Source organism: Brevibacillus nitrificans (assembly GCF_003710965.1).
GTDB lineage: Bacteria > Bacillota > Bacilli > Brevibacillales > Brevibacillaceae > Brevibacillus > Brevibacillus centrosporus.
On sequence record NZ_RHHU01000007.1, the window covers coordinates 115,343 to 173,013 of the forward strand.

At 51.1% G+C, this 57,671-nt stretch carries 51 protein-coding genes (2 of these 51 running past the window's edge); 8 read left to right on the forward strand and 43 right to left on the reverse strand.

Annotation, left to right across the window (positions count from 1 at the left end):
- From EDM59_RS13060 to EDM59_RS13120, 13 genes are all read right to left on the reverse strand, one after another.
- Positions 1 to 217: the beginning of an alpha/beta fold hydrolase gene (locus EDM59_RS13060; protein WP_122923991.1), read on the reverse strand. Its footprint begins 608 nt before the window's first position; only the first 217 of its 825 coding nucleotides appear in the window; it begins with the start codon at positions 215 to 217; its stop codon lies beyond the left edge, outside the window.
- A gap of 43 nt (positions 218 to 260) precedes the next feature.
- Entirely contained in the window at positions 261 to 1,088 is an 828-nt protein-coding gene (locus EDM59_RS13065; RefSeq protein ID WP_246011026.1) for an alpha/beta hydrolase family protein, read from the reverse strand.
- A 61-nt stretch (positions 1,089 to 1,149) separates the two neighbouring features.
- Positions 1,150 to 1,941: a 2-keto-4-pentenoate hydratase gene (locus tag EDM59_RS13070; RefSeq protein WP_122923992.1), complete on the reverse strand. Its 792-nt coding sequence runs from the start codon at positions 1,939 to 1,941 to the stop codon at positions 1,150 to 1,152.
- Positions 1,938 to 2,972 carry a 4-hydroxy-2-oxovalerate aldolase gene (gene dmpG, locus EDM59_RS13075; protein WP_122923993.1) on the reverse strand — a complete coding sequence of 345 codons (1,035 nt, stop codon included), beginning with the start codon at positions 2,970 to 2,972 and terminating at the stop codon, positions 1,938 to 1,940. The genes EDM59_RS13070 and dmpG overlap by 4 nt, the downstream gene beginning before the upstream one ends.
- Before the next feature lie 18 nt (positions 2,973 to 2,990).
- Positions 2,991 to 3,893, reverse strand: a complete 903-nt coding sequence (locus tag EDM59_RS13080; RefSeq protein ID WP_122923994.1) for an acetaldehyde dehydrogenase (acetylating) — start codon at positions 3,891 to 3,893, stop codon at positions 2,991 to 2,993.
- Positions 3,894 to 3,908: 15 nt separating this feature from the next.
- Complete coding sequence (locus EDM59_RS13085; protein ID WP_122923995.1) at positions 3,909 to 4,688, reverse strand: 2-keto-4-pentenoate hydratase; 780 nt, start codon at positions 4,686 to 4,688, stop codon at positions 3,909 to 3,911.
- Between the two features lie 43 nt (positions 4,689 to 4,731).
- A complete protein-coding gene (locus tag EDM59_RS13090; protein WP_122923996.1) occupies positions 4,732 to 6,201 on the reverse strand; it encodes an aldehyde dehydrogenase in 1,470 nt (489 codons plus the stop codon).
- A 10-nt stretch (positions 6,202 to 6,211) separates the two neighbouring features.
- On the reverse strand, positions 6,212 to 6,673 hold the full coding sequence (locus EDM59_RS13095) for a RidA family protein (protein WP_122923997.1): 462 nt from the start codon (positions 6,671 to 6,673) through the stop codon (positions 6,212 to 6,214).
- A 14-nt stretch (positions 6,674 to 6,687) separates the two neighbouring features.
- Positions 6,688 to 7,677, reverse strand: coding sequence for an amidohydrolase family protein (locus EDM59_RS13100; protein WP_122924058.1), 990 nt, complete (start codon positions 7,675 to 7,677; stop codon positions 6,688 to 6,690).
- On the reverse strand, positions 7,668 to 8,204 hold the full coding sequence (locus EDM59_RS13105) for a 3-hydroxyanthranilate 3,4-dioxygenase (RefSeq protein WP_122923998.1): 537 nt from the start codon (positions 8,202 to 8,204) through the stop codon (positions 7,668 to 7,670). Before EDM59_RS13105 ends, EDM59_RS13100 begins: the two co-directional genes overlap by 10 nt.
- Positions 8,205 to 8,484: 280 nt before the next feature.
- Entirely contained in the window at positions 8,485 to 8,835 is a 351-nt protein-coding gene (locus EDM59_RS13110) for a Na-translocating system protein MpsC family protein (RefSeq protein ID WP_183192906.1), read from the reverse strand.
- Between the two features lie 146 nt (positions 8,836 to 8,981).
- Positions 8,982 to 9,986, reverse strand: coding sequence for a D-cysteate sulfo-lyase (cuyA, locus tag EDM59_RS13115; RefSeq protein WP_122924000.1), 1,005 nt, complete (start codon positions 9,984 to 9,986; stop codon positions 8,982 to 8,984).
- A gap of 83 nt (positions 9,987 to 10,069) precedes the next feature.
- On the reverse strand, positions 10,070 to 10,840 hold the full coding sequence (locus EDM59_RS13120; RefSeq protein ID WP_122924001.1) for a DUF169 domain-containing protein: 771 nt from the start codon (positions 10,838 to 10,840) through the stop codon (positions 10,070 to 10,072).
- A gap of 321 nt (positions 10,841 to 11,161) precedes the next feature.
- Here EDM59_RS13120 and EDM59_RS13125 point away from each other — a divergent pair, with 321 nt between their 5' ends.
- Positions 11,162 to 13,306, forward strand: a complete 2,145-nt coding sequence (locus EDM59_RS13125; RefSeq protein WP_246011035.1) for a sigma-54-dependent Fis family transcriptional regulator — start codon at positions 11,162 to 11,164, stop codon at positions 13,304 to 13,306.
- A gap of 199 nt (positions 13,307 to 13,505) precedes the next feature.
- Complete coding sequence (locus EDM59_RS13130; protein WP_183192907.1) at positions 13,506 to 15,092, forward strand: sensor domain-containing diguanylate cyclase; 1,587 nt, start codon at positions 13,506 to 13,508, stop codon at positions 15,090 to 15,092.
- A 146-nt stretch (positions 15,093 to 15,238) separates the two neighbouring features.
- Here EDM59_RS13130 and EDM59_RS13135 read toward each other — a convergent pair whose 3' ends face one another.
- The 5 genes from EDM59_RS13135 to EDM59_RS31055 form a co-directional block, all read right to left on the reverse strand.
- Positions 15,239 to 16,576 (reverse strand): amidohydrolase family protein, encoded by a 1,338-nt coding sequence (locus tag EDM59_RS13135; RefSeq protein ID WP_122924004.1) that lies wholly within the window; start codon positions 16,574 to 16,576, stop codon positions 15,239 to 15,241.
- Between the two features lie 64 nt (positions 16,577 to 16,640).
- Positions 16,641 to 17,558: a nucleoside hydrolase gene (locus EDM59_RS13140; protein ID WP_122924005.1), complete on the reverse strand. Its 918-nt coding sequence runs from the start codon at positions 17,556 to 17,558 to the stop codon at positions 16,641 to 16,643.
- 29 nt (positions 17,559 to 17,587) lie between these two features.
- Positions 17,588 to 19,009 carry an MFS transporter gene (locus tag EDM59_RS13145; protein ID WP_122924006.1) on the reverse strand — a complete coding sequence of 474 codons (1,422 nt, stop codon included), beginning with the start codon at positions 19,007 to 19,009 and terminating at the stop codon, positions 17,588 to 17,590.
- A 187-nt stretch (positions 19,010 to 19,196) separates the two neighbouring features.
- Positions 19,197 to 19,961 (reverse strand): IclR family transcriptional regulator, encoded by a 765-nt coding sequence (locus tag EDM59_RS13150; RefSeq protein WP_183192908.1) that lies wholly within the window; start codon positions 19,959 to 19,961, stop codon positions 19,197 to 19,199.
- Positions 19,962 to 20,154: 193 nt separating this feature from the next.
- Positions 20,155 to 20,328: a hypothetical protein gene (locus tag EDM59_RS31055; protein WP_170184418.1), complete on the reverse strand. Its 174-nt coding sequence runs from the start codon at positions 20,326 to 20,328 to the stop codon at positions 20,155 to 20,157.
- Between the two features lie 224 nt (positions 20,329 to 20,552).
- Here EDM59_RS31055 and EDM59_RS13155 point away from each other — a divergent pair, with 224 nt between their 5' ends.
- The 6 genes from EDM59_RS13155 to EDM59_RS13180 all read left to right on the forward strand — a co-directional run bounded on the left by EDM59_RS13155 (position 20,553) and on the right by EDM59_RS13180 (position 30,931).
- Entirely contained in the window at positions 20,553 to 23,162 is a 2,610-nt protein-coding gene (locus EDM59_RS13155) for an SLC13 family permease (RefSeq protein WP_122924008.1), read from the forward strand.
- Positions 23,163 to 23,312: 150 nt separating this feature from the next.
- On the forward strand, positions 23,313 to 23,672 hold the full coding sequence (locus tag EDM59_RS13160; protein ID WP_246011027.1) for a DUF3307 domain-containing protein: 360 nt from the start codon (positions 23,313 to 23,315) through the stop codon (positions 23,670 to 23,672).
- 23 nt (positions 23,673 to 23,695) lie between these two features.
- On the forward strand, positions 23,696 to 24,379 hold the full coding sequence (locus tag EDM59_RS13165; protein ID WP_183192909.1) for a Crp/Fnr family transcriptional regulator: 684 nt from the start codon (positions 23,696 to 23,698) through the stop codon (positions 24,377 to 24,379).
- On the forward strand, positions 24,380 to 26,182 hold the full coding sequence (locus EDM59_RS13170; RefSeq protein WP_122924011.1) for a CHASE2 domain-containing protein: 1,803 nt from the start codon (positions 24,380 to 24,382) through the stop codon (positions 26,180 to 26,182).
- 19 nt (positions 26,183 to 26,201) lie between these two features.
- A complete protein-coding gene (locus EDM59_RS13175) occupies positions 26,202 to 29,696 on the forward strand; it encodes an Ig-like domain-containing protein (protein WP_183192910.1) in 3,495 nt (1,164 codons plus the stop codon).
- Positions 29,697 to 29,749: 53 nt separating this feature from the next.
- A complete protein-coding gene (locus tag EDM59_RS13180) occupies positions 29,750 to 30,931 on the forward strand; it encodes an NHL repeat-containing protein (protein ID WP_122924013.1) in 1,182 nt (393 codons plus the stop codon).
- An 85-nt stretch (positions 30,932 to 31,016) separates the two neighbouring features.
- Here EDM59_RS13180 and EDM59_RS13185 read toward each other — a convergent pair whose 3' ends face one another.
- The 25 genes from EDM59_RS13185 to EDM59_RS13305 form a co-directional block, all read right to left on the reverse strand.
- Entirely contained in the window at positions 31,017 to 31,439 is a 423-nt protein-coding gene (locus EDM59_RS13185; protein WP_122924014.1) for an SRPBCC family protein, read from the reverse strand.
- Entirely contained in the window at positions 31,436 to 31,765 is a 330-nt protein-coding gene (locus EDM59_RS13190) for an ArsR/SmtB family transcription factor (RefSeq protein ID WP_122924015.1), read from the reverse strand. Before EDM59_RS13190 ends, EDM59_RS13185 begins: the two co-directional genes overlap by 4 nt.
- Positions 31,766 to 31,847: 82 nt before the next feature.
- Positions 31,848 to 32,270: a DoxX family protein gene (locus EDM59_RS13195; protein ID WP_122924016.1), complete on the reverse strand. Its 423-nt coding sequence runs from the start codon at positions 32,268 to 32,270 to the stop codon at positions 31,848 to 31,850.
- A 227-nt stretch (positions 32,271 to 32,497) separates the two neighbouring features.
- Positions 32,498 to 33,607, reverse strand: coding sequence for a mandelate racemase/muconate lactonizing enzyme family protein (locus EDM59_RS13200; protein WP_122924017.1), 1,110 nt, complete (start codon positions 33,605 to 33,607; stop codon positions 32,498 to 32,500).
- Positions 33,608 to 33,753: 146 nt separating this feature from the next.
- On the reverse strand, positions 33,754 to 34,620 hold the full coding sequence (locus EDM59_RS13205; RefSeq protein WP_122924018.1) for a LysR family transcriptional regulator: 867 nt from the start codon (positions 34,618 to 34,620) through the stop codon (positions 33,754 to 33,756).
- A gap of 83 nt (positions 34,621 to 34,703) precedes the next feature.
- Positions 34,704 to 35,504, reverse strand: coding sequence for a M55 family metallopeptidase (locus tag EDM59_RS13210; protein ID WP_122924019.1), 801 nt, complete (start codon positions 35,502 to 35,504; stop codon positions 34,704 to 34,706).
- Positions 35,501 to 36,229, reverse strand: coding sequence for a gamma-glutamyl-gamma-aminobutyrate hydrolase family protein (locus EDM59_RS13215; RefSeq protein ID WP_122924020.1), 729 nt, complete (start codon positions 36,227 to 36,229; stop codon positions 35,501 to 35,503). Before EDM59_RS13215 ends, EDM59_RS13210 begins: the two co-directional genes overlap by 4 nt.
- 68 nt (positions 36,230 to 36,297) lie before the next feature.
- Complete coding sequence (locus EDM59_RS13220; RefSeq protein ID WP_122924021.1) at positions 36,298 to 37,959, reverse strand: peptide ABC transporter substrate-binding protein; 1,662 nt, start codon at positions 37,957 to 37,959, stop codon at positions 36,298 to 36,300.
- An 84-nt stretch (positions 37,960 to 38,043) separates the two neighbouring features.
- A complete protein-coding gene (locus EDM59_RS13225) occupies positions 38,044 to 39,027 on the reverse strand; it encodes an ABC transporter ATP-binding protein (protein ID WP_122924022.1) in 984 nt (327 codons plus the stop codon).
- Positions 39,027 to 40,025 carry an ABC transporter ATP-binding protein gene (locus EDM59_RS13230; RefSeq protein WP_122924023.1) on the reverse strand — a complete coding sequence of 333 codons (999 nt, stop codon included), beginning with the start codon at positions 40,023 to 40,025 and terminating at the stop codon, positions 39,027 to 39,029. The genes EDM59_RS13225 and EDM59_RS13230 overlap by 1 nt, the downstream gene beginning before the upstream one ends.
- A gap of 13 nt (positions 40,026 to 40,038) precedes the next feature.
- Entirely contained in the window at positions 40,039 to 40,968 is a 930-nt protein-coding gene (locus EDM59_RS13235; protein ID WP_122924059.1) for an ABC transporter permease, read from the reverse strand.
- 58 nt (positions 40,969 to 41,026) lie between these two features.
- Positions 41,027 to 41,953: an ABC transporter permease gene (locus tag EDM59_RS13240; RefSeq protein ID WP_122924024.1), complete on the reverse strand. Its 927-nt coding sequence runs from the start codon at positions 41,951 to 41,953 to the stop codon at positions 41,027 to 41,029.
- 25 nt (positions 41,954 to 41,978) lie between these two features.
- Positions 41,979 to 43,277, reverse strand: a complete 1,299-nt coding sequence (locus tag EDM59_RS13245; protein ID WP_122924025.1) for a hypothetical protein — start codon at positions 43,275 to 43,277, stop codon at positions 41,979 to 41,981.
- Positions 43,278 to 43,589: 312 nt separating this feature from the next.
- Entirely contained in the window at positions 43,590 to 44,633 is a 1,044-nt protein-coding gene (locus EDM59_RS13250; RefSeq protein ID WP_122924026.1) for a phage baseplate protein, read from the reverse strand.
- Between the two features lie 15 nt (positions 44,634 to 44,648).
- Positions 44,649 to 46,328, reverse strand: a complete 1,680-nt coding sequence (locus EDM59_RS13255) for a ribulokinase (RefSeq protein WP_122924027.1) — start codon at positions 46,326 to 46,328, stop codon at positions 44,649 to 44,651.
- A 15-nt stretch (positions 46,329 to 46,343) separates the two neighbouring features.
- Positions 46,344 to 47,117 carry a glycerophosphodiester phosphodiesterase family protein gene (locus EDM59_RS13260; protein ID WP_122924028.1) on the reverse strand — a complete coding sequence of 258 codons (774 nt, stop codon included), beginning with the start codon at positions 47,115 to 47,117 and terminating at the stop codon, positions 46,344 to 46,346.
- Positions 47,118 to 47,135: 18 nt separating this feature from the next.
- Positions 47,136 to 48,449 (reverse strand): ABC transporter substrate-binding protein, encoded by a 1,314-nt coding sequence (locus tag EDM59_RS13265; protein WP_122924029.1) that lies wholly within the window; start codon positions 48,447 to 48,449, stop codon positions 47,136 to 47,138.
- 21 nt (positions 48,450 to 48,470) lie between these two features.
- Positions 48,471 to 49,262: a carbohydrate ABC transporter permease gene (locus EDM59_RS13270; RefSeq protein WP_122924060.1), complete on the reverse strand. Its 792-nt coding sequence runs from the start codon at positions 49,260 to 49,262 to the stop codon at positions 48,471 to 48,473.
- Positions 49,263 to 49,420: 158 nt separating this feature from the next.
- Complete coding sequence (locus EDM59_RS13275) at positions 49,421 to 50,299, reverse strand: carbohydrate ABC transporter permease (RefSeq protein ID WP_122924030.1); 879 nt, start codon at positions 50,297 to 50,299, stop codon at positions 49,421 to 49,423.
- Entirely contained in the window at positions 50,292 to 51,344 is a 1,053-nt protein-coding gene (locus EDM59_RS13280) for an ABC transporter ATP-binding protein (RefSeq protein WP_122924031.1), read from the reverse strand. Before EDM59_RS13280 ends, EDM59_RS13275 begins: the two co-directional genes overlap by 8 nt.
- Before the next feature lie 335 nt (positions 51,345 to 51,679).
- Complete coding sequence (locus EDM59_RS13285; RefSeq protein WP_246011028.1) at positions 51,680 to 52,774, reverse strand: zinc-binding dehydrogenase; 1,095 nt, start codon at positions 52,772 to 52,774, stop codon at positions 51,680 to 51,682.
- A 76-nt stretch (positions 52,775 to 52,850) separates the two neighbouring features.
- Positions 52,851 to 53,612 (reverse strand): DeoR/GlpR family DNA-binding transcription regulator, encoded by a 762-nt coding sequence (locus EDM59_RS13290; protein WP_092272782.1) that lies wholly within the window; start codon positions 53,610 to 53,612, stop codon positions 52,851 to 52,853.
- 418 nt (positions 53,613 to 54,030) lie between these two features.
- Complete coding sequence (locus EDM59_RS13295; RefSeq protein ID WP_122924033.1) at positions 54,031 to 54,597, reverse strand: non-oxidative hydroxyarylic acid decarboxylases subunit B; 567 nt, start codon at positions 54,595 to 54,597, stop codon at positions 54,031 to 54,033.
- Positions 54,598 to 54,969: 372 nt separating this feature from the next.
- The gene (locus EDM59_RS13300; protein WP_183192911.1) at positions 54,970 to 56,364 is read right to left on the reverse strand and encodes a UbiD family decarboxylase; all 1,395 of its coding nucleotides are present in this window, start codon (positions 56,362 to 56,364) and stop codon (positions 54,970 to 54,972) included.
- A gap of 36 nt (positions 56,365 to 56,400) precedes the next feature.
- On the reverse strand, positions 56,401 to 57,671 hold the 3' portion of the coding sequence (locus EDM59_RS13305; protein ID WP_122924035.1) for a tripartite tricarboxylate transporter permease. It continues 238 nt past the right edge of the window; the window shows 1,271 of its 1,509 coding nt (coding positions 239–1,509); the start codon falls outside the window, past its right edge — the gene reads right to left on this strand; the stop codon is at positions 56,401 to 56,403.

Below are 57,671 nucleotides of genomic sequence, written 5' to 3' on the forward strand. Positions count from 1 at the left end.
CTACCAGAAGATCCGGGTGAGTATGACCGCGCCAGTTCATTCGAATGACCTTGTGCTGCTTCGCCAAAGGCTCCACGATATCTTTGAATAGTCTGTAATCCTGGCACCACCCGCTCACTAACAGGATTGCAGGCCCAGCAGCATCACCGTGGATATCATAGGTAATTTCGTGGCCGTTTACTGTGATGGATTGTAATTGACTTGTTTGGTTGCTCATGTCATGCATCTCCTTCTCATTGGCTTTTGATCATTCGAAACGATTAATGCAGCAGCCTGATGACTGCCTCCTTAATAATAGACCACTCGTCCGACTCAGGATCAATCAGTTTAAAATGTTCTGCCGTCGAAATGGATTTAAATACAACAGAATCCCCGGCTGCCATCGCCGCTTTCACGAAGTGCTCGCTGACCCCGACAGGTACATTGACATCCAGTGAGCCATGAATCAGCACGAGCGGAACACCGATCGGCAAAAGCGCTATTGGCGAGCCTTCCGCATAACGGCTTTGCAGATCCACTGGCATCCCTCCGATAAAATCCTCTGTTGGATTGTCATGGACGCCCGTTATCGATTCCTTCCATTTATGAATGTCGTGCATGAGTTCAAGGTCGGAGACACCCGCCAAACTGATCGCTCCTTTTAGACGCAAAGGATGATTGGAATTTTTCAACATACTGTTTTGCGGAAGCTTGTGTCGCGCGGCAAGCCACAAAGCGAGATGTCCCCCTGCCGAATGACCGATCGTGATCACCTGATCCAGATCAATCGGATAGGCGTTGGCAAGCGTTCGCAGGAAATCGACTGCATGGGAGCTGTCCTGAAATGTACCCGGCCACCCTCCACCTGTCTGCCCCACTCGGCGGTATTCAATGTTCCATGTAGCAATACCTAAAGCAGTCAAAGCTTCCGCTAGCTTGTTCATATGTTCAAGCTCAAATTTTGCTCTCCAGAAGCCTCCGTGAATGACAATGGCAACAGGAAAAGGGCCATTGCCCTCTGGCAGTCTCAAATCGCCAAACTGGTTTTCATCCCCCCCGTACGATATACGGTGCACACGCTTCGACATTTTTTCTGCGAATGAATTCATAAACTTCACCTCCTTCATCTCCATCTCGAATTAATTATCTATGGGAACGTGAACAGGGGGATTACTCGCGGCATGACAGCGAAACGCTGCCCAACCCGTCTACAGCCACCGAAATGTGGTCGCCCGCTTCAAAAGCAATCGCTTCCGTCAATGCACCGCTCAGGACAATTTGTCCTTTTCTCAGGCCCTTTCCTTGTTCGCCCAGCTTGTTTACCGCCCATGCCACGGATGTCGCAGGATGCCCCAGGACCGCAGCGCCTGCCCCTACAGTCGCCACTTCCCCATTCTTGGACATCACCACGCCCAGATTCGCCAGATCCAGACCAACAGGAGAAACCCATTTGCTCCCCACCACAAAACGGGCGGAGGAACAATTGTCGGCTATCACATCCGCCAGCGTGAATTTGAAATCGAGGTAGCGGCTGTCAATCACTTCGATCGCAGCAGCCACATATCGAGTGACCGCGAGCACGTCTTCTGCCGTGATGCCCGTCCCCTGCAAATCCTCTCCGATAAAGAAAGCCATTTCCGGCTCTGCCTTTGGATGTATGAGCTGTCCTGTGGAGAGCGGCTGCCATTCCGGTACCAGCATGTCATCAGTCAAATATCCGTAGATGGCTTCATGGACGCCCATCATCTCCTGCTTCGCTTTGCTGGTCAGCCCCAGCTTCAAGCCCATTCGTCTGGCGCCTTCCTGTTCTTTTCGCTCCAGAAGCTTTTCTTGGATGACATACGCTTCAGCAAATGTCAAATCGGGGTACTTTTCGGTCACCTTCACGACTTCTCTACGTTCCTTTTCCGCGGACAAAAGATAGTCCACGATTTCCATCCCTGCATCCTGTGCCAACGTCATCCTTTCACCTCCCGTTTTTGCGCCTTGGCAAATTCAGCCGCTACGTCGAGGATCAAATCTTCCTGACCGCCGACCGCTTTTCTTTTGCCTAGCTCCATGAGAATATCTCGAGGATCGATGCCGAATCGTTTTCCCGCCCGTTCCGCATGCAAAAGGAAGCTGGAATACACACCGGCATATCCGAGAACCAGACTGCCCTTATTGATTTCCTGCGGGTTTGGAATCAGCGGAGCCACGATGTCTTCCGCTATATCCATCATTTTGTATAGGTCGATCCCTACCTGGAGACCCATGCGCTCTAGCACGGCAAGCAGGACTTCCGTCTGGGTATTTCCCGCTCCCGCCCCAAGGCAGCGGACGCTCCCATCAATTCGTGTAGCCCCTTCTTCGATCGCCGCAACCGTATTGGCGACAGCGACTGACAAATTGTTGTGCCCGTGGAAGCCGACCTCAATGTCAAGTGCCTGACGAAGGGCACGAATTCGCTCACGCACCTGATCAGGCAGCAGTGCCCCTGCTGAATCGGTTACATACACCGCCTGCGCGCCGTAGCTTTCCATCAGCTTAGCCTGCTCCACCAGCTTCTCCACTGGAGCCATATGCGCCATCATCAAAAACCCAAGTGTTTCCATGCCCATTTCGCGTGCCGCATGGATGTGCTGCGCGGAAACATCGGCTTCCGTCACATGCGTAGCGACACGAACCAATCCTGCCCCTAGTTCCCGTGCCTGCTTCAGCTGATGGACGGTCCCGATTCCAGGGAGGAGGAGAACGGCAACCGTTGCCTGTCTGCATTCCTCCACCGCAGCTTCGATCAATTTCAGTTCATCTACCAGCGATCTTCCGTACTGCAGGGTTGAACCGCCCAATCCGTCTCCATGACTGACCTCAATATAGTGCATTCCGGCGTCATCGAGTGCGCGGGCGACGGGGCGAACCTGCTCCTCTGTATATTGATGGGCGACGACGTGGCTCCCATCCCGCAGGCATACTTCTGTGATTTTTATAGGCTTGTCGCTTTTCCGGTTCATTCGCACGATCCCTCCTCTCTAGGATTCTTCCACCGACGCTGCTTCGGCTTTTTGCCGGTTGAGCCGGTGCCGGGCAAAATCCTCTGCCACCCGAGTCGCCGCTGCTGTCATAATGTCCAGATTACCGGCGTAGTTGGGGAAGTAATCCCCTGCGCCTTCGACCTCGAGAAAAACCGTTACCCGCTTCCCGTCAAACAGCGGCTCTTGCTTCAAACGGTATCCCGGCACGTATTGCTGCACGGTTTTGACCATGTCGGCAATGGACGCACGAATCGCCTCTTCATCCACGTTTTTGACTTCGCAGTAAATCGTATCGCGCATGAGGATCGGGGGTTCAGCAGGGTTGAGTATGATGATTGCCTTCCCTTCATCGGCCCCGCCTACCTCTTCTATCCCCCGACGTGTCGTAATCGTAAACTCATCGATATTGGCGCGTGTTCCAGGTCCTGCGCTCCTGCTTGAAATCGTCGCTACGATTTCCGCATAGGAAACGTCCGCTACCCGATTTACGGCATGCACGATCGGGATGGTCGCCTGCCCGCCGCACGTGATCATATTGACATTTGTCGCATGCAGATGGGAGCCTAGGTTCACTGCCGGACTCACGAATGGCCCTCTCGCAGCAGGTGTCAGATCAATGGCCAGCTTCCCCAGCTCGCTTAATACCTTCGCATGTCGCACATGTGTTTTTGCGGATGTGGCATCAAAGACGATATCAGCCAGCTCAGGGTGGTCGATCACGGCCTGAATACCATTCGCGAACACTTGATAGCCTCTCTCCTGTGCCCGTTTCAATCCTTCCGACTCCGGATCGATGCCGATCATCGCGGTAAGATCGATGACCTCGCTTCTCTCCAGCTTATACATCAGGTCGGTACCGATATTGCCGGAACCAATTATCGCTGCTGTTACTTTGCTCACTGGTGCTCCCTCCCTCTACTCAAACGACACGCGAACCGAACCAAGTGGACCAAAATGGGCGGTAATCGTATCTCCTTGTTTCACCGTCCACGCTTTGGAAAGGGCACCGGGAAGGATCAATTCGCCAGCTTTCAGTTGAATGCCAAACGCATGCAGTTTATTGGCCAACCAGGCAATTGCCTGAGCCGGATGTCCCAGTGCTGCGGCTCCCGCTCCGGTCGCGGCAAGCTCTCCGTTTTGGTAGAGGACCATCCCCAGGCTTCGCAAGTCCAGGTTTTCTATGGAACTCATTTTGCTTCCGACAACGACTTTCGCGGACGAACCGTTGTCAGCGACGGTGTCGATTAAACGAATCTTCCAATCCGCAATGCGGCTGTCGATGATTTCGATCGTCGGCAGCACGTACTTGGTAGCCATCAGCACATCCACATAGGTAACGTTCGGCCCGACCAAATCTTCGCCGAGAATAAAACCTATTTCCGCTTCTACTTTGGGACTTACGAGCCCACTCATTTTGACCGTTTCCCCATCTGCGACCTGCATATCATCCAGCAGATGCCCGTAATCCGGTTCGTCTACGCCTAGCATTTCCTGCATAGCAATACTCGTTAGTCCCACCTTTTTGCCAATCACCCTGCGCCCTCTGGCTATCTTTTTCTGCACGGCATTCAGCTGTATTTGGTAGGCAGCCGTCACGTCGATATCCGGAAAGCGTTCCGTAATCGGAGAAATAGGCTGATTGCTTCTCTCGGCTTCCAGCAATTCGTCTGCCAGTTTTTCTACTAAGTCTCTCATTCGCTAGCTCCTTCCACGTTGCTCTCTCCACTTCTCTCTTTTTCTACAGCTTCATCGTGACGGTTTTCGCTTCCGTATAGAATTCAAAGCTATGACGCCCGCCTTCACGTCCAATTCCACTCGCTTTGGATCCGCCGAATGGGGTACGCAAATCTCGAACATACCAGCAGTTGATCCACAGCAGGCCAGAGTCTACCCGATCGGCGACTCGGTGGGCACGTCGTAAGTCATTTGTCCAGACCACTCCGGCGAGTCCATATATCGAATCGTTTGCGATCCGAATGGCATCCTCTTCTGTTTTAAACGGAATGATGACGATGACAGGACCGAAGATCTCCTCTTGCGCCACTCTCATTTTGTTGTCCACATCGTACAAAATGGTTGGCTCATAGAAATTGCCTTCCCCAAGTCCAGCCACTCGTTTGCCACCGTGCGCGAGCTTTGCCCCTTCAGACAGGCCGATTTGCACGTAGCCGTCTACCGTTTCGAGATGGCTTTTCGACACCAGCGCCCCCATATCCGTAGCGGGATCCAGCGGGTTCCCTACTTGGATGTTCTCTACGGCCTTCACGAATTTGCCGAGGAACTGATCGTAGATGCTCTCCTGCACCAGCAACCGTGAGCCTGCCAGACAGATTTCGCCCTGGTTTTTGAAAATCGCTTCGACGGAGCCTGCTACCGCTTCATCCAGATCAGCATCCTCAAAAACGATATTGGCGGACTTTCCTCCCAACTCCAACGAAACCGGAATCAGCTGGGAAGCTGCATTTTTCATAACGGTCTTGCCTGTGGTCGTCTCTCCGACAAACGAAATCCGGCGTACAGCTGGATGCGTCGTCATCGCCGTGCCGACTGTCCCCCCCGGTCCCGTAATGATGTTCAAGACTCCAGGTGGCAGCCCTGCTTCATTGGCGATTTCCCCCAGCATTACGGCAGATAGCGGTGTATAGGAGGCCGGCTTCACTACGACGGTATTGCCTGCTGCCAAAGCAGCCGAGGCTTTCCAGGTCATTTGCATGAACGGCAGATTCCACGGAATAATCAGACTGGTCACGCCTGCCGGAGCATATTTGGCGTAGGACATGAATTTGTTCATCTCATAGTTTTCATGAACCACGTATTTTGCCATTTCCGCGAAAAAGCGCAGGTTCCAGGCAGCTCGCGGAATATCAAAGCCGCGGCTCTCTTTGATCGGCTTGCCTACATCGAGAGTCTCCAGTGTGGCCAATTCGTCTACACGATCCATGACGAGATCGGACATTTTGCAGAGAATCTTTGCTCTCTCATCCACAGGCATTTTGCTCCATATGCCGCTTTCAAAGGTGCTCTGCGCCACGTCAATCGCCTTGTTTGCGTCTTGCTCGTTCGCATTGGCGACAGAGGCCAGCTTGACATTTGTTGAAGGATCGATGGTATCAAACGTCTCACCCGAGATCGCGTCCACATATTCACCGTTGATGAACAGCTTCGCATCCTTTACTTTTTTGTGATGATCAAAAATGATCGGACTCATCGTATTCCTCCTACTCCTCAATCTCCAAAATCATTTCCACCTCAACCGCATTGTTGAGCGGAAGCTGTGCCATTCCGACCGCAGACCGTCCATGTCTGCCTCTGTCACCGAATACCTGAACCAAGAGATCAGACGCACCGTTCATGACCTTGGGCTGATCCGTGAACGCGAGGGTGCTGTTGACGAACCCGAGAATCTTCACGATGCGCTTGACCCGGCTCAGCTCCCCTATCTCTTGCTTGACGACAGCCAGAAGATTCAGCATGCATTGCTTTGCCGCCAGATACCCCACATCGATCGAAACATCTTCGCCTAGTCTTCCTCTGTACTCGTCCGTCCCTTGACCTGCCGTAAAAATCAGGTTCCCTACACGCACGCAGCCGACGTAATTTCCGACAGCTTGCCGGGGAGCAGGCAGAATCAAGCCGAGCTCCTGCAATTTTTGTTCGGGTGTAAGCTCTGCGTTGTTCACTGTTTCATCACCTTTTACTTCATATTTAAAAAGCGTAGAGCGTTTTCTCCGAGCATCGCTCGCTTCTGTTCTTCCGTAACCGTCAAGGTCTGATCGATGGTATCTCCTGGGGGTACTTCCCGCAGCAGAAACGGATAATCCGACCCCATCAAAACTTTGTCGTGACCAAAGCGATCCACCAAGTATTGGATGTTGGTCGGGTCATTCACCAGAGCATCAAAATAAAGGCTCTTGGCGTAATAGCTCGGGGGCTGCTCGATTAACCGCAAGTGCGGCCAAACCTTCCAGCCTTTGTCCAGTCGGGGGAGAATAAAGGGGAACGATCCACCCCCGTGAGATAAACAAATTTTCAGCTTAGGAAATTTATCCAGAACACCACCCAAAATCAGGCTGGCCCCCGCCAATGCCGTTTCACTCGGCATCCCTACTGTGTACATGAGATTGTGCCGTGTAATTCGGTCTCTCCCCAGTGTCTCCCACGGGTGAACAAACAGCGGCACTCCCCACTTCTCGCTCATTTCGAAAAATTCAATCAGTGAAGGATCATCCAAATTTTTTCCGTTCACATTCGTACCGATTTCAATCCCTCGAAGGCCAAGCTCATGCATGCAGCGATCCATTTCACGGATAGCTGTTTCCGTGTCCTGCAAAGGCACCGTTCCAAGCCCGGCAAAGCGATTGGGATACTGCTTCACCGTTTCGGCAATGAAATCATTTTGGATACGGGCCAATACTTCCGCTTCCTTAGGTGGAGCCCAGTACGAAAACGTGACGGGAATGGGAGAAAGCACTTGCATATCGACATTTTCCCGCTCCATGTCATGGATCCGCTTTTGAGGGTCCCAAACCTGATCCGTCACTTCGCGGAACACCTTGCCTGCCACCATAATATTAGCGCCGCATGTGCATGTTCGCTGCAGAGTCGGCCAGCGATCTCCCTGAAATTTTTCTGCCAGATTCGGCAGATCTTCCGGGATGATATGCGTGTGGAAATCTACTCGCATTTCCACTCACTCGCTTCCGGCGGCATTTGGTGTCCGCAATTTTGGCAAGTCCGCAGGTCCTCTCTTCCATTGAATCCGTTGATCGCTTCCTTTACCTGAATTTCAATATTGGTCAGTTGAACAGTTACCCGGTGCATCTCATGGTCGCATTGATCGCAGAACCAGACGAAATCCTCCAGCTCTCCTTCTGCGCGATTTCGCTCGATGACGATGCCGATTGTATCCGGCACCCTGTGCGGGGAGTGCGGAACGTTCGGAGGAAGCAGGAACATTTCTCCTTCTCTCACCGTAATGACCTGTCGCTTGCCTGCTGCGTTGATGATTTCTACATAGCAATCTCCTTTGAGCTGATAGAAGATTTCCTCCGATGGGTCTACGTGAAAATCACGGCGCTTGTTTGGACCGCCAATCACCTGCACCATTAGCTCGGCGTCCTTCCAGATCACTTTGTTGTTGACCGGCGGTTTCAGCAAATCTTTATTTTCCTCGATAAATTGGGACAAACGGATGGGCGACAAAGTACTCATCTATCAATCTCTCCTCGCTTCATGGAATTTTCTATGCTCTTCCTGTACGTAAGCTCGAACTAGTGCTGCTCCCCATCACCTGCCTTTTTGTTCAAAGCAAAAAGGACAGACCTTGACCATTAAAACTAAACGAATAGTTTTAATGAGCCACGGTCTGTCCTTGATTTGTCCAAGAACCACCCAATGGTTTTCAATATCTAACAAAGATTCATCATCTTTGCTTTGATTGTTTTGGTTGTGAATTCACTATAAAACAAATTTTCTGATAATGCAACCCCTTTTATTTTTCGTATACGACAACACCGACGGCTGAATCCTTGTCCAAATCCCAACCGATGTAATGGTCGATTACCTTGGCATTTAATATCTTCTCAAAAGCGGCTACGCGCTCTTCTTTAATATTTTCGACATACAGGCGTCTCGCCTCGAAAATCGTGCTTTTTCCTTGCGGGGACTGCAAGATGTATTTCTCCATTGGCGACAGGATGCCCTCGATGAAATACAGCATCAAATTGTCTACCATTTTCACTTTGACATCTCGGGGTCCTCTTCCATTTGTCTTTTTTATAAACGCACTCACGAACGTCATAATTTCCTGCTCCAAAGACCCCTGCTCCACTGTTTTTTTCATCATGCGTCCCCCTTATCTGATCAGGTTTTCCTACTCTATTATACTGGATAGGGGTATAGAAAGCATATCAAGTTTTGGCTGTGTACAGGGCGGCCCACTTCCCAAAGAAAAAAGCCCTGGTCGACACCAAGGCTCTTCCTCTCCCTTTAGGACCGCTCCGGTATAAACAGCTGCGGCACCGTATACAGTGCCGGCGATCCGCCCGTATGCAGGAACAGCACGTGGTTCTCGTTGGCAAAACGTCCCTCTCGGATCATGCCGATCAGCCCTGCCATCGCTTTTCCGGAATAAACCGGGTCGAGCAAGATACCCTCTGTTTGGGCAACCAGCTTCACGGCTTCGATCATTTCCTCGGTTGGAATCGCGTAGCCAGGACCCACGAAGCGGTCATCGCAGCGAACAGACTCGGGACGAATCTCCCCTCGCAGACCGATCATTTCTGCGGTGCTGGCGAAAAGGTCCAGCACCTTCGCTTCTTGCGCCGCACGATCGCGGCTGACGTTTACCCCGATCACCTTTATGTCGGACTGGCGAGCGAGGAAGCCTGCCAAAAGACCTGCCTGCGTTCCGGCACTCCCTGACGCCGTCACCACATAATCGTACACGGTGCCGGACTCCCAGGACTGCTGCTCGATTTCCTCCGCGCAAGCCATATAGCCGAGTGACCCCACTTCATTGGAGCCGCCCACCGGAATCAAATACGCTTTTCTTCCTTGGTCTGCGAGCTCCTGTGCCAGCTTTTCCATCACAGGCTGTGTGTCACCACCCGCAGGAATCACTTCGATCTTTTCCACTCCCAGCAAATGAAACAGCAGATGGTTTCCGTTCGCCTGCGGATTGTAGCCGTCGACCGGCTCTGTCAGTACCAGCTGGCATTTGAGTCCTTCCCTTACTGCGGCAGCCAGTGTCAGGCGACAATGGTTGGATTGAACGGCTCCGCATGTAATGAGTGTATCGGCTCCCTGCCTGAGGGCGTCTGCCACCAGGTATTCCAGCTTGCGCGTCTTGTTTCCCCCCACGGTCAGTCCCAGCTGATCGTCGCGTTTGATAGATATCGTGGGTCCCCCCAGCACCTGTGAAAGCCGCTCCAGCTTCTCGATTGGAGTGGGTCCTGCGGTGTAGCGCCTGCGCTCATAGCGAATTTTATTCATGCACTTCTCCTCATTTCCTGCGAATAGTCTCTCTAAAGAATACTACTCGCCGCAGAGGATTCCTCTATGACAACGCGTTGTCTTTATCCGTAGCTATGCTGCATCCCTGCGCGAACATCCATCTGAACCCCGTATTGGGGAATCGGATAGCGCAGTCCATTCTTGGAAAGCTGTTCGAGTCCATCTAGTGCTTTTAGCAAAAATTCGGGCGGCAAAGCCATGAGCAGCTCGTCATCCAGAACTCCTCCGTAGCGCCTTTCGGCAAAACAGGGGATCGAGAGGCTCGGCTCCCTTGTAAGCAATGCACGTCCCCAGGAATCGGCGCAGGACGATTCACCAACGACACTCCACTCCAGCTTTTTGTAGCCGGACCACTGCAAGCCATTGATGAACAGAATCATCTGACCCGGTGTTCCGTACAGCAGACAAATATCGGGTGTAAAACGCTGCGCGATCAAGGGGGAAACTGCCATGGCTTCGTATTGTCCAAAAGGCACGACCGTCATAGCTTGCTGATGGGCAGCTGCCTCTTGTTCGTTTTCAAACCAGACACCGGCCATATTCTTCCCCGACAGCCATTCCTCTGTGCGAGGATGCAGCCCGAGAACGACTCCACACTGGGGAGAGACGAGATCGTCTGCCGTGATCCCGACCGTCCAGCCTAAACGGGCAGCCTGCGCCACGATCTGATCCGCTGTATGTATGGCCTGCGGACGACGAATCCGGTGGATGGCTTCCATTTCCTCGCGAGTGGCAAACAGCTTCATTCCGATCGGGGTCGTTTTTAAGCGCAAATACTGCTGCAAGCGATCGACGATTTGCTTCCAGTCATACACGGATTGTTTTTGCTCCAAGCCTATTTCTCCCCCTCATTGGCGGTTGTCCAGCATCGTCTGCTGTTCATCCGCCTGTTGTCATAGCAGCTCGCATCGACATGCCGCCTACTGTCATTCTATTCATCGCATGAATGGATGAGGACAAAGGCACGTCACCTCCCTTTCCCTTCTTAACGCTTCCATTTATGCAAGTGAAGGGCCACTTTCAACTGCTTGGCATACACGAAAAAAGCGAATGCGCCTACAAAAATATTCCTCTTTCGCATACAATTGATGTAATATTCAGACACTTGTACAAAAAAACACACATCTTGTGGAGGAGGGGGAACGCTCGTGAACATGTCCAGCTGCATGACCAAAGAGTTTGTCGCTCTGCAGGCAGATTGTACTTTGGGATATGTCCTGACCCAGTTTCTTGCGCATCGCCAAGACGTAGGATGCGTCCTGTATGAGGATGGCACACTGGAAGGGATCATCACGAAATATCAGCTCTACCGCATGATTCTCAAGAATTGTCCGCTCGACACTCCCATCACACCTTATCTGTACCGCGATGTGACGACCGTTCCCTTTCACTACCCTGTCACGGAAGCGAGGAAGATCCTGCTCTCCGCAAAGGTCGCCCATGCCGTGATCGTGGATGACGTTGGGAAAGTCCTCGGTGTTTCCACCAAAAGCGACTTGATCCAAAGCTTCCTGCAGCGAGAGCGTCGTTTGATCAACCAGATGACCGCCCTGATCGAAAATCTGGAGGACGGTGTCATCGGAATCGATCACATGCATCATATCCACACGTTCAACTCTGCTGCAGCGGCAATGTTTCAAATCAACTCCGACACAGTGATGGAGGAACACATCCAGACTCTTTTGCCGATGATCAGTGACGGCATGATTCACGCCCTGGAAAACGAAGCCCCTCGTGAGCCGCAAAAGGTCCAGCTCCCTTCCGCTGTCGTTATGGCTTCCTACACCCCCATTTCTTTTCGCGAAAAAGTGATTGGCGCAATTGCCGTGCTGCGTGATCTCACTGCGTATGAGAAAGTGGCCCGCGAGCTGGAAACGACCAAGCGTCTCGAGGGGATGCTCGAAAGTGCTTTGGAGATGGCCTATGACGGCATCGCGATCATCGATGAGCAGGGCTGCTTTCAAATGGTCAACGATGCGCTGCTGGAGCTTTACGGCATTTCGCGGGAGGAGCTGCTCGGTACACCAGCCTCGCAAAGATTGCCAGAGCTGAACCTGGAGGACACGCTGCGCACGGGCAAAGAGCTCGTCGGTGATATCCAGGTCATCCGCGGCATCAAATGCGTCATCACCCGCATGCCGATCATCGTCCAAAACAAGCAGGTGGGGGCGATTGCCAAAGTCATTTTCCGCCAGCTTCCCCATATGAAAGACCTGTTCAGCCGCATGGAAAACCTGGAGCACGAGCTCACCTACTATCGCGGCGAATACATGCGCTCCCACGTGCAAGGCACGGCTTTCGACCATGTGATCACGCGCAATTCCGCGATGGAAGCCATCAAAAACCAGGCCTATCTATCTGCCCAGGGCTCCTCGACCGTCCTGATCACAGGCGAGAGCGGAACGGGCAAGGAGCTGTTTGCTCAAGCCATCCACGAAATCTCAGGGAGACCTGGCCGCTTCGTCAAAGTAAATTGCGCTGCCATTCCCGAGGAGCTTTTGGAATCGGAGTTTTTCGGTTATGCCGACGGTGCGTTTACCGGGGCTCGAAAAGGGGGAAAGCCCGGCAAATTCGAACTGGCTGACGGGGGCACGCTGTTTCTCGACGAGATTGGCGATATGCCGCTGGCGTTGCAAGCCAAGCTCTTGCGCGTTTTGCAGGAGAAATCCTTTGACCGGATCGGCGACACCGTCAGCAGGACCGTAGATGTGCGCATCGTCGCTGCCACCAACAAGCATCTCGAGGATCTGATTGCCGAACGAAAATTCCGTGAAGACCTTTACTACCGCATTCACGTCATTCATCTCGCCATCCCGCCGCTTCGTGAGCGAAAAGAAGACTTGCCCCTGCTCTGCAGTCATCTGGTACAAAAGCTGAACAAAATTTTAGGGAAGCAGGTACAAGGCGTCACTCCTTCTACCTTGGAGCGTTTGCAGCAGCATCATTGGCCAGGAAACGTTCGTGAGTTGGAAAATGTCTTGGAAAGGGCCATGAACCTGAACGCGGGAGACTGGATCGTCCCGGAGGCGCTGCCTGCCTTTCTCGCCAATGCCGAATCACATTCCTTGCCAGTCCCTCCCCCTCTCCCAGCAAAGCTGCCAGCCCTGACGCACAGCAAGCGGGATGTCATAGCGGCTGCCGAGAGAGACTTGATCGTCGCTGCTCTTTCCGAATGCGGTGGAAATCGCAGTCTCGCTGCTGAAAGACTCGCTATCAGCCGCTCGACCCTCTATCAAAAAATCAAGAAATACCAGATTGAGGAGCGAAGCTTTTTCGAGAGCAAATCCCAGCATCCGTAAAGGGGCTGGGATTTTTTCATTCTCATCTCATGCCCCTTGTTTGAAATGCCGATACCTTTTAAATGGCACTCTACTCCACCTTATTCCTGTCCATTCCGGCACGGTCAGCTTTTTCCTTTGAAAAAACGATTCATCTGCAAGTAAACGGGGTAAAGATTATTTCATGGCTTTATATGGTGCAATTGAAAAGGTGTTGGGCATGACGAAGAGAAAAACCTATACTCTCCGATTTATTCTTGAATTGCTAGTCTTGTTTTCCGTTCTCCTCACTGTCTTGATTGGTGTCATTTCCTCTATTCGCGTCAATACAGCCTCCCTTACCGCCAACTTTTTGGAAAACAACTTCCACTACGCCAGAAAGCTAGCGAGCAACACCACAGAAGTATTGCAGGGCATGCAAAACGCAATGGACGCTTTGGCTTTACGCAGCTCAAGACAACCCATTCCCCCAGCCGATCTGCAGGACTGGTTTGCGGCAAATAAAAATTTATTTCACTCCATTTTGATAGCGGATGCCCAAGGAACCATACGCCAGATCGTCCCCATGGTGGAAGGAGCTGAACCAGGTACGAAGCTCACTTCTCCTGCAGCCAAACAGGCGATCTTACTGAAAAAACACTTGATCTCCAAGCCTTATGTCGGCGTCACGGGCAGACTGATTCTCTTGGTGTCAGCCCCCCTCTTCGATCATCAGGGACAATACAAAGGCTTTGTCGGCGGAACCATCTACCTAGAAGATTCCAATGTATTGAATCGAATGCTGAAAGAGCATTTTTACGGCGACGGCTCATACGTGTACGTCGTGGATGAGGATGGCCGCTTGATCTTCCATCCAGTGCAAGCGCGACTAGGAGAGTCCGTCGCGATGAACCCGGCGATTCAAAAAGCACTGGCGAGAGAAAATGGCTCTGCTGAAGTCGTCAACAGCAAAGGGGATTCTTTCTTTGCTGGTTATGCCTATGAACCCATTACCGGATGGGGGATCGTATCGCAAACGCCGACCTCCCGCGTAAATGAATCCAATCTGCAGCTTCTCAAAAGCTTGCTAGCAACGGCGCTGCCCTTCCTTTTAATCAATATCGGAATCGTCTGGCTGCTCGCCAAAAATATCAGCAACTCGCTATCCAGGCTGGCTCATTTTTCCGGGGGAACGGTAAAAACGGGAAGGAAGAGTACCGAGATCCCGATGACTACCTCCAAGATTTACGAAGTGCAAAAGCTGTACCAGAGCACACGAATGGCCATGCGACTAGTAAACAAGCGGCTAATCAAGCTGCAGACCGAGGTCAGAATCGATGGACTGACCAGGCTGTACAATCGAAAGATGTTTGATTACACCCTCCAGGATCGCATCAAGAACAAGATTCCCTTTTCATTGGTCCTGCTGGATATCGATCATTTCAAGAAAATAAACGATACCTATGGACATGTCATGGGTGATGAAGTGCTCAAGCTCGTCTCCAAAACGATGCTGGAGCAAACTCGGGAGGATGACCTCTGTTTTCGCTACGGAGGCGAGGAATTTGCCATCTTGATCTTCGACGCCAATCAAAAATTGGCTTCTCACATCGCGGAGCGTCTCCGCTGCGCTGTTGCTGCGTTGGAAAATCCGACGACATCTACGATTACCATCTCGCTGGGTATCGCGAGCTTTCCGCTGGATGGGAGCAAGCCGATCCAGATTGTCACAGCTGCAGATCAAGCGCTCTACCTTTCGAAGCAGCAGGGAAGAAACCAGACGACCTTGTTTACGTCTGCGCGGCATGATGTCGAAGCCTTACCTTGACGACCTTCCTCAAAAAAAGAGACTCGGGCACATTCACCCAGTCTCTCTCCCTTCCTTTTATGACCACTCGATCCCCTCTATTGCTGGAACATCCCGTGTATCGGTATCGTCTCAGCCCTTGTTGATCGACCGGGGCGATGGTGGCGTTAAATGCCTGCCTTTTGCGCGATCGATTCCATTCTTGCTGCGCTTTCATACAGGATTCGTTCTTCGTCTAGGGTCAGCATTTCCCGGTTTTTCATGACCAGTTTTCCATCGATAATGACATCCTCCACATCTTTACTCGTAACGGATTCCACGATGGTATTCACGAGATTTCGCGTAGGCCAAATATGCGGCTGCTCGATGTTGACCAGGATGACATCGGCTTTCTTCCCGACCTCGATCGTGCCAATCTCTTTCTCGATTTGGAGCGCCTGTGCTCCGCCGACCGTGATCATTTTTAGCAATTCGTTTGCCGGCATAACGAGTGGATCAAAAACGGGAAGTCCCCAGTAGGCGTGAATGCCGGAACGAAATACCCGGATTTCATCCCATAGGCTTAGATTTGAGCCGGAAGAGCCATCTGAGCCGATCCCGATTGACATGCCCATTTGCACCATCCGCGGAGTTTTGGGGAATCCGTGCGAATTGAAGTTGGCGCGTGGACAATGGACGATCTTCACTTCTCGGTCACGCAAAATCTCCAGCTCCTGCTCGGAGTACACGACGTTGTGTGCCGTCAGCAAATTGGGCCCGAGCGCACCCAGGGAATCCAGATACTCGACTGGTCGTAGCTTGTACTTTTCCAGACAATAGCGGACCTCATCCCTGTGCTCCGCCAGATGCGCATGCAGACCCGTATTGTACTCTCTTGCTTTCTGTGCCGCAGCCTGGATCAGCTCAGGGGAGCATGACATGACCTGGCGAATCCCGAACCAGACCTGAATTCTTCCATCGCCGCTGCCATGGTATTGCTTAAACAACCACTCATTGTTATCCAGAATCTTTTCCATCGGCTGCTTCATCGTATCCGGGAGAAAATCCCCGATATCGATGGATGAGCGTGTAATCGCTGCCCGCATGCCCGATTCGATCGTCGCCTCAAGCACCTTGTGCATGTGCACCCCGCCTGCATCAGCGAATGCTGTCGTGCCCGACTTGATCATTTCCAAGCAACTGAGCTGCGCGCTTACATACGAATCCTGCTCGTCCATATTGCCTTCAAAGGGGACCAGGATCCGAGACCAGATCATCGGGAGCTCATCCATCGTTCTTCCTTTCAACAATTGCTGACAGGTATGTGTGTGAGCGTCGACCAGACCTGGCATGCAGAGCTTCCCTTTTCCGTCCAAAACACTTGCAGCCTCGTATGTTTCTTTCAGCTCGGTATAGCTGCCGATCGCGACTATTTTGGAATCGGCGATCGCGATCGATTGGCTCCCCACGACTTCAAATTCAGGAGTGAGCAAGCTGCAATCTTTGATAATCATATCGCATTTCATAGAAACCCTTCCCTTCTTTGCGGGTCAGCCCCCACTGAGAGGGCTGACCAGCTATCTGGCAACCTTATCCAATTCGGTGGAAAAAGTCTTTCATAAATCTGTCTGCATCCACCTGCACACATACTTTGGTATTCGGCTGAGCGCTGCCTTCCCGATACAAGTCTTCGGTCGTTCGGCCTAAAGCATCCTCTTCCAGATCTACCCGAATAAACATAGGAACGGTTTGCACCAGATCCGGATAGGCGGCTACACCCACTGCCAAAGGATCGTGCAAGGCGCACCCCTGCAAATAAGGATGAAGCTCTTTATAGGCGTCCAGGTAAAATTGCGTGCACGGTGCCAAAGACTTGCCCAGCTTGTCATCCTTTTCCTTCCATCTCTCCACATCACGCGTTGTCAGCAATGTTTTTCGAGTCACATCCAAGCCCACCATTGTAATGGGAAGGGTCGAGCCAAAAACGATATTCGCCGCTTCCGGATCAATGATGATGTTGGCTTCCGCAAATTTGGTGACATTCCCTGGGGTCATGACCGCTCCACCCATGATCACGACACGACCTACCATGTCCACGATTTCAGGCGCTTTGGCAATCGCTAGAGCCAGGTTTGTCAAAGGAGCGGTGGCCACAATCGTCAGCTCCGACTTGTATTGGTAAATTTGCTCAATCATAAAATCAACGGCTGGCTGCGTGGAGACCATGTCTTTCACGGGGCCCAAGGTATTGCCCATCCCATCTGTTCCGTGAATTCTCCCGCTGTAAGTACGGCTGCGCTGCAAAGGCTTTTCGGCGCCTTTCCTAACCGGAACATCGGCACCTGCGTATTCCAAGACCTTGCAGGTGTTTCGATAGGAGTATTCCACAGGGGCCATCCCATACGTAGTCGTAATCCCCACCAGCTCGACATGCGGCAAAGAAGTCGCATACGCAATAGCGAGAGCATCATCGATACCTGTATCTACATCCATCAGCATCTTTTGCATAGCTATTTTCCTTTCCAGAGGCTTGCTTGTTATTGCATGGTCTGACTGGACTCTTCGCGACTGAACTCTTCCTCGCGATTGAAATTCTTGCCGAAGACGCTAACGAACAACCATGTTGCCAGACCAATCAAGATCATGAGCACGAGCGAAACATTGCTAAACAAAGCGGTTTGCGTGTGGGAGGAAAAATCTACGATCTTCGTCATCATATACGGCTGGCCGTACAGCATGGCGACAAACGCTCCCCCCAGGGAAGCCGCTATGGTGACCACCAGCTTTTCCACACCGATCCCCGCACCTTGCTGATGCTTGGGAAGCAGCTGCGTGAAATTCGTCAAATAGCCGGAGAAGAACAAGACGTAGCCGATGTTGAACAGCCCCATGCCCAGGAACGAAAACACGACGGAAAAGCCGACGAGGAAAGCAATCATGGCCAGACCGGCAAAAATGAACGTTCCCCCAAGCAAGGCAATATTGCGGTACCCGATCTTTTTGATAATGCGCCCGGTAAACATACCGATGATGAACGCTGCGATGTTCGTGATCGTGTAGAAAGCGCCAATCGTACTGGTGGACATCCCGTACGTTTCTTTCACGATAAACGGGAAAATAAAGTAGAAGCCGATTTGGGTCGCATAGAACAAAACGCCGACGATCAAGGAGCGTGTGATTCCTTTGATCTTGAAAAGCTCAGGCTTCAAGAACGGATTTTTGCTCTTTAGCGTATGCCAGACGAACATAGCGGCACATACAGCAGCACCAGCCAAGAGCAGCGGGTATTTCATTTTAAAGGTCAGGAACGTAATGAGGCAGGCAGAGATGGCCGTCATTAAAATCATGCCAATCACATCGAAGGAGCCTTTTTTCATCACTTCTTTTGGAAGGTTTTTGAACAAGACTGGCAAACCGAAAATCGTCAGCAGCGGAATCAAAAAGACGAGATTCCAATGCAGGTACTCTGTAATGTAACCGCCGAACAAATGGCCCGCCGCACTCGCAAGCTGGTAGATGGCCGTGTTGTAGCCAAGGTATTTGGCAGCCGTCAATTTATCAAAGTACTTGATCGCAATAATAATCTGTAAGGCGACTGGAGCTGCAATCGTGACTGCGAATAGGACACGGGAAATGATTAAAAGCGTAAAGCTATGCTGGGAAAATACCCCGAGTAGAGTAGCGATTGGAAATATAACGCAGGTAAACAGCATGACCTTGCGTATGCTGATGATGTCGGACAACGCCGTATAAATAATGGCGGCAATCCCAAAGAACAATTTGCTGAAAGTCACAATCAGGCTGATCGTCGACGGAGTTACCCCGAACTCTTCCGACAGGTTGGGGGTAATCAGGTTAAAAACGTTGTCATTAAACGTGTAGAAAAACTCGAACAGCAGGATCCAGGGCATACACTTGGCGACTCTTTTCTGTATGTCCTCCCTTTGCAAATCGTTCATCGCAGCTCCCTCTTTCCCTAACGAATAAAATGAATGGCGAAGTCAATGCAGTTGCTTCCTTGGGTGGTATCCATCGTTCTCCTATTTTTTCGGTCCTCACCTCCCTTGCCGAACCATTCGATATTTTGCTAGAGCATCGTTTTGTTCTTATTTGAAGGACGTCGTTCTTCTCAAATAGCAAAAAAAATTATCTGGAACCCATCCGCTTTGATATCTCAAATGCTGCTTGCTGGCAAAGCCAAACAAGGCGGTCTGATTCTTTGCTCATGCGAAGTTCCAATCCAGAGATCGATAAACCTGCCACGACATTGCCCGTATAATCTTGTATGGGCACGGCAATTCCCATGCCGCCCAACGAAAAATCATTCGCGGATATGGAATAGCCCTGCTCCCGAATCACAGCCAGCTCCCGCAATAGCTCGTCCGGATCGCATACGGTGTATTTCGTATAGCTCTGCAGTCCGTTGGCAATAATTTGCCGGATGCTATCCTCTGGCAGATAGGCCATCAATATTTTCGTAGTCGCTCCCGCATGAAGCGGCACTCTTTTTCCCATCGGAGACGTATAGCGAACGCTTTGGGAAGACTCCACTTTTTCTATGCAGATGCCTTCCAAATGATCTACAATCATAAGCATGACTGTCTCATTCGTCTGCTCGCACAGCTCTTCCATGATTGGTTTAGCGATCGAACGCAGGTTCATTTGATTGGCGACGATCATCCCTAATTCGAACAGCTTGATCCCCAGCGTGTACTTCTGATTGACAGGATTTTGTTTGACAAAGCCGCGGTTTTCCAACGTGACCAGCGCCCTGTGCGTCACACTCTTGTACACCTGCAAATGCTCGCTCAGCTCAGATACGCCCCACTCCGGCTTGTCCAGGGTAAAGCATTCCAAAATTTTAAGAATTCTGTCGCCCGTTTCCAATTTGGCCGTTTTTTTGTTTTCCAAACTCACACCTCTTGTCCTCTAAATAAGAACGGCGTTCTCTTTTTTGTTTTTTAAAAATTATAACTTATCTTTGAGTGGCTGTGAATCTATTTTGGAGCGGCATAAGAAAAATCTCCATGCGTCCTCCGAGGTTCGGCATGGAGATCGGTTTCAGATGCTTGACGCTAGACTAACTAAAGACAGTCCTTTTTTTCTATAGGTTTTCCGCACTCTTCAAGGCGTGCTCCCAGCTCGGGAAATAGAACAACGCGTTTCTCATTAGCTCGGGATCCGTTTGCTTTACTTGCTTTTTGCTGACCGACCCTCCATTGCTCTGGATCGATTTGATTCTGTTAATGACCTCATCTGCGCCAAAAGTAGCCTCCATATGCAAACACTCCTTTCAGACTTCAAATTCACTTCTATTGTGGACAAGCAGGATTTGATCCATACGAATTTTTCATTCTTTTTCGCAACGTCTGTCTAAAATACTAACTTTAGATAGCTTACAAATGCGATATAACTATGCTATTTTACTGAGGTGTCATCAAAAGAAACGAATTCAACTGCATAAGCCCTGCTCCAAGCGGATCGACGGGCGGGAGGCAAACTATGGCATCGCTACAAAAAATCGGAATGTTTACGCAATTATCCAATATAGAATTGGCCAAGCTGCTCGGGAAATTGGATCGACGTACAGTAAAAGTGGGCACGGTGCTGTTTCGCCAGGGCGATCCCGGTGACAGCCTCTACGTCATCAAGCATGGAAAGCTGGAGCTATACGTCGACACTACGTCCGGGAGATCCCCTCAAATGATCTCTGTCCTCGGTGAAGGCGACACGCTCGGAGAAATGGCCATGCTGACGGGGGAGGCTCGATCAGCTACAGCGATCGCAGCTACGGATGCGGAGCTGTACATCATTGACCGGGAGACCTTCGAGGCTCTCGTGGAAGATTTGCCCTCCCTCTCTACCTATTTCATCCGACTGCTGTCACGTCGATTGACGACGACCAACGAGCAGCTGATGACGACCAAGGAATTGACCTCCCAAGCGATCGCAAAGGAACTGGATGACTTCCCATCTGCGCTCGTACACCTGCTGCTGTGCTGCTCCCCTTTTCCGAGGATCAGCGGCAGATGGCTGGAAAAGCAATTGGGAATAGACATGAAAGAAGCGCTCGAGAATGAGCCAAGGATAAGGCGGTTCATCGAGGAAGTCGATACATCGCCTGGGTGGTATACGCTCGTATCAGATACCCGTCAAGTGATGGCTGAAATCGCCACGGTCCGGTATGGACATGGAGAAATCCTTGAGCAGATTTCCGAGATGCTTGCTTACTATGAAGCAGCACAAGAGTGGGAAGCGGCCGTCGAGCTGTTGAGTCTGTCCGGACGTTGGTCGGAAGCACTCGAAATTGTCGATCGCGTGAAATCATCGCTCGATGCTGGCAGCCATATTCGTTTGTACAAATTGCTGGATGCCTGCCCGCCTGAGTACATCGTCAGCCGTTTTGAGCGTTTGTCGTACTGGATCACGCGCGTGGAACCGCAATCCGGGATGGTGCTTCTGGATCGCGCATGGAGCGAGCACGGCGAGCACTATACGGATGAACAATGGATCGCTACTTATGAATGGGCTGCGCACATCCAGGCTCAACTAGGCAGACACCAGCAATCCATGGAATATTTGACTTTGGCAGAAGCCAGAAAATCGGGCACAGGAAGCAGCAGTTGGGGTAGAGCTCCTGGATCTCATCTGGTTCAACAGCAATTGGCGAGAGGACAAATTCGTAGGCTGGCCGGCAGTGCGGGCGGACTTTTTCAACGCAGCCCTCTTGGTGTATGGATAGCGGCCGTCCTTGTATTGGTCAGTTTGGCGTGCTTTCATTATGTCGATCCATTCGGTGGACTGTCCCGATCAGCGATGGATTTCATCGGAATCGGGATCGCTGCCGTCATTCTCTGGATTGTCAATATCATTCCCGACTATATCGTCGGACTGGGCATGGTCATGGCGTGGGTGATGGGAGGCGTGGTTCCCCCCGAGGTAGCGTTATCCGGCTTTGCCTCTACCACCTGGCTTTACATGATCTTCATCATGGCATTCATCGCAGCCATCACTCGCTCGGGGATCTTGTTTCGCGTGTCACTCAATGCACTGAAGCACTTTCCGCGACACTATCGAGGACAGCTGTGGGGAGTCGTTGCCGGTGGCATTTTGCTCAATCCGCTCATCCCTTCCTCTTCTGCCAAAGTATCGCTGGGTGTTCCCTTGGCCCGCACCTTGTCCGAATCCATGGGCTTTTCCAGCAACAGCCGCGGCGCAGCAGGCTTGGGACTTGCCTCCATGATTTTTTATGGCTTTACCGCACCTTTTGTTCTGACCGGATCCTATACCAACATGATGGCGTACGGTCTGGCTTCCATCGGAGTTCCCATCAACTGGCTCCAATGGTTCGTCTATGCCCTTCCGGCGTTCCTCGTTTTTGCCGCGGTCATGCTTGTGGTCCTGCATTTCATGTTCCGCGACGTACGCCAGGTCAGACCGATCTCAGACGATGTGCTAGACGAGCAGCTGCGCTTGCTTGGTCCTTGGACGAGGACGGAACGCATCGCCGTCATAACCACTCTCGCCAGTATCACGTTGCTGGTTCTTCAACCCTTGCACGGCATCGACAGCGCATGGGTTATGCTCATCGGCTTTGCCGTTCTCGTCGTGAGCGGCACGCTTGATCGACAAGCGGTGTCTACAGGCATTGACTGGACATTCCTGCTGTTTCTCGGCGTAGCGTTCAGCTTTGCAGGAGCTACGCAAGAGCTGGGGATCACAGATGCCCTATCCGTTTTCCTGGGAAATCACATGGCCCTGTTTCTTTCCAGTCCCGCACTGCTCCTTTCCGTTGTCATTCTCATATCCTTTCTAGTGACACTGGTCATCCGGGACGATCCAGCCGTGATTTTGCTCGTGACAGCGCTGATGCCGCTTGCCCAGCAGGCAGGTATTCATCCTTGGATTTTTGTTTTCGTGATCTTGCTTGCTACCGATCCTTTCTTTTTCGCCTATCAGTCTCCCACTTATCTGACTGCCTACTACAGTTCGGAAGGGAAGGCCTTTACTCATCGCCAGGGACAGCAAATCGCACTTGTTTATGCGGCCGCCGTCATTTTGGCCGTTCTCTTGTGTGTTCCCTACTGGAAATGGATCGGCCTTATTTCCTAAATCTCTTTTCGCTTTTGTGAATGCCGCCACATTTTTTTCGAGGGAAACCGTGTAAACTGTAGTCGGCATGCTACTATGGGATTAGATGACCCTTCCGCTTTTCTTGGAAGGGACTCTCTTTTTCCCCAAACGGGAGGAGTTCAGTCAGCCGTGAATCATTTTAGTGCATTTGACATTCTCTTGATCGCACATCTCATTGGAGATTTTCTGCTGCAAACGGAATGGATGGCCAAGTACAAAGCCGACCGCTGGGTTCCTTTACTGGCCCACTGTCTCGTCTATACCTTCTCTGTTTCCTTGCTCGCCTATCTGTTTGTGCCTGGCGGGCTGTCCTTGTGGGCGATCGTACTTGTTTTTGTTTCCCACGTGATACTCGATCGCCGCAGCTTTGTGTACTTCTGGTATCGCAAAGTCATGCAAGTGACCGATGACCGAAGCAAATGGCTGATGATCATCTGCGATCAAGTCTTCCATCTCATCATCTTGGGGGTGGCATTGGCGATCAGCTGAAAAAGGAGTTGTTTCGTCTACTCATGAATACTTCCCATTTCCTTCGCAATTTTCCCTTTTTTCAAGATTTGGAGGAAGACGATCTGGACAAGCTGTCTCCCCTTTTTTTGACTCGTACTTATGAGAAGGGAACAGACGTCTTCCGAGAAGGCGAGCCTGGTGATGAGCTTTACATCATTCAAAGCGGCATCGTCAAAATCTATCGGGATGACGGAGTCAGAGACGTCATTCTCGCCATTTTCCGTGATGATGATTTTTTTGGAGAAATGGCGCTTTTGGAAAACGAGCAGGTACGCTCCGCTTCCGCCCAGACGCTGGAAAAAACGACGCTGTATGTCCTGAAGCGCCGCGATTTTGTCTCATTGGTCTATCAGAACCCGATGATCTCTCTGCGTATTTTGCAAACGGCCCTCGACCGCTTGCGCAAGACGAACGAAATGACTACGGATCTAACCATGCGCGATGCCCGTACTCGCATCATGAAGATGCTGCTGCGGCTGACAGATAAGCATGGCATCTTACAGAAATCGGGCGTTCTGATTGATCTGAAGCTGACTCATCAGCAAATCGCCGATATGACAGGCACAGTACGCGAAACCGTAACCAAGGTATTGCTTGAGCTGCAAAATCAGCAAGTCATCCTGGTCAAGAAAAAGAAAATCTACATCTGCAATCTCGCAGAGTTCGAACGGTTGGTAGAGGCATAAATGAAAAAGACCATCTGGAAGCTGTCTTTCGCCTTAAATTTGCTGGTAGTGCTGCTCTGCGCGGCTCTTTTTTTGGGAGATGCGTTAGTTAAGCTGCATAACACTGTCTACGATTACGACATGAAACAAAGCATGACCCACGCACCCCATGAAGACATCATCGTGATCGACATTGATCAGGAGTCCCTTGATCTGATCGGAACATTCCCTTGGCCACGCGACACCTACATCCCTCTATTAGAAGCTCTGGCAGAGGCAAAGGTCGTCGGATTTGACATCACCTTTACCACCAAAAGCGAAGATTCGGCAATCGATGAAGCATTTGCTGCCGAGCTGGCCAAGCATGACAACATCATCATTCCATCGGTAGTCGAGCTGGAAAGCTTTTTCCGCAAAGAAACGACGGTCATCAAAGATCAGCTCATCAAAGGTCAAGCGTTGATCAAACCGATACCGGAAATTGCTTCGGCGGCCAAGACAGCGCATATCAATGCAGCACTTGATGAGGACGGCGTGATCCGGCGCACATGGCTCATGCTCGATTCGCCTGAAGGCAAAATACCTTCTCTCGCCTACCGAATGGCGGAAATGTATGGTGCCGACGTCAAGCATTACTTGACGGATCACCCGCAGACAGAGCTGCCCATCAAGTTTGACGGCTCCACCAAGGATTTCATGAACATTCCGTTTTACATGGTGCTCAGCGGCGAGGTCCCTCCTGAAACGTTCAAGGACCGGATCGTTCTGATCGGCAATGCGGCTGCAGGGGATGATGCCCATCCGACACCGATCGATAACCATATGTATCTCGTCTATGCACACGCCAATATCATCAACCAGCTGCTGCACGATCAAACGATCACGATCGCAAGCGACAGCCTCATCCTCCTGCTGATGCTACTCGTGCTTCTTCTCACTGTCTGGTTTACGTGGCGCTTAAAGCCACTTTACAGCATCGGCATGGTCGTTGCGGTTTCGTTTCTTTTGCTCTATGGGCAGTGGCTTTTGTTTGATTCCAAGCTGGTTTACCTGTCGCCCGTCCTTCCTCTCGTCACCTTGTTTGCTGCTTTCTTTGTCAACATCGCAGCCAAGACCTATATGGAAACGCGGCAGAAGCAGTTTATCACCCGCCAGTTCGGGCGCTACATCTCGCCGGAGCTAGTCCGGGAGATCGCCAAGCGCGAAGTTGAGCTGCCCCTCGGTGGTGTGAACAAGGAGCTCTCGATTCTCTTCTTGGACATTCGCGGTTTCACTCCGCTCTCGGAGAAGCTGCGGCCGGAAGAAATCGTCGACTTTTTGAACCGGATGTTTGACATGATCACCACGCAGGTCCTGCATAATCACGGTACGATCGATAAATTCATTGGAGATGCGGCGATGGTCCTGTTTAACGCACCTCTCGACGTTCCCCATCACGAGTATTACGCGGTGAAGACGGCATATGACATCCAGCAGGGCATGGAGCAGGTACGCAGGGAGATCTGGGAAAAGTATCAGGTCGAAGTCAGCATTGGCATTGGTATCAATACGGGTGAGGTAGTCGTCGGCAACATCGGTTCCTACCTGCGCGTGGACTATACAGCCATCGGCGATCACGTCAATACAGCAGCGCGCATCGAGTCAAACGCCGCCGCCAATCAGATTTTAGTGTCAGAAGCGACCTATGAGCGGACGCAGCCGTATTTCCGCTATGCGTCTATCGGCGAGAAGTGGATGAAAGGAAAGGCAACAAGCGTCCATTTGTATGAAGTGACTGGTTTCATCGGAGCACCGGACGAAACGCATGTGTCCGCGAGATTGTAAAAGGGGAGGGAATCCGGAAGTGAATATCATCCTGAAAGGACAAGGAGCACGTCTCCTGGCAAGCTGGCGAACTTTCCTCTTGTTCGCCGTCATCTGCTGCTTGCTTGTCGGGGGGGCAAAGACAGCGGCGGCTGCCGATACCTCACGCGTAGCGAAGGTCGATGCGGTCACAGGGAATGTTCAGGTCAAAAAAGCAGGCGGAACCAAAGCGTACAAAGCTTTTAAAAGCATGAGCCTCAATCAGGGAGACGTCATTACCACGGGTCCGAAATCGAGCATTACCATGAGCATGGATCAGTCTGCCGAGGTGACCGTCAGTGAAAATACCGTCCTTTCACTCTCTGATTTGCAGGCTGCCATCGCTAGCAATCAAACCAACCTGAAAGTATGGTCGGGGTCAGTCTTTATCAAGGTAAAGCCATTTACAAACAAACAAGACAAATTCACCATATCGACCCCTACAGCCATCATGGGAGTACGGGGAACACAGCTGCTCGTCAGCATCGATCCCAATACGGGAAGCTCATCCGTTTTCGTAGCATCCGGGACTGTAGCTACCCAGGCTCCAGGCAATAGCCAGATTCAAAATATTTATGCGGGAATGCTAGGCAGCTACTATCCGTCAACGAATGGCGTCTCGACGCTTCCGCCTGAATCGGCTGTTTCCTTTATTCAAGTCGAGGATCTATTGCAATCACTCTCACCGCAGATTATCGAAGCACTCATTCGCAACAAAGCTTTGATGGATCTGGAGCACGATCAGTTCATCGCGCAGCTTACACAGCAGCTTGCAGGCTCATCCATCCCTTCGACGCTGCAGCTTTCATCAGACGCTGATCTGAAGCGCTATCAGCAAAACCTGGAAAACCTGCTGAATGCGTTGCTGCAAACAGCGCTTGAGAAAAACATCATTTCCAAAGACGATATCGCTGATCTGATTCAAGCTGTGAATACAGAAGTAAACCGGAAAATCGATCTCGACAAGCCGTCTGAGCTTGACTGGAATTCCAAACAGGATCAAATGCGGGATGAATGGTTGAAAAAAGAGGAACAGCGAAAAAAACAAGCGGAAGAAGAGAAGCAAAGACAAAAGGATGCATTAACAAGACAAGCAGAATTGTTGGCCAAGCTGCAGGAGCAGCGTGACAAGCTCAACAATGAAAATGAAAAAGCCAAGGAAGAGGCCCTAAAAAAGGCACAAGAACAGTTTAACCAGAACCATCCAGCGGCTCCCGGTTCCTCCGCAGGATCTTCTGGCGGCTCTGGATCGGGTGGCTCTGGATCAGGTGGGTCCGGGTCTGGCGGCTCTGGCGGATCCGATAAAGATGATCCAACCATTACATCCATCGCCCCACTCTCCCTGGAAACGTTTCTCCAACAGTCGTACACGCTTCCAGCCACTGTAGAAGCTACGATGAACAAGGGCTCGAAACGTGAGGTACCCGTTACCTGGAACAAAAAGGCAGACACCAGTCTCACTGGAGTCTATACCTTTGAAGGAACCGTAAAAGACTACGAGCAAAAGGTGAAGGCTACGCTTACAGTCTTCGCGCGTATCGGCACACCCGTGCCTCTCTTGCAGCAGCGCATCCTGTTTGAAAATGGCGTCGTCATGGACTTCGGTTCCATGAGCTTGCCTGAAAAAGCTACGGTGACCCTGCAAAACGTTTCGCCCGATTTTTCAAACGAAGCACTCTCGGCGGCCGGGCCCATCATCGATTTCGTGTTCCAAGGAATCGAGATTCATGACCCTGTTACGATTGCCTTCCCCGTAAATGGGAAATCTGCACAGCAGGTCGGTATCTTCCATCGGGAAAGCGAAACGAAATGGGAGTACGTCCCGACAACAGTGGAAGCCGGAATCGCTACGGCTACAGTCAATCACTTTTCGACCTACGGCGTACTGAAAGCGCCGCAGGTGGCAGCGGTGACAGCAACACCGGATGAGGGACTTGTCGATCATGGGACAAGCATTTCCCTTGCTTCTGAGACCTCAGGGGCTACGATCTATATCAAAAAAGGGAATGAATGGAAGGCATATCCCCCGAGTGAACAGCTAACCGTTCCTGGGGATGGAGATAGCATCCAGGCCTACGCCTCCAAGCTCAACATGCGCGATAGCGATCCGGTCAGCTTCTCCTACAGTACCGCACAAGCAAGCGTCATGGACAGCTCTACGATCAGCGTCAGCTTTACGCAGCCTGTGGATTCGGCTTCCTATCAAGTTCGCGTATCATCTCCCTCTACCACGCTTCCCATTGCCTTGGTAGAGCTGCATGGAGACAGCGGATTGACGATTGCTCTTGGGGTAGACACTACCGAAATGCTGATCCAATCGTACACGGTACAATTTTTCAAAGACTCCCGTTACGTGGCGCAAAGCAACTCTTTCACATTAGGGAAGGTACCGCCACCGCTGCCAGTACCGTCCGTAGAGGAGATCGAGATTCACCCAGATGAATCCCCGGGGAGATTCTTCTGGTCAGCGTTGGAGGGTGATCCGCGCTACCGGATATACGTGAATAATGAAGAAGTTCCTGAGCCATTCATAAGTACAGATGGAGCGACCACGTATCTCGAGCTGCAGGGATCCTTTGAACCTGACATCAGATACGTCATCAGAGTGGAGGCTTTGGATGAAGACGGAAAGGTCATCGCGAAGGGTAACTATGTATTTACCACTGAGCCCATCGAATTGCCCGATCTGAACATCAAAGTAACGGACAAGCGTTCCAACCGAATTGGGATTAAATGGACGCAGCACTCCTTCAATGGCTGGTATCGAATTCATTTGGTGGGGGGTAATGGAGAACCTCGTTACTACGAGACTGGTGAAACCGTCTACACATTCTCCGATCTACAACCCGATACCGAGTACTCCATTTCCATTGAGGAAGTGACCGGTGACGATATTACCGGTACAGGAGAAAAAACAGTTCGGACACTAGCTGATGGAGAAGAAGGATTCGTCCAGCCTTTTGACATCAACTATGATCCAGAGCAGGATGATTTTTATTGGGATTCTATTTTAGATGCTGCTAGCTATACCGTGTATGTAAACGGGGACAGATGGCCCGCTGACATCGATGATAGCGAGAGCCTCACGCGAATGACCCTGTATGATTTTTTCCCAAGTGCAGAAAATGACATTTTGGTCGAGGTTTATGACGATTCTGACACCATGATCGCAGAAGGCTCTATCTATTACATACCGGATGAGGGACCGGAAGAACCAGGTGAGGAACAGCCTGGCGGACCCGGTAGCGAGCAGCCCGGTGAACCTGGTAGCGAGCAGCCCGGTGAGCCTGGTAGCGAGCAGCCCGGTGAGCCTGGTAGCGAGCAGCCCGGTGAACCTGGTAGCGAGCAGCCCGGTGAGCCTGGTAGCGAGCAGCCCGGTGAGCCTGGTAGTGAACAGCCCGGCGACCCCGGTAGCGAGCAGTCTGGCGGGTCCGGCGGCGAGCAGTCTGGCGAGACCGGCGGCGAAGGGGAGGTTCCTCCCCTCCCTTTGGTGTAATAGAACGGAGATTCTCAAAATCTACAAGCATTCAACCATAAGGAGCAATCGCTATGAAACCAACGAAACGGACGATCTGGATGGCGACCCTCATGACCAGTCTGTTGACGATCCAGATGGCTACTCCTGCTTTGGCGGAAGACTTCGTGCAGACAAGCCCGGCGACGCAATCCGTGTCGATCAAGGCGGGTAACGGGCAATTTGGCGAGGACAACGGTCCAGCCCACTCTGCATCCTTTCGCTCCCCTATGGGCATCGCCTTACATCCGGATGGGTCCGTCTATATCGCTGATACCAAAAGCCATTTGATCCGAAAGCTGTTCCAGGAAAGTCTCTCGACATACGCCGGCTTCACCTTCTCACAAGATGCCTCGGGCTACCCAGTCGGCACCCTCTATGACGACAGCGCCAATCTATCTGTCTTTCAAGATCCGCAGGGTCTTGCGCTGGATGCCTCCGGAAATTTGTATGTCGCAGATACAGGCAATCACGCCATTCGGAAAATTACTGCCCAAGGAGTTACCACGATCGCAGGGGATGGCGTCATGGGCAGCCGCGATGGGAAAACAGGGAGTGAGGCACGTCTCCACTCTCCTGCTGATGTGGCAGTCGCTTCGGACGGTACTGTCTACGTGGCGGACACCCTGAATCACGTCATCCGCAAGATTGCTGCAGACGGAAAAGTGACGACACTCAACAGTCCCTCCACCCGAGTCGTGGAGCTGTCCCCCGGCAATGTCGAGCCAGCCGGAGATTTCCAGGACGGACCACTGGCTGCCGCCAAATTCAACGAGCCTAGTGGAATCTGCATCGATGCCAAAGGGAATCTGTACGTCAGCGACACAGGCAACCAACGCATTCGTTACATTGATCTGCATCTGCAAACCGTCTCTACTGTGGCTGGGATCACTACCACAAAGTACGAGCCCAACAGCCTCTACATGACGGGTGGCTATACCGATGGAGCTGCTGCTGCAGCCCAGTTTCAATATCCCCGAGGCTTGGCTTTAACATCTGAGGGTGGCTTGGTCATCGCAGATAGTCAAAATCGTGCCATTCGCTACCTGCGCGATGGCAAGGTCACGACACTATCTCCCGCGCAATCAGCCGCAAGCACCACAGCAACTTTGACATCTCCCTTCCAGCTTCCGGTAGATGTTGCAGTAGATGCGACCGGAGCGATTTGGGTCGTAGACGCTTTTGGGAATACGGTTTTGCAGCTTCCTCCAAAATAAATGACGTGGATACTGCTTTTCTCGTAAAAGAAACCCTGCCAAAATGGCAGGGTTTCCTCCTTTTCTCTTTGATTAAACTTACCTTTTATTGTTCGAACAGCTTTTCAAGCTCACCGCACCATTTGCTCCAGCCGTACTTCGCGCCTTCGAGTCCTTGAGGATTGGAGAATCCGGTTTGATCGAGATGAAGATTTACCTTTCCGTCTCCTAAATCCTGCAGTATCCAGGTGACCGTATGCTTCTCTCCCCCACTAGCCCAGGTGTAAGACAAGCGATTGGGTTCATCCACGACAAGCACTTCTCCGTCAATCACTCCATTCCACCACTCAGTCGGCTGCGTCCGGAACTGAAAGCGATGACCGACAACCGCTTTAAAATCATTCTCCATTGGCTGACCCGTATGAATGTTGCACACCCACTTGGCAAGCTTGTTTGGCTCGGTCAAGGCAGACCACAGCTTCTCCATCGATGTTTTGTACTGAAAATCCAAAGATAAGGCTAAACTCATTCTTCTTCCTCCTCTAATAGTTGATGTAAACGCAGCATATTCGCACTCCAGAACTTGCTGTAGAAAGCCACCCAATCTTGAATTTCTCGAAGTGGAGAGGCGTTTAGCCGAAATCGGGTTTCTCTGCCTACTTTTCGGTCGAGTACCAGTCCGGCCTCTTTCAGGATTGTCAAATGCTTGGATACCGCTGTTCGGCCCATTTGAAACTGTGCGGTTAATTCATGAAGCGGCAGCTCTTCCACCTCTGCCAGCAATTCAATCAGCCGGCGTCTGGTTGGATCGGCAATCGCATCAAATACATCCCGTTGCTGGTTGTTCTCGCTCACAACACTCCCTCCAAGAGGTTGATTTTCTGTAATGGCTATCTAAGGATGACCCAGCAGGACAAACGATCAAATGATCACCTCCCTAAAGTTTGCGATTTTGTGGACGCAGCGCCCACGAGACGATGTTAAGGACAGTATAGAACAGCGGGAGGATGATCGAAAAACCGTACTCGCCATAATCGTTGGCAAGCGCATGAGAAAGAGCTGCCCCCGTCATCAAAAAGAAAATGCCAGCATGAACCCATTCCTTCAGCCTAGGAAATCCTGGCACGACAAGTGCGATCGCTCCGAGTACTTTCCATATCCCGAGAATGGTCAACATGTATAAGGGGTAACCCAGCTTCGTCACTAGCTCGACGTTTCCCCCATATTGCATCAGCTGTCCGATTCCACTTAACAGGACCGCTGCTGCAAGCAGGAAGGTGACACACCAGTAAGCAATCCTTTTTCCTCGGGGCTGGAATTCGACGCGCACGGTTGTTTCCATACCGATACTCTTACTCATTTGTTTCCTCCTCATCCTTTAGTAAAGAAACGGATTCTCGTTGCGAACAAGAGATATGAATAGCTTCCAATTGGACACTAAATGGTGTCATTTAGATAATACGACACCATTTAGTGTCCTGTCAACCTCGTGTATGTTTCTCCCGGGCTTCATGAAAAAAAGGCCCCGGCATGTTCATGCCGAAGCCCTGCAGCTGTGAGTGCATTCCTTTCGCTTGCTGGAATTTCTTATTCAATCCTCGCAGATTGGCTGCTCAAGCGACGAACTAGCTCCTCGTCTACCTCCACGCCCAATCCTGGCGACTCATTCAAAATCAGCTCGTTTTTTCGGTAAGTCAGGACTCCGATGTCTTGGGAGAACATCAGGGGGCCGACCATCTCATTGGAGAAGATCGCTTCTTTTGCAAGAGAAAGATGCGCACCTGCGGCAGTGGCTACAGCGGATTCTACCATGGAACCGACCTGACAGCGCATTCCTGCCATCTCGGCTTGGGCAACCAGCTTGCATGCCGGATAAAGCCCCCCGCACTTCATCAGCTTGATGTTGATCAGATCGGCAGCCTGCTTTTGGATGATTTCGCGCATTTCCTTTTCCCCGTGCAGCCCCTCGTCTACCATGACCGGAATGATGGTCTTTCTCCTGACGTCTGCCAAGCCAAACAAATCGTCAGCCAGGACTGGCTGCTCGATCCATTCCATCTGACAATCCTCGACCTGCCTGAGGACCCGCATCGCCGTAGCTGCATTGCCCCAGCCCTGGTTGGCGTCTACGCGCAGCTGGATGTCCTCGCCGATCGCCTCCCGCACAGCCCGAATACGCTTCACATCGACAGCGGGGTCCGAACCCACCTTGATCTTGATGCTCGTATAGCCTTCGGAAACAGCCTGTGCAGCTTGTCTTGCCATCTCTTCCGGTGCGAGGATGCTGACAACAAATGGAACCGTCAACGTCGCATGCGATTTGCCCCCCAGCAGATTGTAGACTGGCTGGTTCGCCGCTTTCCCCATGATGTCGTAGCAGGCAATATCGATCGCTGCCTTTGCCGTCGGCGCGTGGTAAACCGCATTGGACATGAGCCGGTGAATTCTTTCGATATGGAATGGATTTTCTCCGATGAGCAAGGGCGCGATGTCATTTACCAGCATCTGATATGTACTGGAAAAGGTCTCTCCCGTCACATGGGAGTCAGGCATGCCTTCCCCATACCCGATCACTCCTGCATCCGTTGTCATTTTTACGATTAGGCTCGGCAGCTCCTGATACGCATCGTACGCCACAATAAACGGCCGCAGCAGGGGAAGCTGCGTCGCGAACACTTCGATTGATACGATTTTCATAGAATCCCTCCTCTGTTTTTTCTTCCGAAGCTTCTGATTTTATAGTAGTCCATCTTGGGGGGGATGAAAAATGAGGTTGTCCAATGGTAACTATTAAAAAAGCAAAAGAAAAAGACGATCTCGGACTTTCCCGAAAATCGCCTTGCTCACACGCGAAATGTGGGCCATACATCCAAAACAACATCAATGAAGCTGCTCACAGTGCTGAATTCACGCTGATCCTTTGGATAAATCAGATGGGTCAGCAGCCGTCTGGGAAATCGATGCAGGATTTGCAGGCTCCCCTGCTTGACCTCTTCCTCGATCATGACGTCGCTGATCAGGGCAATGCCTGTTTGCGACAGGACGGCACGTTTGATCGCTTCCTCACTCCCGCATTCAATCGTGGAAGTCGGCTTGCACTGGATCTCGTCCAGACACTCTTTAATGACCCCTTCCAAGTCGTAGGTAATGAAGGGGTGCACCTGGAAAAGCTCAGAAGCGCTGCGGGACTTGACCATCTGCGGATGGGCGACCAGCACCAAATCCTCTTGGTCGATCAAAATCTCCTCGATTCCCGGCCGATTGCACTTCCCGGCAACGATGCCAATATCTGCTTGGTTGGCCTCTACCAGCTTGATCGTCTCCTTGCTGTTGTAGCAAAGGAGCTTCATCTGCACTTGCGGGTGAAGATTGAGGTAAATGCTCAGCAGCTGTGATAAATAGTAGCTGCAGTAAAATTCCGGCGCTGCTACGATCAATTTGCCGTTTGGCTTCTCCAGCCTGCGCAAGTCCTGCTCCAGCTCCTCCAGATTCTGAAACAGCTTGTCAGTATGCTTTTTCAAAAGCTTGCCTGTCGGGGTCAGAAAGGTCCGCTTCCCTACCCGGTTTAGGAGGGTGTGACCGATATCCCGCTCCAATGCCTGAATCTGCAAGGTAATCGTCGGCTGTGAGTAACGCAGGATTTCCGCCGCTTTCGTGAGGTTGAGACATTCTGCCACCACATGAAACGTTTTTAATTGACGAAGTTCCATTTGCTTTCCTCTCTTTTTGTCTGGATCAGTCCTAACAACAAAGCTGCCCCAAAGCCGAAATCGACCAAGGGACAGCCCAGAGCTTACAAAACGAAAAACAAAAAGCGCAGCACTTCCATGTAATCGTTCGTTTCAAATTCAACCGTCTTGTGACCCGTTTGTTTTGCACCCGGATAGAAGGAACCGCTGTATGCATGATAGTGTTCACGGAAAGCGATCTCGACACGGAAGGATTCCGGCAATTTCACCAGGTATTGGGAGAGGTCATCTCCCGCAACGGCTTCGACCTGCTCCTTGATCCTCTTCAACGCCAGATCTGGATGAATGGATAGCGAAGCGTTGCCGATCCCTTCGCTCACTGGCACCGTTTTGATGTTTGGATTCAGCTTCTGGGCATCCTCACAAATCATCTTGTCCCCCGTAGCGAGCAGGACGGGAACCCCTTTATAGGCTGCGATGTACGTGTTGATCGTCAGCTCGCTGGCGATTTCCCCATTGATCTTGACATGCTCATTTCGCATGTTCATGGTGTGTGCCAGAGGATTGCCGTTTTTCCCGCCTGCGGAGTGATAGCCGATCAGGAAAACGCCATCGAAGCTTTCGTCCAAGCCTGCCATCATACTGAATGGATCATTGGTCCACCCACGCAAAATTCTGACTTGCTCCGGCAGTTTGGACGGATCCAGATTGCGTGCGGTACTATGCGCGTCCTTGACGAGAATGTCTTCCACCCCAGCAGCGAGTGCTGCTTCGCACGCAGCATTCACTTCTTTGGTCATTTGCTCTGTAAAGTATTTGCTGAACGATTTCTCGATGTCTGCCTCGTTCCAGTTGGTAATACCGGTGATGCCTTCGATATCGGCGCTGATAAACAGCTTCTTCATACAGATACCCCCTTTTGTTTGAAAACAAGAGATTCCTGAATAAACTGACGAAATAGCGCAAGGAACATCGGATGGCGCTTGGTCATGCATTCCGGATGCCATTGAACCCCTAGCAAGAATTGGTCCTCCGTGCTTTCTACTGCTTCTACAATACCATCTTCTGAATAAGCTGTCGCTACGAGATTTGTCCCTAGAGCCTTCACAGACTGGTGGTGAAAGGAGTTCGTGAAGATCCGCTCTTCTCCAAAGATTTCATAGAGCTTCGTGTCCTTTTTGATCTGTACGGAATGATAGAGTTCATCGGATGCCGTCTGCTTCGGATAGTGCCCCAGCGTACCCGGGATTTGGCTGTGGATATCCTGGTAGAGCGTTCCTTTTAAAGCGACGTTGATCAGCTGAATCCCTCTGCATATGCCGAGGATCGGCATCTTTTGGTCATAGGCGCTTTGGAATAGGGAGAGCTCGTAGTCGTCCCGGATGGATGATTGGGAGTGCAGCTCCTTGACCGGGTTTTCTCCATAGTAATAAGGAGCGATGTCGTTTCCGCCGGTAAAAACAATCCCGTCTACTAACTCTATGTATTCTTCGTAGCTCGTCTTTTGATCCAGAATGGGAATGGTGACGGGAATGCCGCCAGCCGCGTAAATCGAATCCGTGTAATTTCGACTGACCGTGCTGTACATCGTGTCTGATAAATAGGTAGTAATGCCGATAACCGGTTTCATGGCTCTGTCTCCCTCACGAGGGCAGGGCCGAAAAGCAGCAGCTCCCCGACCCTTCCTCATTCAAATGGTTATTCTACGTGCGCGTATTCAAAGATCGTGTGACCGATGTAGTTTTTCAAAACACCTTTGACATTTGGCTTCGCCAGGAACTGGTCTTCATAGAAGCGCAGCGGCATCAGAGGCATTTCATCAGCCAGAATTTTTTCTGCCTTTGCATAGTTTTCCATCCGTTTTGCCTGGTCGGAAATTTTGCGGTTTTCGTCCAGCAATCTGTCGTACTCTGGATTGCTCCAGCGGATGTCGTCCGATGCGTTCACGCTCTCGAAAATATCAAGGTTTGTCATCGGGTCTGGATAGTCTCCTGTCCAGCCATCGCTGGCAATGTTGAAGCTGCCGTTTTCGATTTCATCCCAATACACTTTCGATTCAAAGGTTTCGATATTGACGTTTACACCCAGGTTTTGCTTCCACATGCTTTGCAGTGCTTGCGCGATGTCTTTGTCAGACTGGCTCGCCATGACGATCATTGTGATCTCCGGAATTCCCTGACCATCTGGATATCCTGCTTCTGCCAACAGCTTTTTCGCCTCATCGACGTTTTCTGTGAACATGTTGCCTGCTACATCGCGGTATTCCTTGTCTTTTTGCACGCCGTCCGGAATCCCGTACGGAACAAAGCCGAATGCAGGTTTTTCTACAGATTGGACGATGCTCTTGATGATCTGCTCGCGGTTGATGGCCATGCTGAATGCCTTCCGTACTTTGGCATCATCGAACGGTTTCTTGGATGCGTTGAAATCGAAGTACTGCATCCCGATACGAGGAACGGAGAAGAACTCAGGTGTGTTCTCGAATCGCTTCATCCCTTCTGGCGTCATGTTGTCGGATACTTGAATCTCGTCGTTGGTGTACGCTGCCAGCTCAGCCTCGCTAGACTCGATAAATACGATTTCCAGCGTATCCAGCTTCACTTTGTCCGCTTCCAGGTAGTTTGGATTTTTCTTCAGCACGTATTTTTCTTTCGGCTTCAGCTCGCTCAGCACGAATGGCCCTGTGGTCAAATACGTCTCGGGAGATTTCGTCCAGCCTTCTTTTTCCACAGCATCCTTGCGAACTGGATAATAAGCTGTTACGCACAAGAGCTCCAGGAAGTACGGAGTCGGGCTTTCCAGTGTTACTTCGAGCGTGGATTCATCCACGGCTTTTACCCCTACGTCATCCGCAGATGCTTTCTTCTCGTTGTAGGCTTTTCCGTTTTTGAGGTAGTACAGATAGAAGGCTGCACCGGAAGCGACATCCGGGTTCAGTACGCGTTTCCAGGAGTATTCAAAGTCCTGTGCGGTTACCGGCTTTCCATCTGACCATTTGGCATTTTTGTTGAGCTTGAAGGTGTACTTCGTTCCTGTTGAATCCAGCTCGTAGCTTTCTGCGAGGGATGGTACAGGTTTTTTCCCGGATTCATCGATTTTATAAAGGCCTCTAAACAGGTTTTGCAGCACGATGGAGGAACGCGCATACACGTTCAGTGTCGGGTCCATTTCCTCTGGTTCCTTGCTCAATGCATAAATAATTTTTTGCTCTACTGCCGGTTTTTCTGCTGTTGCCTGTGGAGCTGCCTGTTGCTGCCCTTGTGGTGCCGTCGTGCCGGAGCTGCTGGAACTGCTGCAGCCTGCTGTGACGGATGTGATCGCCAAAAGTGCAGCGAGCACCAAGCCCATCTTCTTTTTCATACTCGTCCCCCCATTTTTGTGAATATTATATGAGCCGTCCCAAAAGAGACCGCATTCATATCGAGTGGAATGGAATCTGCAGCGTTACTCAATCAGATGGCACGCCACCATGTGTCCATTTCCCATATCCTGCAGCTTGGGCTTTTCCTCTGCGCATTTGCTCATGGCATACGGGCAGCGCGTCCGGAACGTACAGCCGCTCGGTGGATTCATCGGGCTCGGTACGTCTCCCTGGAGGTGAATCCGTTCGCTTTGCTCGGCGGTATCCGGGTCTGCGATCGGGACGGCTGACAGGAGTGCTCGCGTATACGGATGCTGCATGTTCGTATACAGCTCGTTTACATCGGCGTACTCGACCAGACTCCCCAGGTACATGACGCCTACTTTGTGAGAGATGTGCCGCACCATGGACAGGTCGTGGGACACAAACAAGTAGGTCAATCCAAAGCGCTCCTGCAATTCCTCCAGCATATTGACCACCTGCGCCTGGATCGATACGTCCAGAGCGGAAATCGGCTCGTCGCAAACGATAAACTCCGGTTCAACAGCCAGCGCCCGGGCGATGCCGATCCTTTGCCGCTGACCTCCCGAAAACTCATGCGGGTAGCGATTGAGATGGTCCGCTTTCAGTCCGACCAACTCGATCAGCTCTTTGACCCGATCGATCCGGTCTTTGCCTTGGTAGATGTTGTGTACAACCAGCGGGTCTCCGACGATCTCCGCGATGGTCAAGCGAGGATCGAGCGATGCGTATGGGTCTTGGAAAATCATTTGCATCTTTTTCCGGTACGGCATCATCTCTTTATGCTTCAAGCTGCTGATGGACTTACCATCGTACAAGATATCTCCGCCGGTCGGTTCATACAGCTTCAGCAAGGTTCTTCCGATGGTTGATTTGCCACAGCCAGATTCTCCAACCAGCCCAAAGGTTTCCCCTTTCGAGATGGTAAAGCTTACGTCGTCCACCGCTTTCAGCAAGGTAGAGCTGCGCCCAAAAAAGCTTTTTTGCACTTCAAAGTACTTCTTCAGATTTCGTACCTCTACGAGGCTTTGCTTGGCTTTTCCCATTAGCTGATCACCTCTTTCGCATGAGGAGCTGCTTTCGGGTGCATCAGCCAGCACGCCGCTTGATGCGTATCAGATAGCGAAATCTGCTGCGGAGGAAGCTTTTCACAGATTTTCATCGCATGTGGACACCTGGCTGCAAATGCACATCCTTGGGGCGGCCGCAGCAAATCCGGCGGACTTCCCGGAATGGAGATGAGCTTTTTCTTCTCTCCCTCGGAAAACTGCGGAATCGAGCGAAGCAGCCCCCACGTGTATGGATGCTTGGGCTCATAAAAGATCTCCCGCGTCGTCCCCTGCTCGACAATCGTCCCCCCGTACATCACGACGATTCGGTTGCACATGTTGGCAATGACGCCGAGGTCATGGGTAATCATGACGATGGACACATCCATCTTGTTGCGAAGATCGCGCATGAGGTCGAGAATTTGTGCCTGTATCGTTACGTCCAGCGCCGTCGTAGGCTCGTCGGCTATCAGCAGCTTCGGCGAACAGGACAGAGCGATGGCGATCATGACCCGCTGCCTCATCCCGCCGGAAAATTCGTGAGGATACTGCTTCAGCCTGCTTTCTGGACTCGGAATTTCGACGGTCCGCAAAATTTCGATCGCTTTTTTTCGCGCCTCTTCCTTGGACAGCTTTTGATGAATTCGTAGCGGCTCCATGATCTGCTCCCCGATCGTGAAGAGCGGATTTAAGGAAGTCATCGGGTCCTGAAAGATCATTCCGATGTCATTTCCGAGCATTTTCCTCATGGCTTTTTGGTCTGTTTTGACAAGCTCGATCCCGTCGAATAGGACGCTGTCCGCTTCCAGCTTGGCGTTGGACGGCAAAAGCTTTAAAAGAGAGAGCATCGACACGCTTTTACCCGAGCCGGATTCTCCTACGATACCGATCGACTCACCCTTGTTCACGTGAAAGGAAATACCCCGGACTGCCTGTACCTGTCCTGCTTCGATATGAAAGGTCGTTCTCAGATTTTGAACATCGAGTAATTTCACGTTAACACCGCCTTTATTTCTTTAACCGCGGATCCAAGGCATCTCGCAGTCCATCGCCGATAAAATTCAGAGCAAACATCGTCACGCTGATGGCAATAGCCGGGAACAGCATTTGATAAGGCTGGGTAAACAGAGTCGGGACCGCATCGTTTACGAGAGTCCCCCAGCTCGCCATCGGTACCTGAATCCCAATTCCCAAAAAGCTGAGAAACGCTTCCGTGAAGATCGCGGATGGAACCAGGAAGGTAACGGTTACGATAATGGGACCCATGCTGTTCGGAATCAGATGCTTGAACAAAATTCTCATGTTGGAAGAGCCTGTCGCCCTCGCTGCCAGCACGTACTCCTGATGCTTGAGCGTAATGACCTGAGAGCGGACCATGCGCGCTGTTCCGATCCAGTAGGTCAGCGACATGGCGAGCAAGATACTCTCTATCGTATTTCCCAGAAACATCATCAACAGAATGATGTAGAGCAAGTCTGGAACCCCGATCATAATATCGACAATGCGCATCATCACCATGTCTACTTTGCCGCCAAAGTAGCCGGAAATTCCTCCATAAATAACCCCGATCACCAGATTGATCGCGGCAACTGCCACACCAATCGTCAAGCTGATTCTCGCTCCGTACATGGCACGGACGAAAATATCGCGTCCAAACTTGTCTGTCCCAAACCAGTGCTCACCGGATGGGCCTTGGTTCTGATTCGCGATGTCCTGACCATCGTACGTGTACTGGGAAAGCCAAGGGCCGACGATCGCGGCGATGGCGATCACGACGATAATGAAAAGTCCGATCATCGCCAGCGGGTCTTTGCGAAACCGGCTCCACGCATCCTGCCAGTAGGATTTGCTCGGTCTGGCGATGGCGTCCGTCTGCCGCGTGGAATCCTTTAGCCGGGTAAAATCCTCATCGGGAAGATCTGCCCACGCCTGGTCCATATCGGACAAAGGAACAGCTCCCTCGCTCCTTTTCGCTGCGTAATTCATCAGTCATCACCTACTCCTCAATTTTTACCCGTTTATCGATAATGGCGTAGAGAATGTCTACGATAAAGTTCGAAATGATGATGAATATCCCGAGGAAGACAGTCAATCCGAGGATGACGGAGTAGTCCCGGTCACTGATCCCTGATACAAAGTCCCGGCCAATGCCTGGAATCGAAAAGATTCTTTCCACGATAAAGCTCCCCGTCAAAAGTGCTGCGACGAGAGGTCCCAGATAAGTAACGATGGGAATGATCGCATTTTTGAGTGCGTGCTTGAAAATGACGCGGTATTCAGGAACGCCTTTGGCTCTGGCTGTCAGTATGTAGTCCTGACGCATGACCTCGAGCATGCTGGAGCGCATCAGCCGGGCGATATAGGCGATCGGTCCAAAAGCCAGACCTGCGACAGGAAGGATGTAGTGCTTCCAGCTAGACAGTCCGTAAGACGGAAGCAGCTTCATCACAACGACGAACAAAAACAGCATCAAAACCGTCATGACGAAGTTCGGAATCGAGATCCCGATGGTAGCGACGATCATGGAAAGCCAATCCGGCCACTTTCCTCTCTTGATCGCCGACGTGATCCCCAGCAGCATACCGACGACGAGTGCGATGACAATCGCAATCAAGCCCACTTTTGCAGAAACGGGGAAGCCTCGGGAAATCAGCTCGTTCACCGTGACATCTGATTGCTTGAAGGAAATCCCCAAATCTCCTTGGGCGATGCTCTTCAGGTAGTTCACGTACTGCACGCCCAACGGCTCATTTAGCCCAAACTTCTCTTCCATTTTTTCCATCACGCTTTTCGGGACTTTTCTCTCCTCTGCGGGACTGAACGGTCCTCCCGGTACGGCGTGCATCAGGAAAAAGGTGATAGTGATGAGGACAAACATCGTAAGAATACTGGCAAAAAAACGCTTTACGATATAACCTGCCATCTCGAACCGAACCTCCTTTTTCGCATTACGGTTTGTTCCTGCCTTTTATTTCCTCTGACAATCGTTGCAGATCGATACGGTAAATGGGACGCGGTCTGCCGCGTTGACTCATGGATTCACTGCCGATCGCTTCAGCAATTCCCTTTTCCTTCAACTTTTGAATCATCCTCGCCGCATTGCGTTCTCCCGTATTCATTCCGACGCTGATTTCCCGCGTCGTCACCTCATTTTTCTGGATAATCTGCAGCCACGAAAACATCTTGCGCACAGAGGTAGAGACGAAATCGCCGCGCTGCTCGTCGATGAGGGAATAATCCAGCGTATTTCTCGTCCCGAGCGGCCCTAGGACCTTCATTTGGTCATCAATGAGATAAGCGCTGTTTCCCGGATTGCGGACTGCGAACTCGACAGCTCGGTTGGCATTGTACAAAGCGCGTTCGACCGTGTCTCCCATTCCTATCCCGAGATTGATCGTCCCGACTTCCCCATTTCCGTTTTTCAGAATGGGGAAAATCGTAAAATCCTTGGTCACTTTCTCGACGATTCCACGTGTGGTATACAACGTGTACTCATTTGGGTCTGTACTGGTCGTAGAAGCAAACAAACGCTTGCTGAAATCCGTGAGCTTCTTTTGAAAGCGATCCGGGACGCTTTTGTCCCGTTCGTACTTGCCCTCCTCATTCGGCTCGATTTTGAACTGCAGCACCGTGATTTGCGCCAGCTGCTTTTTCTGATCTCTCGCCAGCCATAAAGCCTGGTTGATCGTATCGCGAATGAGCTGCCTCGTGCTTTTGATGAAAAAGACGGGAAGCTGATTCTCCTTCAATCTCTGATAAACGGAGTGGATCGATGTAGCAACGACCTGTACCTTTCCTTCCTGCCACAGGTTCATGTGGTGTTCGTACAGCTCCTCGGAATTCTGGAAGCCATCCATGTTTTTGGAGTACCACTTCACGTTGGAGACTTCGATTTCATCGAAAAATTCGCGCAAATTCTTCGCTGGAACACCGTCAAAGCTGATGATCGGAAAGAAGTGATAATGACGATAAATTTGCAGGATGACCTTGTAGAGCTCAGCTCCATCAAAAGGAATGAACAAGGAGCAGGCATGCGAGGGGATCAAGTCCTGTGTGGTCAGGAACGGGACGTCTCCACTAAAGAAATAGACATCAAAAACTTCCATGCTTCCCGCCAGCAAGTCTCTGGCATTTTTCTCCGAGTCGTAAATGAGTTTGGTAGGCTCAATCTGCGGAAATTCCTTTAATACCTCACAGATGTCATCCACTAAAAGCTTGGGTCCAATAACGGCAAATGAGAGGGACAACCAATCACCTTCTACTATTCTTTAATTAGTCCGATATTCAATAAACAACATATAAAATGGTAAAAATATCCGGTAAATGTGAGTAAACCCCCAATCATCATCACTAAAATCGTTCTCTAATATGTCTGTAATTAGGCTTAAGCTAATGTTATGCACAAAACTTTGAATTGTCAATCTATAATAAATATTCATATAAATGAAGCATCATCTTTTCTGACATTCCAAATCCATGTCGGAAATAGCGACGCGATCAGCCTCTCCCCTATACAAAAAAGCCGTTCTCCCCCACGGAAGAGAACGGCAATGGCTCCATCAATCCTTGCTATTTTTGTTCACGATCGCCTGCTCGGGCAGCAAACGGTCGAAAGTAAAGACATTCGCCAGGCGCAGCGGCGTAAAGCTGGAGGCGAAACCGATCCCAAGCTCTGCCTTTTGCGGATGCTTGGCGTCAGGAATACGCACAGCCAATCCCTCTGGCTCCCGGAAGGAAAGATCCGTCCCTGCTGGAATCAGCTGTTTGTCCACTACCTTTCCTGTGTTCAGGTTAACCACCGTCACGTAGGTATTTCCCGTTGGCTCCACAGAACCGCTTGACCCGTAGGAGTTCCCTTCAAGCAGGTACAGGTACCCACCGTAGGAGGCAAAGCCCTGGAAAGTCCCCATGCTCGGCTGGGCAACATCTGCGATGGGCTCATATTCCTGGCGCAATACCTTATCCAGCTCGAAGACACCAAATCGAAACGCACCGTCCTGGCGGTAGCGCATGGTCAGAAGATCATTTGCCTGATCGATATTCACGGTGGTTCTATCCACCCCTTCGATCAGCTGATGCTTCTGCAATTCTTCGGAGTCAGGCGTCAAAATCTTGCCGTTTTCAAATGGGAATCTCGCAAGCTGTGTTCCCCATCCGCTGCTGCCTTCCGTAACAGAATCCGTCTCTGTCCACAAATACGTGGTATCCCCGTTCGTTTCGACTCCCATCTGCACGCCATGGCCGAAGCCTTTCAGAAACATGTAGCCCAGCTTGTTGCCTTCCAAATCCAGCTGGGTCAAGGTCATGTCGCCGTTCTTGTCGCGCTGCGCACCAGTAACTGGCCCACTTTCACCCGGTAGCTGTTGCCCTCCTGCCATCAATTGCAGGACATAAATCCTTTGATGGACGTCATCGATGGCAAACGACTGCATGACCGTCCCATTGTGCAGCTCTTTATCCCGAATGAGCTGTTCTGCGGGCGCGGACAAATCAAACATTTTCGATTTCAATGGAGACTTCTCTGCATACGCCATAGGCGCAGCAGTCGTCAGCAAGCTAATTACTGCGAGTCCCGTCACCCATTTCGATACCCATCGCTTCATCCTGCTACCTCCTTTTCACTCCGAATGATTGCTCTGTTTTCGCTTGATTCGCTTGAGCTCTTTCATGACGAGTCCACCTCGCCCGAAAACGTCATGCAGCCGGATATACTGACGGTAGAGATCATCATACACGGCCACGTTTTCGGGGATTGGCCGGAAGGTTTCTTCCCTCACCTTTGCCATTTGGATGGCAGCAGCTGCGAGATCCGGATAGCCTCCGCGCTCCGTACCAGCCGCGACGGCTCCGTGAATGGCCGCGCCGAGCGCCGTTGTTTCGGCAGCAGCCGCGATCTTGATTTCGCGCCCTGTCACATCCGCGTAAATCTGCATGAATAAGCGATTTCGCTTGGGCAAGCCACCGCAGGCAAAAATCTCATTCACGGGTACTCCTGCCTCTTCAAAGGCTTCCATGATCTTGCGCGTCCCAAATGCGGTGGATTCTAGCAAGGCCCGATAAATTTCCGGGGGCTTGGTTTGCAGCGTAAGACCTACGATCAGCCCACTCAAATCCGCATCCTCAAGAACAGACCGATTGCCGTTCCACCAGTCCACAGCTAAAAGGCCATGCTGTCCAGGATTCAGCTCGGCTGCCCGTTGCTCCAGCCAGGTGTGTACACTCACACCCTCTTTTGCCGCCTCTTCCTGCACGTAGCCAGGTACAGCCTGATCACAGTACCAGCCAAACAAATCCCCCACAGCTGGCTGTCCCGCTTCATACCCGTACAAGCCCGTGATCATTCCATCTTCTACAACGCCGCTTACTCCCTCTACACTCACTTCGTTATGACTGAGAACGAGCAAGCAAAGGGATGTCCCCATCGCCATGACCATTTGACCCGAGCGAACAGCTCCACTCCCTGCTACTCCTGCATGAGCATCGATGATGGCAACCGCTACAGCTGTCCCTGGACACAAGCCTGTCAGCTGAGCTGCCTCTGCACTCAACTCCCCTGCCCGACTGCCCAAGGGCAGAACATCCCCTGCAAGCTTGGTGTCAGTCAAATCTTCGAGTCTGGGATCGAGCTGTTTGAAAAATTGCCGAGACGGATACCCGTCCTGCTTGTGCCAAAATGACTTGTAGCCCGCACTGCAGTTGCTCCTTACCCAGTTTCCTGTCAGCTGCTGTACGATCCAGTCTCCCGCTTCTACGAAACGATACGCCGCTTGATAGATTTCTGGAGCCTCATTCAGCACTTGCCAGACTTTCGCCACCATCCACTCAGAGGAGCTTTTCCCGCCATAGCGGGCAAGAAACGTCTCGCCGCTTTCTTTTGCCCATTCATTGATCCGGTTGGCTTCCTCTTGCGCAGCATGGTGCTTCCACAGCTTGACGTAGGCGTGCGGATCGTCCTGATAGCGTTCCTGGACGCATAGAGGCTGGCCTTGTGCATCTACGGGCAAAATCGTGCAAGAGGTAAAATCCACACCGATCCCGATGACCTGCGCTGGTCTTACACCGGAGACGCGGAGAACCTCCGGAACAGACTGTTTCAATACTTCTATATAGTCATCCGGGTGCTGCAGCGCCCAGTCCTGACCGAGCGCCTTTCCCGAGCCTGGCAGTCTCTCTACGATCGTGCCGTGTCTGTACAAAGTCGCGTGACTGGCGAGCTCGCCCCCCTGCTCTACATCCGCGATCACCACTCTGCCTGACTCCGTGCCAAAATCAATCCCTATGACATATCGTTTCTCCATAGGTCCTTCCTCTCCTCAAGCGTTGGCTAGTGTGAGAAGACGCTCCCGGATGCGCATGGCAGGAAGCGGATTGTTTACCGTCATCAGCAGAGAGCCGCATCCAAGTGCGTAATAGACTTGCTGCTCGTCATCCGGTGAATAGCACCACGGGAGGATTCCCTGCTCCCTATATTCTTGTACCAGCTGTGGAGTCAGCAGTTTCATGTGGATGCCGACTGCCCACATTTTGGACAAGGTACCGCCTGGGCCTTCGATGTAGTTGGACATCAGCTGTCCGGGAAACCCTTGCGTCTTGCATGCATGGACGTCATGCAGATGGGTAATGACAGCTGCATCGAAGCTAGTGAACACGCAGTTTGCTAGAATCCCGCGCTCCCGGAGGAGGGAGACCGCGGCATACGCGACCTCCTTTGCATCCGGGCTTGGCTTGATTTCCACATTCAACAGGACATCCGGATAGCTTGCGAGCAAGTCGCACAGCTCTTCTAATGTAGGAATCTTCAAACCCTCGTACACTTTCCCGAACCATCCGCCTGCATCGAGCTGCTTTAGTTCTTCCATCGTATAGTCGCTTACTTTGCCTGATCCATTTGTCGTTCTGTCTACCGTTTCGTCGTGGATGACCATGATGACTCGATCCTTGGAAAAGCGCAGATCGAATTCCAGCATGTCGGCACCCAGCTCGATAGCCTGCTGAAAAGCGAGCAGTGTATTTTCTGGAAAAGCCGACTTCCAGCCTCTATGTGCTGCGACGATGATTCCTTGCTGTTCCTGCAGCGCTTCTATCATGCTGATGTCCCTCCTGTTTTACTCGCTAAGCAGACGTTCTGCTTCTTTTTTGAAAGTATCCAGTGCTGGCTCGATCGGCTTATTGTCGTACATGATCGCCTGAATCGCCTTGAAGAACTCTTGCATGATTTGCGGCCAAGCCACGTCCTTGTTCGTATCTACTGCGTACTGAAGCTGATCGTATGCTACCTTGCGATTGGGGTCCTTTGCCCACAGCTCTTTGATTGGCTCAGACTCGACCATCTTCTTGGTAAACGGCAGGTATCCGGAATCGAGAATAAACTGCTGTCCGCCCTGCGGATCGGTATTCACCCAGTTGATAAACTCCCAAGCGGCGTCCTTTTTCGAAGAATCAGTGAGCATCGCGATATTCGCCCCACCTGTTGGCGTCGCAAAAGTCACGTCTTTTGGCAGGAAGGCGGTCACGTAATCAAATTTGGCGTTGCTTTTTACCGTTCCCATCACACCGGTAGACTGGAACATGATCCCGATCTTTTCGCTCGTGAACATCTGGTTGACGATATTGCCGGAGTCTTGTGCTGGCGGATAGTAGAGAGCTCCTGTGCTTTGCAGGTCTTTCAAGTACTGGAACGCTTTGACCCCTTCGCCTTTTTCAAAGCCGATCGAGGTGGCATCATCATTGAAGAACTTTCCGCCTGCCTGGCTGATCATCGCGATGGGATACCACGTGTCATACGGCATGCTCAAGCCATAGCGTTTGACCTCTCCATTTTCTTTGACTACAAGTGCCTCGGAGACCTTTTTCAGTTCTTCCCAGGTAGTCGGAATCGCCAGACCTTTTTCATCCAGCATCGTTTTGTTGATGTGCATGATCGGCGTCGAACGGTTGAGCGGCAGCGATACGATCTTGTCGTGAAATACGGAGTGGCCCATCAGACCTTCCGGGAAGTCATCCTTGGTCGTATTGGTTTTTGCCATGAAAGGCGTCAAATCTTCCAGAACCTCTGCCTCGGCAAACATCTGAACGTAGGCGCGCTCCAGCATCGTGATGTCAGGGGCCGTTTTGGCAGCGATCGATTGCTGCAGCTTGGTCACGGTCTCATCGTAGCTGCCCTGGAACGTCCCCACTACTTCGATGTTGTCATGCGTATCATTGAAACGCTTGATCATAGCGCTGATGTACTCGCCGTTTTTGCCGCCCAGCGAGTGCCAGAACTGCACAGTGGTCTTCCCTGCCGGAGTCGATGCAGACGGCTGCGGGCTGGATGGAGTCGGTGCGGACGATTCGGACTGGGTGCCTGAACATCCGGCGAGCACCCCGGAAATCACGGTTGTTGCTGCCAGTACGATGGCAGAAAGCTTTTTGTTCATGGAAGTTCCCCCATTCATCTTTTATTTGATGCCGGAATATACGAAAGCTTTGACGATTTGCCTGGAAGCGAACAGATACACGATCAGGATCGGAACGACCAATACCACGTTGCCCGCCATGATGATGTGCCAGTTGCTGATGCCCTCTGTCTCGCGCAGCATGGCAATGCCCATGGTGAGCGGCCGGACAGCCTCTGAATCCGTCATGACCAGCGGCCAGAAATAGTCGTTCCAGTGACTGACGAAGCTGAACAGAGCGACTGTGGAAATCGCAGGCATGGACATGGGAATCATGATTTTCCAAATGATCTTGAATTCGCTCGCGTTATCCAATCGGGCTGACTCCACAATCTCCTGAGGGATTTGCATGAAATACTGCCTGAGGAGGAAGATGCCAAACGCGTTGGACATAAAAGGTAGGATCTGAGGCCAAAGCGACTTGATCATACCCGCGTCTGCCAGCATCAGGTAGACAGGAATGAAGGTGACCTGGCCCGGAATCATGAAAGCGAGCAAGACCATGCCAAACAGGATTTTGTTGCCGAAAAACTTGTACTGCGCGAATGCGTAAGCCGCGGGGATCATGACCGCCAGCTGGATCAAGATGATCGAGGTCGTGACGATCACGGAGTTTTTGAAATAAGTCAGGAATGGTCCGGAGCTCATGGCCTCCACAAAATTGCTCCACTGCGGAGAAGCAGGCATCCAGGTCGGAGGAAACTTCATGGTCTCCTCAAAGGTTTGAAGCGAGGTAGAGATCATCCACAGAAAAGGGAAGATAAATCCCATGAGCACGACCGCTTTCCAAAACATGCTCCACGTCTTGCGGACAGAAGCAATCTTCGGTGTAGAACCGGTTTTCGTCACAGAATCGATTCTCAGCTCTGGACCGCCCCCCGACTGCTTTTTCCCTTCTTTTTGCAACTGCACCGGTTGGGCACCTCCTTTTTTTGAAGTCGTATCACAGACGATTATTGATAGTGAACCTTATTGGATAGCAATCTGAAGTAGATAAAGGTCAGCACCGTAATAATCGCCATCAAAACCACTCCAGTGGCGGACGCATAGCCGATGCTCGTCGTTCTGAATTCATAAATATAGTAGACAAGCGTGGTCGTGGAGCCATTTGGTCCCCCGCCCGTCATGATCTTGACTGTATCGAACACCTTGAACGAGCCGATCGTCATGATCACCAGGATAAAAAACAGCTGAGGGGAAATCATGGGCAGTGTAATCTTGTAAAACACTTTGAATTTGCTGGCGTTATCAAGCGCAGCGGCTTCGTAGATCGTCTGCGGAATGTTTTTCAAAGCGGCCACGATCAGCAGGGAATAGTAGCCGACGTTTTGCCATACCGAGACGATGATGATGGATAAGAGCGAGGTACTGGAGCTTTGCAGCCATGGGAGAGCTGGAAGTCCAACCGCTTTCAGTGTAAAATTGAGCAGCCCGTAATTCGGTTCCATCAGCCACATCCACACCAGTGCAATCGATACGATCGAGATGATATGCGGTGTAAAAATGCCGGCTTGCACGAGGGCGTTGAAGCGAGTGTTTTGATTCAGCCACAAAGCGATGACAAGGGACAGCACCATCGTGATCACAACCACTCCGACCGTGTAGAGAACGGTCGTGAGCAAGGCGTTGTAGAAATCGCCGCGAGAGAAAATTTCCGTGTAGTTGTCTGCCCCGATAAACTTGCTTTTATCTTTGTTCAGCAGGTTGTACTTGAACATGCTCAGCTTGATTAAGTAAAGAATCGGGTGCACCACAAAAAGGAGGATGCCGATCATCGCCGGCAGGACCAGTGCGTACGGGCGAAGCTTTTGCCAGACTCTCGTGTTATTCATGCTGCTGCCCTCGCAGTGCCGTCATGTAGGCAGCGTGGCGAACGTCATCCTGTGCGATGCGATGCTCGTCTTGCCCAAAAAAGAAGAGCTTTGACGCGTCCACACCGAGAAACACTTCCTGATCGACGGTAAAGAGATCCTCCGTGCATTTGATCATAAACGCGTGCTGCTTCGTCTTGACCTGGTAGATCGTTTCGGAGCCGAGCATCTCCCTCGTTACGATCCGACCGCGAACACCAAAATGAGAATCGGTGCGCTCTGCCGTCAGCACGGCACCCTCCGGTCGAAACCCGAACTTCACACCATCCATGCCCAGATCTCCCACATTCATCGGAGGGACACCGATAAACTGCGCCGCAAACAAATTGTTCGGCTGACGATAGATGTCTTCGGGAGCCGCTTCCTGTTGAATACGTCCCTGATTCATCAGCACGATGGTGTCCGCCATAGACATCGCTTCCACCTGATCATGCGTCACGTAGACAAACGTCGTTCCCAGCTTCTTATGTAGCTCGATCAGCTCGATGCGCATTTGTGCGCGAAGCTTGGCGTCCAGATTGGACAACGGCTCATCCATGAGGAAGACGGACGGCTTTTTGACCATCGCACGAGCCAGAGCCACCCGCTGCCTTTGTCCACCAGACAGCGCGGACGGCTTACGGTTCAGGTACGGACTCAATCCGACCGTCTCGCTAATGCTTTCTACCAGACGATTTCGCTCCTCTTTGCTCACCTTGTTGTTCTTCAAGCCGAATTCAATGTTCTCGCGCACGGTCATCGTCGGGTACAGGGCGTAGTTCTGAAAAACCATAGCTACCCCTCTTTGTCCGGGAGCGATGTCTGTGACATCCTTTCCGCCGATGAGCACCGATCCTGCGGTCTGACGATCCAGTCCTGCAATCATTCGCAGCAGTGTCGTCTTTCCGCAGCCGGACGGTCCGACCAGCACGGTGAATTTCCCATCCTCAATCTTCAGGTTCAAATCTTTGATGATGACATTTTTCTCAAACGCTTGTGTGACATTCACAAACTCGATCGCTGCCAATCGTACTCCTCCCCGTTCTGCACTCCCCGCTTTTCTCAATCCAATGGGAGAAGCAGTTTTGCTCGATATTGCTCATTTGTGTTCGTTTTTATTATAAAAGGGCTTTTTTCTGAAAATGTGAAGCGCATTTTAAGAAATTGTAAACTTGAATGGTTGCGCTTACATTTTCGTTTTTAGATGACTCGGGAAGGAGGAGCACGGATCAATCCTCTCTCCTCCTGCTGCCGGTCATTACTTCCTTCATTTCCTGTGTGTTATAATCCTTTGTAAGACTTGCCTGGCTCAATTCCTTGTGATCGCTGCATCGCAAGCGATAGCTGCATCACAGGCGATGCTCACCATTGAAAGTCGAGGTAGGTCTTTTTCCACTCTCTGTGTGCCAAGGCAGATTCCATTGCGCCAACAAAGTCTTCTGCCTTGGCCACCACTGTGTAGGAGTCAGGAATGAGGGGACGAAGAGTTTCCTGACAAGCTTTTTGCCGCATAACTTGCAGCACTTCCTCGAAGTCCGGGATCGAGCTGCGGCTGCTGCCGTAGAGTGTCAGTCCCTTCTCCAGCACATCGCGCGTATTGATCGGAACCAAATCCTCGCTCACGCCCATCGCGATCAGATGACCACCTGCTGACAAAAGAGCAATCCCTTGGTTGATCGCACTTTCACTGAACTTCCCACCTGTACACTCCACAACAATGTCTACTTGCTCACCTGCTGAGAAGTCGTACTGCTGTACCATTTCCGTACGAGCGAACGTGAATTGATCCAACTTCTCTCGTATCGCTCCAAAAACCGTCAATCGATCGGGACCAACCCCAAAAGCGTGGTGGAGCATAGCTGCCGTCAAATACCCCACAGGCCCGTCGCCAAATACAGCAATTTTCGCCTGACCGAGCAAGTCGTTTACAGGGCGGAGTGCGCGGTAGGAAACACTGCAAAGCTCAGTCAGCACAGCGATTTCATCAGGGATTGATTCCGGGATCGGGATCGCGCATGGCTCAGGGATGACCAAACGGCTCTGCGCGATTCCATCTGTGCCGCTTCCCAAAAACCTGCTATGCGTGCAATAGTTATCTGCGATTTCCCCTCTGCATGCTGGACAGCTGTGCGCCAGCCTCTGATCCTCTAGCAAATAGCCCGCCAAATACGGAACAATCACAACCTTCTGACGATGGGAAAGCCGCGTGGACTCTCCGCCCACAATCGTTCCAATTCCTTCGTGCAAGAGCGCCATCGGCAGCTTCTTGGCGAGGACTTCCGGTTTTCGCGTACCTCCGAAATAGCGAAGGTCGGCATGGCAAATGCTGGCGAGAGTCGGTTCAACTACGACGTATCCCTCGGGAACACTGCGGTGGATATCCTGCTCCAAAACCACATGGGGCTCCGTCAAGCGCAGCGTTCGCGAATGTACTGTTTCTGTTGTTGTGGTGCCCACCAACAGAACACCTCCATCTGAAGTTTCTATGATTATGAATTCCGTGCCTAGAAAAGCGCCCGGAGAGATTCACCTGCTAGACGGTGATGACGTTGATTCCGGTATCGTGAAACGGCTTGATGTCGTATTCCGCCACTTCCTTGCCCGTAATCAGGGTGTGAATCGAGCTGTTAGGCGCGACCTTGTACAAAGACAGCTTGCCGATCTTGGTGTCATCGGCTACGACAATGACCTCTTGGGCCGCAGCGATCATCCCCTGCTTCGCCAGCACCAGTTGCGCCTCTGGATGCATCAGGCCGTGCTTGGGATGGATGGCAGGTGTGCCGATAAAAGCCTTGGACACGTGCAACGAGCGAAGTACGTGATCGGTAAACATCCCGTTGAGCATGAAGCTGGATGGGTAGAGCTCGCCGCCCGTCACCGTGACTTTGACGCCAGGAGCATCCCGCAGTTCAGCTGCAACGTTGATGTCATTCGTAATGACTGTAAGATTGGAGCGGTTCACCAGATTTTTGGCAATATGCAGCGTCGTCGTTCCCGAATCGATGATGATGTGATCGCCGTCCTCCACCAGACTTGCCGCCATCTTGCCAATGCGCATTTTCTGATCGAGTGCCACATTCGTCCGTTCATTAAAGGAGGGTTCATTCGGTGTCAGTCTTTCCACGATCACTCCACCATGAGTCCGTTTGAGCAGTCCTTCCTGCTCAACCTCTGCCAGATCCCTGCGGATTGTCGCTTCGTGCACGCCGAATTCCTTGGCAAGCACGGAAACAGACGCCGTCCGATGCTGTCTCACATATTCAACGATCCTCAATTTTCTTTCTGCCGCTAGCATAACCCTCATCCTTTTCCCCTGAATAAGTTCGTTTCTCACTTTATTTGCGCACTTTGTTCGTTTTGTTCATTTATGCTCGTTCTTGCACTTTTAGATTACCTTGCCACAATTCTCCTTGTCAATATCGAACTTTTTGCACAAATGACCGTCTATGCCTATCGTACCAAGTGTTATGGGAGTCATTATGAAGTTATGGTTAAGATTTTTTGCGCGACTTGCAAGCAAAAACGCGCAAATGCGCTGCGCATTCTCTGTGATAACGTTAAAAATGCCCTTCTCGATGGGAGAAGGGCGATACTAAGTAGGGAAGTAGCATATTTCAGAAATCGACTCGAACAACTCAACACGGGAACCCTTGATCCACTGCTCAATCGCTCGAGTCCCCATCCACACACAACCGGCACGATACAGAAACATGTCATTGATGCGGATCTTTCCACCTCTTGGTTAAATGATTGTCTATTTCAAATTGATCCAGTGTGCGCGCGACGATGTGATTCACAATATCGTCTATGGTCAACGGCTTGTTGTAGAAAGCAGGAACCGGAGGCAGGATGACAGCTCCCATTCTCGACAAGGCCAACATATTTTCCAGATGGATATCGCTAAACGGAGTTTCCCTCGTCAACAAAACAAGTTTTTTCCGCTCTTTTAATATGACATCAGCAGCTCTGCCCAATAAGCCTTCCGCATAGCCAATTCTTATGGAGGCCAGTGTTTTCATGCTGCACGGGGCGATTACCATTCCGTCCACCCGGAACGACCCACTGGAAATCGAAGCTGCCTGATTCGTAGGATGATGGACAACAGAAGCAAGCTTCTTTACCTCATCTACACTGTACTCCGTTTCTAACGCGATAGTGGTTTCTGCCCATTTGGACATAACAAGATGGGTTTCCACGTCTAATTCCTTCAATACTTCCAGCATGCGGATTCCGAAAATGGCACCCGTTGCCCCGGAAATTCCCACAATAATTCTCTTCATCTGTAAACACCGCGTTTCTTTTATAGTAATCCAGCCTATGCGACAGCCGGCGTGTACAAACACTTTTTCCTTGCCGCTTGCATTCTCTAACTGCTATGTACCGGTTAATATGACTCGCCGTTGATTCTCATCTGCCATTGCTGGCTACGATACAATAGACCAGCTAACCAAAGGTTAAACTGGCCTACTATTTACTTCCGTATCCTATTCATCTTGAATATGCGGACTTTCATTCTGATGGAAACGGTATTGGCAATATGGGCAATGCAACAAGTGATCGGTATGTCTCAGTTCTTTGGTATGACAATCAAATTTTCCACTGCACTTCGGGCAAGTAACGCGGAATATTAATCTGGACATGGGAAACCTCCTCTATTCCTCCAAGAAATGTTGTAGGGAAATACGATTCATGACGCTGTCAGGCACCTTGATTCTTTGGGAAAACAATCTACTGACGGGCTTGGTAGCATCAATAATCATTTTCGCTCCCATGATGTCATCTAACTGGGAAGGGTCCAACGTGTTCCCCTTGACGTTTTTGATGATGTCGACATCATGGTCAGCCTGCACTCTTGTCGCCATCGCCCACATGACTTGTTCTTCTTTGAACGGGTCAATATCGGAATCGACAACCACGACATGCTTGACAAAATCGCACTCGCCCAGAGCAATTAACGCCGCTTGTTTACTTTCTCCGTCTACCTTTTTATCGATAGAAATGTAACAATGAAAGCGGCCTACCGATGACAGCGGCAAATGGACACTCCTAGTTGTAGGAACTACCCCTTTGATCCGGTTGAACAGCGTTCCTTCTTTCGGAATGGCTCCGAGAATCCACGTCTCCCGATGACCAGTGAAAATGCTTTGAAAAATAGCATCCTTCCGATGGGTAACCGCTCTGACATTGATAACCCAACGCACTCGCTGCGGACCGTACGTCCCCGGAAACTCACCAAAAGGTCCTTCCACCTCGCGATGATTCGGTACAATTTCTCCTTCGATGATCATTTCAGCATCCGCCGGAACCATAAATTGGTCCCCCCACGTCTCTGAAGGAACGAGACGCAAGCTTTCTCCCATAATGGAGCCGATTTTGGCGTAATCATCGTTGCCAAACGGAGATACATTCAAGCTTCCGAGATAAAAGGATGGATGGTGTCCAACAACGATGATGATCGGAGTAGGTTCGTTCCTCTCCTCGTACTTTCGAGCGATTTGCCAGTTATGGCGCGGAGACATGTGCAAGCCGAGCTTCCGTTTTCCCTTGTACATCGTTCGTTGAAATGCGCCGTTGTAAAATCCCCCGTCCGGGTCCTTGACGAAGGCTGTTACATCCAAATAAGGTGCTGGGTCCATTTCGTGAAACCGAATGATCGGGTACTCGCTCAAGTCAACCTCGTCTTCGATTTTTACCGTTTGCTTGACTGGAGCCTCTTCTCTGGAAATCACTGTCGGTTCTATCATCGTCTTCTCGCGAGCAGCATACTCCAGGCTCAGAGGGAGATCTTTTGCTGATACATCCATATTCATGGCCAGAGCGCATCTTTCTCGGGAAGCAAACACATTGATGATGGATGAAAATTCAGATTTATCCCCATTTACATTCACGTTATTTTCAAAAATAACAGTAGGATATTGGTCGTTGTTCTCAAGATGCTGCAAGATAGCAGTAGCCTCAAATTCAGCAGGGTTTACTTCTTTTTTGATTCGCAGCAATTGATCGGGCAGTTCTGTCTCCAGCTTGCTGATATAGTCACGTAAATCCAAGGGAATCCCTCCAAGTTTGTGCCTGCGAACAGCATGTTATATTTCTACATCACTAGACAGCATGCTTCTTTTTTTCTTTACTTCGCTGATAACCCCAATGATCAGTACCAGCAGCGAGATGCCCATGATCGCTCCAGAAATCGGCCTTTCAAAAAAGATACTGGCCGAACCGTTTTCTGCCAATCGCAGCGATTGAAGCAAAGCCGTCTCTATTTGCGAACCAAGAATGAAGGTCAGGATCAGCGCGGCTACTGGTATCTCCAGCTTTTTCATGAAATAGCCCAAGACCCCGAAGACGATCGTCATGAATACGTCCCACAAACTATTGTTCACGCTGTAGGTCCCAAGCAGGGTAATAAACAAGATCAGCGGAAGGAGCAACTTAAACGGAACTTGAGTCAATTTCGCCCAAAACCGAGCCATCGGTAGGTTAAAAATCAGCAAGATCACATTACCGATAAACATACTGGCAATTATCCCCCACACAAAATCCGGGTTTTTTTGGAACAAACCGGGACCTGGCTGCAAGCCGTGCATGATGAAGGCTCCAAAGATTACCGCGACAGTAGGGGAGCTGGGGACTCCCAGCGTAAATAACGGAATCAGCGAAGAGCCGCTATGCGCGTTGTTGGCTGTTTCCGGTCCTGCCACTCCTTCTATCGCCCCTTTTCCAAAACGGGTCGGATCTTTTGCGACCTTTTTCTCCAAGGAATAGGACAACAGCGACGAAATGACAGTGTTGGCTCCGGGTACCAATCCTAGAAAAATTCCCAATCCCGTTCCCCGTCCTACTGCCTTTAACGTGGGTTTCCACTCCTCTTTCTTCGGAAGCAAGCCTTGGATCTTCGGAATCTCATTGGACTTCATCTGTGTTTCCATCGTAGACAAAATCTCCGCAACACCGAAAAAGCCCATCGCCAAAATAATAAAGTCTAGTCCGCCTACCAGTTCAGCCTGTCCGAAAATGAAGCGCGTAGCCCCCGAGACAGGGTCCATCCCGACTAGCGATAAGATCAATCCAATAACCGCAGCAATCAAACCTTTTATCAGCGATTTGCCCATAAATGCAACGACCATCAGCAGACCGAACATTAACAAGGCAAAATACTCCGGTGGACCGAATTTCAAAGCAAATTCAGCGAGTGGCGGCCCGACAAAAGCCAGAGCAAACAACGAGGTGATGCCACCAATGAAGGAGCCGATCGCCGCTACGCCTAATGCGGTTCCCGCGCGTCCCTGCTTCGCCATCTGGTTTCCGTCTATACAGGTGACGACCGAAGCGGCTTCACCTGGCACGTTGATTAATA

Coding starts and splice junctions, on each gene's coding strand:
- EDM59_RS13100 (WP_122924058.1), bottom strand. CDS start 7,677: ATGCGAGTAGATTTCCACACGCATATCATCCCGGAAGATCTGCCGAAT.
- EDM59_RS13085 (WP_122923995.1), bottom strand. CDS start 4,688: ATGAGAGACTTAGTAGAAAAACTGGCAGACGAATTGCTGGAAGCCGAG.
- EDM59_RS13170 (WP_122924011.1), top strand. CDS start 24,380: ATGAAAAAGACCATCTGGAAGCTGTCTTTCGCCTTAAATTTGCTGGTA.
- EDM59_RS13270 (WP_122924060.1), bottom strand. CDS start 49,262: ATGTTTTGGAAAGCGGTCGTGCTCATGGGATTTATCTTCCCTTTTCTG.
- EDM59_RS13220 (WP_122924021.1), bottom strand. CDS start 37,959: ATGAAAAAGAAGATGGGCTTGGTGCTCGCTGCACTTTTGGCGATCACA.
- EDM59_RS13105 (WP_122923998.1), bottom strand. CDS start 8,204: ATGAGTACTTTGTCGCCCATCCGTTTGTCCCAATTTATCGAGGAAAAT.
- EDM59_RS13205 (WP_122924018.1), bottom strand. CDS start 34,620: ATGGAACTTCGTCAATTAAAAACGTTTCATGTGGTGGCAGAATGTCTC.
- EDM59_RS13275 (WP_122924030.1), bottom strand. CDS start 50,299: ATGAATAACACGAGAGTCTGGCAAAAGCTTCGCCCGTACGCACTGGTC.
- EDM59_RS13125 (WP_246011035.1), top strand. CDS start 11,162: ATGTCCAGCTGCATGACCAAAGAGTTTGTCGCTCTGCAGGCAGATTGT.
- EDM59_RS13090 (WP_122923996.1), bottom strand. CDS start 6,201: ATGAGTCCGATCATTTTTGATCATCACAAAAAAGTAAAGGATGCGAAG.
- EDM59_RS13240 (WP_122924024.1), bottom strand. CDS start 41,953: ATGGCAGGTTATATCGTAAAGCGTTTTTTTGCCAGTATTCTTACGATG.
- EDM59_RS13140 (WP_122924005.1), bottom strand. CDS start 17,558: ATGCAAAAGATGCTGATGGATGTAGATACAGGTATCGATGATGCTCTC.
- EDM59_RS13065 (WP_246011026.1), bottom strand. CDS start 1,088: ATGAATTCATTCGCAGAAAAAATGTCGAAGCGTGTGCACCGTATATCG.
- EDM59_RS13165 (WP_183192909.1), top strand. CDS start 23,696: ATGAATACTTCCCATTTCCTTCGCAATTTTCCCTTTTTTCAAGATTTG.
- EDM59_RS13250 (WP_122924026.1), bottom strand. CDS start 44,633: ATGAAGCGATGGGTATCGAAATGGGTGACGGGACTCGCAGTAATTAGC.
- EDM59_RS13185 (WP_122924014.1), bottom strand. CDS start 31,439: ATGAGTTTAGCCTTATCTTTGGATTTTCAGTACAAAACATCGATGGAG.
- EDM59_RS13210 (WP_122924019.1), bottom strand. CDS start 35,504: ATGAAGAAGCTGTTTATCAGCGCCGATATCGAAGGCATCACCGGTATT.
- EDM59_RS13235 (WP_122924059.1), bottom strand. CDS start 40,968: ATGGACCAGGCGTGGGCAGATCTTCCCGATGAGGATTTTACCCGGCTA.
- EDM59_RS13225 (WP_122924022.1), bottom strand. CDS start 39,027: ATGGGAAAAGCCAAGCAAAGCCTCGTAGAGGTACGAAATCTGAAGAAG.
- EDM59_RS13130 (WP_183192907.1), top strand. CDS start 13,506: ATGACGAAGAGAAAAACCTATACTCTCCGATTTATTCTTGAATTGCTA.
- EDM59_RS13155 (WP_122924008.1), top strand. CDS start 20,553: ATGGCATCGCTACAAAAAATCGGAATGTTTACGCAATTATCCAATATA.
- EDM59_RS13145 (WP_122924006.1), bottom strand. CDS start 19,009: ATGAACGATTTGCAAAGGGAGGACATACAGAAAAGAGTCGCCAAGTGT.
- EDM59_RS13290 (WP_092272782.1), bottom strand. CDS start 53,612: ATGCTAGCGGCAGAAAGAAAATTGAGGATCGTTGAATATGTGAGACAG.
- EDM59_RS13135 (WP_122924004.1), bottom strand. CDS start 16,576: ATGAAATGCGATATGATTATCAAAGATTGCAGCTTGCTCACTCCTGAA.
- EDM59_RS13265 (WP_122924029.1), bottom strand. CDS start 48,449: ATGAACAAAAAGCTTTCTGCCATCGTACTGGCAGCAACAACCGTGATT.
- dmpG (WP_122923993.1), bottom strand. CDS start 2,972: ATGAACCGGAAAAGCGACAAGCCTATAAAAATCACAGAAGTATGCCTG.
- EDM59_RS13070 (WP_122923992.1), bottom strand. CDS start 1,941: ATGACGTTGGCACAGGATGCAGGGATGGAAATCGTGGACTATCTTTTG.
- EDM59_RS13260 (WP_122924028.1), bottom strand. CDS start 47,117: ATGATAGAAGCGCTGCAGGAACAGCAAGGAATCATCGTCGCAGCACAT.
- EDM59_RS13295 (WP_122924033.1), bottom strand. CDS start 54,597: ATGAAGAGAATTATTGTGGGAATTTCCGGGGCAACGGGTGCCATTTTC.
- cuyA (WP_122924000.1), bottom strand. CDS start 9,986: ATGAATAAAATTCGCTATGAGCGCAGGCGCTACACCGCAGGACCCACT.
- EDM59_RS13215 (WP_122924020.1), bottom strand. CDS start 36,229: ATGAAACCGGTTATCGGCATTACTACCTATTTATCAGACACGATGTAC.
- EDM59_RS13200 (WP_122924017.1), bottom strand. CDS start 33,607: ATGAAAATCGTATCAATCGAAGTGTTCGCGACGCAGCTTCCCCTGCTG.
- EDM59_RS13110 (WP_183192906.1), bottom strand. CDS start 8,835: ATGAAAAAAACAGTGGAGCAGGGGTCTTTGGAGCAGGAAATTATGACG.
- EDM59_RS13195 (WP_122924016.1), bottom strand. CDS start 32,270: ATGAGTAAGAGTATCGGTATGGAAACAACCGTGCGCGTCGAATTCCAG.
- EDM59_RS13180 (WP_122924013.1), top strand. CDS start 29,750: ATGAAACCAACGAAACGGACGATCTGGATGGCGACCCTCATGACCAGT.
- EDM59_RS13255 (WP_122924027.1), bottom strand. CDS start 46,328: ATGGAGAAACGATATGTCATAGGGATTGATTTTGGCACGGAGTCAGGC.
- EDM59_RS31055 (WP_170184418.1), bottom strand. CDS start 20,328: ATGGAGGCTACTTTTGGCGCAGATGAGGTCATTAACAGAATCAAATCG.